Annotated in this window: 50 protein-coding genes and 1 pseudogene (1 of these 51 running past the window's edge); 2 read left to right on the top strand and 49 right to left on the bottom strand. The window is 42.0% G+C overall.

What is annotated here, in order from left to right:
* The 15 genes from fni to ACMZ6Z_RS01870 form a co-directional block, all read right to left on the bottom strand.
* Window positions 1–294, bottom strand: the 5' portion of a protein-coding gene (fni, locus tag ACMZ6Z_RS01940; protein ID WP_416130977.1) for a type 2 isopentenyl-diphosphate Delta-isomerase. Its footprint begins 720 nt before the window's first position; 294 of the gene's 1,014 nt are visible here — the first part of the coding sequence; the start codon lies at window positions 292–294; its stop codon lies off the left edge, out of view.
* Window positions 281–829, bottom strand: a complete 549-nt coding sequence (locus tag ACMZ6Z_RS01935; protein WP_416130976.1) for a GNAT family N-acetyltransferase — start codon at window positions 827–829, stop codon at window positions 281–283. Before ACMZ6Z_RS01935 ends, fni begins: the two co-directional genes overlap by 14 nt.
* Window positions 829–1,827, bottom strand: coding sequence for a phosphomevalonate kinase (locus ACMZ6Z_RS01930; RefSeq protein ID WP_416130975.1), 999 nt, complete (start codon window positions 1,825–1,827; stop codon window positions 829–831). The genes ACMZ6Z_RS01935 and ACMZ6Z_RS01930 overlap by 1 nt, the downstream gene beginning before the upstream one ends.
* Before the next feature lies 1 nt (window position 1,828).
* On the bottom strand, window positions 1,829–2,761 hold the full coding sequence (gene mvaD / locus ACMZ6Z_RS01925) for a diphosphomevalonate decarboxylase (RefSeq protein WP_416130974.1): 933 nt from the start codon (window positions 2,759–2,761) through the stop codon (window positions 1,829–1,831).
* Window positions 2,743–3,618, bottom strand: coding sequence for a mevalonate kinase (gene mvk, locus ACMZ6Z_RS01920; protein ID WP_416130973.1), 876 nt, complete (start codon window positions 3,616–3,618; stop codon window positions 2,743–2,745). The genes mvaD and mvk overlap by 19 nt, the downstream gene beginning before the upstream one ends.
* A gap of 206 nt (window positions 3,619–3,824) precedes the next feature.
* Window positions 3,825–7,775 (bottom strand): Rib/alpha-like domain-containing protein, encoded by a 3,951-nt coding sequence (locus ACMZ6Z_RS01915; RefSeq protein ID WP_416130972.1) that lies wholly within the window; start codon window positions 7,773–7,775, stop codon window positions 3,825–3,827.
* 132 nt (window positions 7,776–7,907) lie between these two features.
* A complete protein-coding gene (locus ACMZ6Z_RS01910; protein ID WP_416130971.1) occupies window positions 7,908–8,039 on the bottom strand; it encodes a KxYKxGKxW signal peptide domain-containing protein in 132 nt (43 codons plus the stop codon).
* 249 nt (window positions 8,040–8,288) lie between these two features.
* The gene (locus ACMZ6Z_RS01905) at window positions 8,289–10,007 is read right to left on the bottom strand and encodes an ABC transporter permease/substrate binding protein (RefSeq protein WP_416131011.1); all 1,719 of its coding nucleotides are present in this window, start codon (window positions 10,005–10,007) and stop codon (window positions 8,289–8,291) included.
* A 13-nt stretch (window positions 10,008–10,020) separates the two neighbouring features.
* A complete protein-coding gene (locus ACMZ6Z_RS01900; protein WP_416130970.1) occupies window positions 10,021–11,226 on the bottom strand; it encodes a quaternary amine ABC transporter ATP-binding protein in 1,206 nt (401 codons plus the stop codon).
* A gap of 242 nt (window positions 11,227–11,468) precedes the next feature.
* The gene (locus ACMZ6Z_RS01895; RefSeq protein ID WP_416130969.1) at window positions 11,469–12,026 is read right to left on the bottom strand and encodes an NADPH-dependent FMN reductase; all 558 of its coding nucleotides are present in this window, start codon (window positions 12,024–12,026) and stop codon (window positions 11,469–11,471) included.
* A 206-nt stretch (window positions 12,027–12,232) separates the two neighbouring features.
* Window positions 12,233–12,805, bottom strand: coding sequence for a GNAT family N-acetyltransferase (locus ACMZ6Z_RS01890; RefSeq protein WP_416130968.1), 573 nt, complete (start codon window positions 12,803–12,805; stop codon window positions 12,233–12,235).
* Between the two features lie 145 nt (window positions 12,806–12,950).
* Window positions 12,951–14,753 (bottom strand): oligoendopeptidase F, encoded by a 1,803-nt coding sequence (gene pepF, locus ACMZ6Z_RS01885; protein ID WP_416130967.1) that lies wholly within the window; start codon window positions 14,751–14,753, stop codon window positions 12,951–12,953.
* Window positions 14,750–15,706 (bottom strand): competence protein CoiA, encoded by a 957-nt coding sequence (locus ACMZ6Z_RS01880; protein WP_416130966.1) that lies wholly within the window; start codon window positions 15,704–15,706, stop codon window positions 14,750–14,752. Before ACMZ6Z_RS01880 ends, pepF begins: the two co-directional genes overlap by 4 nt.
* Window positions 15,707–15,772: 66 nt before the next feature.
* On the bottom strand, window positions 15,773–16,486 hold the full coding sequence (locus tag ACMZ6Z_RS01875; protein ID WP_416130965.1) for a pseudouridine synthase: 714 nt from the start codon (window positions 16,484–16,486) through the stop codon (window positions 15,773–15,775).
* Window positions 16,487–16,696: 210 nt separating this feature from the next.
* Window positions 16,697–17,410: a glucosamine-6-phosphate deaminase gene (locus tag ACMZ6Z_RS01870; RefSeq protein WP_416130964.1), complete on the bottom strand. Its 714-nt coding sequence runs from the start codon at window positions 17,408–17,410 to the stop codon at window positions 16,697–16,699.
* A 164-nt stretch (window positions 17,411–17,574) separates the two neighbouring features.
* Between ACMZ6Z_RS01870 and queA the strand changes: the two genes are divergently transcribed.
* On the top strand, window positions 17,575–18,624 hold the full coding sequence (gene queA, locus ACMZ6Z_RS01865) for a tRNA preQ1(34) S-adenosylmethionine ribosyltransferase-isomerase QueA (RefSeq protein WP_416130963.1): 1,050 nt from the start codon (window positions 17,575–17,577) through the stop codon (window positions 18,622–18,624).
* A 119-nt stretch (window positions 18,625–18,743) separates the two neighbouring features.
* Here the strand turns inward: queA and ACMZ6Z_RS01860 are convergent, their stop codons facing one another.
* From ACMZ6Z_RS01860 to ACMZ6Z_RS01800, 13 genes are all read right to left on the bottom strand, one after another.
* Window positions 18,744–19,841, bottom strand: a complete 1,098-nt coding sequence (locus tag ACMZ6Z_RS01860; protein ID WP_416130962.1) for a serine hydrolase — start codon at window positions 19,839–19,841, stop codon at window positions 18,744–18,746.
* A 209-nt stretch (window positions 19,842–20,050) separates the two neighbouring features.
* A complete protein-coding gene (gene sodA, locus ACMZ6Z_RS01855) occupies window positions 20,051–20,659 on the bottom strand; it encodes a superoxide dismutase SodA (RefSeq protein ID WP_416130961.1) in 609 nt (202 codons plus the stop codon).
* Window positions 20,660–20,755: 96 nt separating this feature from the next.
* A complete protein-coding gene (holA, locus tag ACMZ6Z_RS01850; RefSeq protein WP_416130960.1) occupies window positions 20,756–21,808 on the bottom strand; it encodes a DNA polymerase III subunit delta in 1,053 nt (350 codons plus the stop codon).
* A gap of 68 nt (window positions 21,809–21,876) precedes the next feature.
* On the bottom strand, window positions 21,877–22,845 hold the full coding sequence (locus tag ACMZ6Z_RS01845) for a DUF3114 domain-containing protein (RefSeq protein ID WP_416130959.1): 969 nt from the start codon (window positions 22,843–22,845) through the stop codon (window positions 21,877–21,879).
* 351 nt (window positions 22,846–23,196) lie between these two features.
* Window positions 23,197–23,571 (bottom strand): dihydroxyacetone kinase phosphoryl donor subunit DhaM, encoded by a 375-nt coding sequence (dhaM, locus tag ACMZ6Z_RS01840; RefSeq protein ID WP_416130958.1) that lies wholly within the window; start codon window positions 23,569–23,571, stop codon window positions 23,197–23,199.
* Window positions 23,564–24,148, bottom strand: coding sequence for a dihydroxyacetone kinase subunit DhaL (dhaL, locus tag ACMZ6Z_RS01835; protein ID WP_416130957.1), 585 nt, complete (start codon window positions 24,146–24,148; stop codon window positions 23,564–23,566). The genes dhaM and dhaL overlap by 8 nt, the downstream gene beginning before the upstream one ends.
* 12 nt (window positions 24,149–24,160) lie before the next feature.
* On the bottom strand, window positions 24,161–25,150 hold the full coding sequence (dhaK, locus tag ACMZ6Z_RS01830; RefSeq protein ID WP_416130956.1) for a dihydroxyacetone kinase subunit DhaK: 990 nt from the start codon (window positions 25,148–25,150) through the stop codon (window positions 24,161–24,163).
* Window positions 25,151–25,540: 390 nt separating this feature from the next.
* A complete protein-coding gene (thrS, locus tag ACMZ6Z_RS01825; RefSeq protein WP_416130955.1) occupies window positions 25,541–27,496 on the bottom strand; it encodes a threonine--tRNA ligase in 1,956 nt (651 codons plus the stop codon).
* A gap of 674 nt (window positions 27,497–28,170) precedes the next feature.
* On the bottom strand, window positions 28,171–29,523 hold the full coding sequence (locus ACMZ6Z_RS01820; RefSeq protein WP_416130954.1) for a glycosyltransferase family 4 protein: 1,353 nt from the start codon (window positions 29,521–29,523) through the stop codon (window positions 28,171–28,173).
* A 1-nt stretch (window position 29,524) separates the two neighbouring features.
* Window positions 29,525–30,523 (bottom strand): glycosyltransferase family 4 protein, encoded by a 999-nt coding sequence (locus ACMZ6Z_RS01815; RefSeq protein ID WP_416130953.1) that lies wholly within the window; start codon window positions 30,521–30,523, stop codon window positions 29,525–29,527.
* A gap of 72 nt (window positions 30,524–30,595) precedes the next feature.
* The gene (locus ACMZ6Z_RS01810; protein WP_416130952.1) at window positions 30,596–32,050 is read right to left on the bottom strand and encodes an alpha-amylase; all 1,455 of its coding nucleotides are present in this window, start codon (window positions 32,048–32,050) and stop codon (window positions 30,596–30,598) included.
* 201 nt (window positions 32,051–32,251) lie between these two features.
* Window positions 32,252–33,253, bottom strand: coding sequence for a catabolite control protein A (ccpA, locus tag ACMZ6Z_RS01805; protein ID WP_416130951.1), 1,002 nt, complete (start codon window positions 33,251–33,253; stop codon window positions 32,252–32,254).
* A 232-nt stretch (window positions 33,254–33,485) separates the two neighbouring features.
* Complete coding sequence (locus ACMZ6Z_RS01800) at window positions 33,486–34,148, bottom strand: LPKTxAVK-anchored surface protein (protein ID WP_416130950.1); 663 nt, start codon at window positions 34,146–34,148, stop codon at window positions 33,486–33,488.
* Window positions 34,149–34,358: 210 nt separating this feature from the next.
* Here ACMZ6Z_RS01800 and ACMZ6Z_RS01795 point away from each other — a divergent pair, with 210 nt between their 5' ends.
* Window positions 34,359–35,444, top strand: a complete 1,086-nt coding sequence (locus tag ACMZ6Z_RS01795) for a M24 family metallopeptidase (RefSeq protein ID WP_416130949.1) — start codon at window positions 34,359–34,361, stop codon at window positions 35,442–35,444.
* Between the two features lie 130 nt (window positions 35,445–35,574).
* Here the strand turns inward: ACMZ6Z_RS01795 and smpB are convergent, their stop codons facing one another.
* The 21 genes and pseudogenes from smpB to ACMZ6Z_RS01690 all read right to left on the bottom strand — a co-directional run.
* Entirely contained in the window at window positions 35,575–36,045 is a 471-nt protein-coding gene (gene smpB, locus ACMZ6Z_RS01790) for an SsrA-binding protein SmpB (RefSeq protein ID WP_416130948.1), read from the bottom strand.
* Between the two features lie 9 nt (window positions 36,046–36,054).
* Window positions 36,055–38,355 (bottom strand): ribonuclease R, encoded by a 2,301-nt coding sequence (gene rnr / locus ACMZ6Z_RS01785; RefSeq protein ID WP_416130947.1) that lies wholly within the window; start codon window positions 38,353–38,355, stop codon window positions 36,055–36,057.
* A 74-nt stretch (window positions 38,356–38,429) separates the two neighbouring features.
* Entirely contained in the window at window positions 38,430–38,666 is a 237-nt protein-coding gene (secG, locus tag ACMZ6Z_RS01780; RefSeq protein WP_416130946.1) for a preprotein translocase subunit SecG, read from the bottom strand.
* A gap of 42 nt (window positions 38,667–38,708) precedes the next feature.
* Window positions 38,709–38,855: a 50S ribosomal protein L33 gene (rpmG, locus tag ACMZ6Z_RS01775; RefSeq protein WP_416130945.1), complete on the bottom strand. Its 147-nt coding sequence runs from the start codon at window positions 38,853–38,855 to the stop codon at window positions 38,709–38,711.
* Between the two features lie 90 nt (window positions 38,856–38,945).
* A complete protein-coding gene (gene coaE / locus ACMZ6Z_RS01770) occupies window positions 38,946–39,542 on the bottom strand; it encodes a dephospho-CoA kinase (RefSeq protein ID WP_416130944.1) in 597 nt (198 codons plus the stop codon).
* Window positions 39,542–40,371 (bottom strand): annotated as a pseudogene (mutM, locus tag ACMZ6Z_RS01765) (DNA-formamidopyrimidine glycosylase). The gene coaE and the pseudogene mutM overlap by 1 nt, the downstream one beginning before the upstream one ends.
* A 734-nt stretch (window positions 40,372–41,105) precedes the next feature.
* Complete coding sequence (locus ACMZ6Z_RS01760; RefSeq protein WP_416130943.1) at window positions 41,106–43,541, bottom strand: Rib/alpha-like domain-containing protein; 2,436 nt, start codon at window positions 43,539–43,541, stop codon at window positions 41,106–41,108.
* 358 nt (window positions 43,542–43,899) lie between these two features.
* Entirely contained in the window at window positions 43,900–44,373 is a 474-nt protein-coding gene (locus ACMZ6Z_RS01755) for an 8-oxo-dGTP diphosphatase (protein WP_416130942.1), read from the bottom strand.
* 9 nt (window positions 44,374–44,382) lie between these two features.
* Complete coding sequence (locus ACMZ6Z_RS01750) at window positions 44,383–44,859, bottom strand: NUDIX hydrolase (protein WP_416131010.1); 477 nt, start codon at window positions 44,857–44,859, stop codon at window positions 44,383–44,385.
* A 146-nt stretch (window positions 44,860–45,005) separates the two neighbouring features.
* Window positions 45,006–45,905 (bottom strand): GTPase Era, encoded by a 900-nt coding sequence (gene era / locus ACMZ6Z_RS01745; protein ID WP_416130941.1) that lies wholly within the window; start codon window positions 45,903–45,905, stop codon window positions 45,006–45,008.
* A gap of 59 nt (window positions 45,906–45,964) precedes the next feature.
* A complete protein-coding gene (locus ACMZ6Z_RS01740) occupies window positions 45,965–46,366 on the bottom strand; it encodes a diacylglycerol kinase (RefSeq protein WP_416130940.1) in 402 nt (133 codons plus the stop codon).
* Window positions 46,350–46,844 (bottom strand): rRNA maturation RNase YbeY, encoded by a 495-nt coding sequence (gene ybeY, locus ACMZ6Z_RS01735; protein WP_416130939.1) that lies wholly within the window; start codon window positions 46,842–46,844, stop codon window positions 46,350–46,352. Before ybeY ends, ACMZ6Z_RS01740 begins: the two co-directional genes overlap by 17 nt.
* A gap of 189 nt (window positions 46,845–47,033) precedes the next feature.
* Complete coding sequence (locus ACMZ6Z_RS01730; RefSeq protein WP_416130938.1) at window positions 47,034–47,969, bottom strand: manganese-dependent inorganic pyrophosphatase; 936 nt, start codon at window positions 47,967–47,969, stop codon at window positions 47,034–47,036.
* A 161-nt stretch (window positions 47,970–48,130) separates the two neighbouring features.
* Window positions 48,131–49,459 carry a hemolysin family protein gene (locus ACMZ6Z_RS01725; protein WP_416130937.1) on the bottom strand — a complete coding sequence of 443 codons (1,329 nt, stop codon included), beginning with the start codon at window positions 49,457–49,459 and terminating at the stop codon, window positions 48,131–48,133.
* A 99-nt stretch (window positions 49,460–49,558) separates the two neighbouring features.
* Window positions 49,559–50,185: an endonuclease III gene (nth, locus tag ACMZ6Z_RS01720; RefSeq protein ID WP_416130936.1), complete on the bottom strand. Its 627-nt coding sequence runs from the start codon at window positions 50,183–50,185 to the stop codon at window positions 49,559–49,561.
* Window positions 50,186–50,268: 83 nt separating this feature from the next.
* Window positions 50,269–50,625 carry an arsenate reductase family protein gene (locus ACMZ6Z_RS01715; RefSeq protein ID WP_416130935.1) on the bottom strand — a complete coding sequence of 119 codons (357 nt, stop codon included), beginning with the start codon at window positions 50,623–50,625 and terminating at the stop codon, window positions 50,269–50,271.
* Window positions 50,625–51,089, bottom strand: a complete 465-nt coding sequence (locus ACMZ6Z_RS01710; RefSeq protein ID WP_416131009.1) for a methylated-DNA--[protein]-cysteine S-methyltransferase — start codon at window positions 51,087–51,089, stop codon at window positions 50,625–50,627. The genes ACMZ6Z_RS01715 and ACMZ6Z_RS01710 overlap by 1 nt, the downstream gene beginning before the upstream one ends.
* A gap of 15 nt (window positions 51,090–51,104) precedes the next feature.
* A complete protein-coding gene (locus tag ACMZ6Z_RS01705; protein ID WP_416130934.1) occupies window positions 51,105–52,691 on the bottom strand; it encodes a hypothetical protein in 1,587 nt (528 codons plus the stop codon).
* Window positions 52,692–52,769: 78 nt separating this feature from the next.
* Window positions 52,770–53,987 carry a DNA cytosine methyltransferase gene (locus tag ACMZ6Z_RS01700; RefSeq protein WP_416130933.1) on the bottom strand — a complete coding sequence of 406 codons (1,218 nt, stop codon included), beginning with the start codon at window positions 53,985–53,987 and terminating at the stop codon, window positions 52,770–52,772.
* Between the two features lie 111 nt (window positions 53,988–54,098).
* Complete coding sequence (locus tag ACMZ6Z_RS01695) at window positions 54,099–55,757, bottom strand: RNA-directed DNA polymerase (RefSeq protein WP_416130932.1); 1,659 nt, start codon at window positions 55,755–55,757, stop codon at window positions 54,099–54,101.
* Window positions 55,758–56,053: 296 nt separating this feature from the next.
* Window positions 56,054–57,671, bottom strand: a 1,618-nt coding sequence (locus ACMZ6Z_RS01690) for an AAA family ATPase (protein ID WP_416130931.1), incomplete at its 5' end; no start/stop codon positions are given.

Here is a 57,671-nt window from a genome sequence, read left to right as displayed (position 1 = left end):
ATTTGGATCTTTTAATGCAGCGGCATAAGAGCCTGTCACCATAAGAATGCCTGTAGCCTCAGCCAGCTGGGCTAGTTTTTGATTGATCTCACCGCCTTTTGCGCTACCTCCTGTCATGGCATTGATGTAAAAAGGAAAATCAAAGGTCATCCCTAAAAACTGCGTCGACAAATCAATATCAGCCAAATCATAATCGGGCAGGGAGCGATGGACCAACTCCATATCATCAAAACTATTGTAGGGAGATTGATACTTTAGGGCGTAATGGATATGTTCATCTTTACGATTTGTCATGTTTGATCACCTCTATCCAGAATCGTTTGGTTTGGGAGTGGTCTTTTGGGTCTACATAAGTATTATCATAAATCCCACCATTGGCTAAGATGGTTTTTTCTGAAGCGATATTGTGACTATCACAGGTCACCAAAGCTTTAGTGATTCCTAGTTTCTCGGCTTCTATCAAAGCAAGTTTAAGTTGCTCCTTAGCATAACCTTGTCGCCTCTCGCTCGGACAAATGGAATAACCAATATGACCTGCTCGCTTAATCAAAAAGTCCTGATTTAAATGATGTCGAATATTGCAAATACCAACCATTTTCTGGTCTGATTGACGCATGCAGAGAAAGGTTGATGAGGGAGCACGGCCTTCTATCACACCTGCCTCAGTCTCAATAGCTTGTGTGTGGTCAATCCAAGCTCCTAAATCATCATAATCTTGCAAATGAGCACCACCGTAAAGGTGTTCTTTTGCTTGCTCAAATGCCTGCTGATAAGCTGCAATCGTCTCTAGAAAGTCTAAACTTGGTTTTACCAATAATAAATCTGGCATCACTCCCACCTTTCTTGATACAGGATTGTAATCCCCGCTTCTTGCCAACGTTTTTTTAAGATCCTGGTGGCATTAGGATGAAAAGAAAGGGCAATGCCACAATCCCCACCGCCTGCACCTGAAGACTTAGCAACGGCATCTAGTCCTTGACTGGCTTTTTTAAGGAGCAATAACTTGTCCGTATAGATCGCTGGACTTAAAGAAGCTAACAAGTCACTGATTATTTCTAATGAGTACTTAACCATTTGCTGGTCACCTGCTTTCAGAGCAGTTTGTAAGGATAAAACCTGCTGCTGGGTTTGATCTAGAAAGTTAACTGAGATAGCACTTTTGACATCTCTAATCATTTGGCTAGAAAGAACTGGCTGTGCTGTCCAGCCCACTAAGAAATCCGCTTTTAAGTTGGTCTTTAAGGTAACAATCTCATAACCCCAATCCATGGCCATCAGTTCTTTGAAGGATTTTTCCAAAAGCATGCTAGATAAGGCAAGTCTATCAAAGGAGGTGTAGGCGATCAACTCCTCATAAACGATGCAGGCAAGGTCACCCATCGAGCCCTTGTCGCCTAATTTGAGTAAGGTATAAGAAGATAACTTAAAGAGTTGATCCTTGCTGATGGAAAGGTTGTAAAAGGCAGCTAGAGCCTTGATGGTCAAGACGGTCACACTGCCGCTTGAGCCGATGCCAAATTTGTTGCCATCTTTTTCTAGCTTGCCTGAAATTGACAGCTGAAAAGGGGGCAAATCTGCTACTGGCTGCTCTAAGAGTTCTGCCACTGTTGCCACACTTTCTTGAATCAAAGCGTAGCCTTGATCTGGTGTCATGTCCACAGCATAATCAAACATATCCGACTGAAGTTGCAGACGGCTTGAGGGACTGACTTGGGCGGTCATCTTAATGGGGATAGGCTGGATAATAGCCGTTTGACCAGGGGTCAGTACGGCATACTCGCCTGCAAGATACAGTTTGCCACCCGTTTGTACACGAATCCTTGACATCTTAAAGGTCCTTGGTCAGTGAGGTGATCACTTGATAATGTTGCTTAAACACCTTGGCCAATCGTTTCATATCTTTTGCTAGGCAAAGCACCTTAACGTTTGGACCAGCATCCATGGTAAAATAGCATTTCTCACCAGAATCACGCAATTTATTAACGAAAGCCATAGCTTCTCTAGTTTGATCCGTTAAGTAGGAAAAAGCTGGCTGTGCTTGGTGGTTGGTCTCGTGCATTCGTAGGGCATTGGCTTGGGTTAGTTGCCCAACCTTGTCAAAATCATTGGCTTTGAGATAGGTCAGCATGTCCTTGTAATCCTGCTTGGATTGTTCCACCCATTTCGAAAAATAAGGAGAGGTCTCGGCTGCTCGTTTCATACCTTCGCGACTGGAAATGGCCTTTTTTTGATCATTGATCACTAGCATAATCATTCCCAACTGAAGGTCTGTTTCTACCTGATAGATTTGACCAGTGTCTTTGTCCCAGGCAGATAGAGGACCAAAGAAAGAGCGCGCCGAAGAACCAGAGGCAAACTTAGCCAGTTGCGCTAGTTCACTTCTGCTTTTCTGAGTGCCAAAATAGTCATTAGCGGCCTTGACAAGCGCTGACAGACCCGAGGAACTTGATGACAAACCCGCCGCTGTCGGCATGTTATTCCAGGTTTCTATCTTGACATATTCTTTGGGATTTTGGCGAAAGAGGTCCAGGACCTTACTCATTTTGTGGCATTCATCCGCAGTTTGCAAAACGCCCCCAATATAGAACTGGTCTGATGTCGCATCATGTAAAGGCGTCAACTGCGTTTCAGTAAACATGTTCTCCAAGGTTAACGAAATGCTACTGGTTGAGGGAATCATTTGGGCTGCGTCTGCTTTTCCCCAATATTTGATAATGGCAATATTAGCGTATGATGTGACCTTTACAGGGTTTCGATCCATGTGTTCAGGGCTCCTTTTTTCTCTAATCGTCTAGTCAGTTGAATAGCTTTTTCAGCTGTATCCGTTAATGCAATCACACAACCTCCTAAGCCACCACCTGACATCTTGGCTCCTAAAGCTCCCGCATCGATGGCAACTCTCACCAAATGGTTAGCCTCAATACTTGAGACACCCAAGTCATCTAAGATGGCATGGGCCTTTGTCATGGCAGATCCCATAGTCACCAAATCATTGTGCCTAAGGGCTACTGTGAAAGTATCTGCTAACTGACCAAGTTCACCTAAGAGCGGCAAGGCTTGATCTCCTTGTCTTCGAACTTTGTCAACAGCCACACTCGTCTGTCCATGAATGCCAGTATCTGCAATCACCAAGTAAGCCTTTAAAGCCAACTCCAAGCGGGTAAAACCAGTATTACGACTAAATGCCAGGGCTGTATCACTAAGGCACGCTTTTGCATCTAAACCACTAGGATTGATGTGGGCAATTTTTTCAGATTGATTGACCAGCATTTCCAAAGTAGGATCATCCAGGGGCTGCTCATAATAATCAAAGACCGAGCGAATCGCTGCAATCGCTACGGCTGCTGACGATCCCATTCCACGTCTTTGAGGGACAGATGAGCTAATCTGATAGCTGATTTTTGATGCTGTAATAGCTAGGTGAGCCAGCGCTGCAAAAATAGCTGTGATCAAAGGATCAGTCGTGTTTTCTTGCAGTGGCTCTTTAGCTGGTCTGATCTCACAAACCACTTCAATCGTTTTTAACGGTAGAGCCACCGCGGAGAAACCATAAACGACAGCATGTTCTCCCATCAATATGATCTTACTGTGTGCTCTTCCTATTCCTATAGATTTCATAAGATTATCTTTTCTTTATAAGCTTTTGTAACAGTCCTATTCTACCCTAATTTGGGAAAAATTGCGACTAAGACCAAACAAAACCCATTCCTGTTTGATTAGGAATGGGTCTTATTCTCAATATGGAAAGCTAGAGTTTAGCTGACATCTTTGAATCATTTGAGTGTTGATCTAAGGATAACTAAAGTAGCTAACTTAATGAGGGGTTAGGCTTCGTCGTCCCGACGTTTTTTACGAGCTACTAGTCCAAGACCAGCTATCAATCCAAGTGCGCCATAAGCTGCAAGTAGGCTGCTATTGGTTTCACCAGTTGATGGTAGCGTCGCCTCTTTGGCCTTATGCTTGATACTTAGCGTGTCTACTGGCGCATAGTTAACCACTGGTTGGTATGACGTTGGCGTCACCGGAGTTGTCTCTCCTGTTGACAATGCCACACCTCCAGTCGTTGGTTTTGACTGGTCCACAGGACCTGTGTAAACAGGTTTGTCTTCTGTCGTGAGGGACTCTCCTTTTTGAGTCTTGCTCAAAATGATGAGTCGAACCTTGTTACTGCTTTCATATGCCAGGTCAAACGGATGATTATCAGTGACATTGGCTTCAATGATAGCGCCAAGAATTTCCAAGAACTGCTCATGGGTGATGTCTTCGTAAGTGGCGGTTTGCTCTGTACCATCCACCGAAACGATGATCACATAATCCTCACGCAAGGCATCCGCCATCTTAGGATTCTTATCCTGAGCATCTGGGATACCATCGTTGTCATCATCATTGTCAACTTTATCAGGGATGCCATCTTTATCCGTATCACGCTCAATCGTTACTGGAACTTTAATCACTTGAGTTTCATGACCGACTGTCACGCTAACTGGGATATTGACAACACGTTCTTCTTCACCTGGTGTCCAGTCCGTAATCACTGGTGTACCCGTTAAGTTACCAGTGCCATCTACGGTTACACCATTGGTTTGGGTACCAGTGATGACTGCATTTGGTTTATTGACCACTACCGCTGGACGTGGAGTGATTAACTGGCCTTCAACGACTGGTGTCTTGCTTTCTGGACTTGGTGTTGCCGTCATAGCTATCACAATCTGACGAACCGTTTCCTTACCTGGAATAGTGTTGGATGAACCATCTGGATAAGTAATAGTCACACTGCCATCTTTGCCAACAGTGATGGTCGTATTGGCTGGTAGGCCTGGGTTAGATGCGGTGACTGCGGCCTTAACCTTGTCCTTCTCGTCTTGAGTCAGATCTGCTGGATTAGCAACCGCAACCTTGTCTACTGGTGCAACTGGCGTGTGGGTTTCAGAAGTCAAGATCTGACGAACCGTTTCCTTACCTGGGATAGTGTTGGATGAACCATCTAGGTAAGTAATAGTCACACTGCCATCTTTGCCAACAGTGATGATCGTATTGGCTGGTAGGCCTGGGTTAGATGCGGTGACTGCGGCCTTAACCTTGTTCTTCTCGTCTTGAGTCAGATCTGCTGGATTAGCAACCGCAACCTTGTCTGCTGGTGCAACTGGCGTGTGGGTTTCAGAAGTCAAGGTTTGACGAACCGTATCCTTGCCTGGGATAGTGTTGGATGAACCATCTGGGTAAGTAATAGTCACACTGCCATCTTTGCCAACAGTGATGGTCGTATTGGCTGGTAGGCCTGGGTTAGATGCGGTGACTGCGGCCTTAACCTTGTCCTTCTCGTCTTGAGTCAGATCTGCTGGATTAGCAACCGCAACCTTGTCTGCTGGTGCAACTGGCGTGTGGGTTTCAGAAGTCAAGATCTGACGAACCGTATCTTTACCTGGAATAGTGTTGGATGAACCATCTGGGTAAGTAATAGTCACACTGCCATCTTTGCCAACAGTGATGGTCGTATTGGCTGGTAGGCCTGGGTTAGAAGCGGTGACTGCGACCTTAACCTTGTCCTTCTCGTCTTGAGTCAGATCTGCTGGATTAGCAACCGCAACCTTGTCTGCTGGTGCAACTGGCGTGTGGGTTTCAGAAGTCAAGGTTTGACGAACCGTGTCCTTGCCTGGAATGACGATTGGCGCACTGCCGTCTACGAAGGTAATGCGAGCACTTCCATCTTGGTTAACGTCAATCGTTTCTGTGCCTGGAAGGTTTGGATAGGCGACCTTGATGGCTTCCTTGATCTTGGCTTTCTCGTCCTCAGAGACGTTTGTCGCGTCTTTGACTGGGACCTTGACAGGGTCTTGTTTGCCGTCTTGAGCTTTTTCAGAATCGAGCTTTTGACGGACGGTTTTGGCTTGGGGGTAGGTTTTGACGTTTATAGAGTCATCTCTATAGGTCAGGGTGACGTCTCCGTTGGTTGCGACTTGAATGCCATCTTGACCGTTTTTGAGGAGGGCGATGAGATTGGGGTTTTTAAGCACAACCTCTGCCTTGACTGCCGCCTGCTCGTCTGGGTTTAGCTGATTAATATCACTGACTGGTGTTGGTGCTATCTCTTGGAGCTGACCTTGAGAGTTGACTGCCAGTGAGTTAGCTCTTAGAGTGAGCGTTCTATCACGTTGATTATAGCTAACGCTGTAGCCCTTTGGTGGTTCCTCTAGGCTTACTGAGAAGTTACGGATGCTATTTTCAATACCATAATGGTACTCTTTACCTCCTTCTGGCAGATCTTTAATTCTATGTTTTGAGAGAGGCCAACTAACAGTGGTTTCTCCACCAACTACAGATTTGGTCTCCAAAGCTCTATTTTCAACTTCCGATCTACGAGTGACAAGATCCTCAGTTTCAAAAACCACGTTAGCCTTAACTTTGATATCAGGAAGAGGGCCAGTATGGTTACCTTCCCAGTTAATCTTAACGGTATATGGATAAGTTATAACTTCTAAAAATTGGGTATCAAAAAATATTTCATATCTGTTTACTTCTTGCGTCGGTATAGCATTACCTGTGTTTTCGAAAGTAACCTGACTATCCTTTTTCAATACAAATAAAATTGAATCACTAGAATTATTTTTGTAATTTGGAACCGAGAAGCTTACTTTGTCACCTAGATCGACCATCTCAACAGTATTTTTATCATTAACCAGGATAGCTTTGATGTCACTTTTATTGAGTGTTAGCTTAACATAATGATGTCCCTCAAATTCAGTAGCTGATCGGTGTCTTAAATCACCTGACCAAGTTTTAACACTTGTATATGTTTCAGCTGTTAGCAGGGCAGGAGTAAAGAAGAAGGTTTCCTCATTGGCCGGGCTCATCCGATAGGTCGCCTTAGAATTCATCAAATAAAATTTTCTTCGAGTATACACTGCAGAATAGCGTTTTGATATATCTTTAGGCTCTAGTGCTGTGAGCTCCATAGTCATTGGACTGCTAGTAGTTCCCTCGTCGCCTTGTTTTTCACCATCACGGCTTAAAACGTGAGTCGTACCTAATGGTGTTGCTTTTAAATCAGTAGCTCGTATGCCTGGTTCCCACTCAAGATCATAATAAGGCCTTGCTGGGTCTTGGTCTAAATTCTTGAAAGGAGGCAACTCCTTGCCATCAACATAGGTTACATATTGGGGTTTACCGTTGTAAAGTTCGCCAACTGATTCAGTCGCGCCGGCAATGGCGTCACGGCTTTGAATGAACATATGATTAGCATCTTTGTATTTGGCATAAAATTCAGGAGTAACCGATATTACACTTTTATTTTGACCTTTTTCATAAACATAAGCATAATCACCTGCATATGTAAGAAAACTCGCAATCCCTGTGTCATTGTAGTCAATCCCCATGGCTTCTATGGTTTCTCTAGAGACGGGAATCGGTGCAGGGTCTGCCTCTCGACGCACTCTTTTGCGATCTGGCTCGGTCTTAACTTCTGAGTCCAGTGCTTCTGCGGCTGGGCTTTCAGGGGCTGAAGCTGATTGGGGTTGGGCCGGGGTTGAGACGGTCTCAGCTGGCTTTGTCAGCTGAGTGATAGGCACTTCAACCGATTTCTGCGTCCCATCTGAATAGGTGACTGTGAGGCTGACACTGGTGGCATCAGGGCTCGGTGTGCCAGTCGCAAAGCTGATGCTGGCTCCTTGGGCTTTGAGGTCAGCACTGTTGGCTAGAAAATCCTCTGGGGTGAGGGAGCCGCTCCAGACCAGGCCTGTCTTGGCGATAGGGTCTAGGTGGGGGGCTTTGGCCTCCACTGCCGCTGGCTGCGGGGCTGGGACTGGCTGGCTAGGTGCTTGGGTTGCTGTCGGCTCAGAGGGCTGGGTAGCTAGGGGGTCCTGGTCAGGCTGGGCTGTGGCCCCTTGGTCTGCCGCCTGGAGACTCTCAGCTCAAACGCTAAGACTGGGTGCCGATAGGGCGATCCCCGTCGCTAGGACCAGGGAGCAGCCGTATAAAAAGGTCTTGCCCTTTTTGTACATGCGCCAGTTTTTGGGCTGGGCATTGTGACGGTTAAAATACATATCATTCTCCTTTTGTAAGCTAGGCTATTGGCTTCAATAGCTGATAAGATTATCAGTCCCTATTTTACCCCCCCCCATTTTGTCAAGTATTATGCTTGATTTGACGGGGTTTTAGAGGTTTTTACTGACTATATCTGACCTTTTGGTGGAGGGAGAGAAGGCTAGCAAAAAATCGCCAGCGGGGCTGGCGATGGAGAGGGATTTAGTTGTCTTTTTTTGGTGTAAGATTCAGCCTTTTTTATCAGTTTGTTACTTCAACCATTGATTGACTTTGTCTTGATTGGCATCTAGCCACTGACGAGCTGCTGCTTCTGGTGTCATGCCATCATTCATGTCAAGCATGACTTTTTCCATATCTTTTGTGGTCCAGTGGAACTGGTCAATGATTTTATAAAGTTTTGGATTTTCTTTTTTCAAGCCCTTACGAGCAATGGTATTAATATTTTCCTCTACTCCAAATGATCCTTTAGGATCTTCAAGGTATTTCAAATCGTATTTTGAGAACATCCAGTGAGGAGACCATCCTGTAATGATGATGTCTTCTTTTTTAGTAATGACTTGCTCCAGAGCTGTTGTCATAGCCCCTGTTGAGGCAGATGTTAACTCCCATGAGCTAAGGTTAGAGTAGTCAGATAGCGCACTCTCGGCAGCTGTCATGATCCCTGCTCCAGGCTCAATACCTGTCAGTTTCTTACCGGCTTGCTCAGACAAGTCTGCAATACTGTTAACGCTCATATAAGATGGCACAACCAAACCAAGTTTGGTTCCTTCTAGGTTGGGACCTAGGTCGTCAAGCTGGTCTTTGTACTTATCATAGTGCTCACCGTGGGTCACAGGCAACCAAGCACTGGTTGACACGTCTGCGTTGCCATTGGCTATGGTTTTCCAGTTGACTGCGTTATCAAGTGGTATCATCTCCACCTTGTAACCTTGGTCTTTAAGCGCTAGTGCAAGCACATTGGTTGAGGCAATCTCCGAATCCCACTGAACATAGGAAATGCGTACGGTTTTTCCTTGACCTGATTGATCGGCCGAAGTCATCATGACACGACCCAAGGCTGCTCCAAGAAAGACAAGCAAAGCAGCGATACCAATCCACTTGTTCAGAGATGATGATTTCCCACCTTCTGACTTGGCATTGAAGGCTTGCGTCACACGGTCAAGTATGATGGCCAGGATAACCAAGGAAATCCCTGAGACAAAACCATTACCAATATCCGCTTTTTGAAGGGCTGAGAGCACTTCACGGCCAAGACCAGGAGCACCGATCATAGAACCTGTTACCACCATTGACAGGGCCAGCATCATGGTCTGGTTAACACCTGCCATGATGGTATTTTTAGCTAAGGGTAATTCAACTTTAAAGAGTTTTTGCGACGGAGTTGATCCAAAAGAGTCGGAAGCCTCAATCAGCTCGGTCGAAATCTCACGAATCGCTAAGTTGGTGAAACGAACGGTCGGTGGTAGGGCAAATATGACCGATGCAAAGACACCTGGCACCATACCAATACCAAAGAAGGCAACCGCTGGAATCAAGTAAACAAAGGCTGGCATGGTCTGCATAAAGTCAAGGATGGGATTGACGATGCTTTTGACTGTGTTGTTTTTAGCCATCCAGATCCCTAGTGGCACACCCACAACAACCGAAATCATACTGGCTACGATCACCAAGGTGAGGGTGTTCATCAACTCCTCCCACAGTCCTTGATTGTAAACAAAGAGCAGGCCTAAGAGGGTTAAAAGGGGGAGTGACCATTTTTTCTTAGCTAGGAAAAAAACAGCCAGTGTTGCTAAAGCGATAAATAGCAGTGGATTGATAAAGACCAAGGTATTGGTGACAAAATCCATAAGGCTACTACCAATCATTTGAAGGAAATCAAAGAGTCCTGTAAAGGTCTTTGTGATCCAATTTGTAAATGCTTCTACCAGTTGAGCTACTGGTAATTTGGTTTGTAAACTATCCAAAATAAACTACCTCTTTCTAATTCTCAACCATTTCGTCAACGTCATCTTGCACATTGGCTAGAGCCTCTATCACACGACCACGAATGACCACACCAAGGAGCTTGTTGTGCTCATCTGTTACGGCAATTGGAGCCGATGAGTCATAAATCAGAGGCATGATGTCTGTGATAACCGTATCTTTTGAGACTGTTACAACATCACGATCAATCACTTCTGACAGTGGCAGTCCTTTTTTACGGGCTTCAATCGCAGCATCTGCAGACAAGGCACCGATCAACTCACGACGACGGTTGGTTGCCATCAGCATAGAAACTTCTTCTGTGTGCATACGCATCAGGGCTACTTGAGGCCCATCCAACTCAAGAGTTGTTGTGATTGGTTTGATCATGATATTTTGAGCCGTTAGGACCTTTGAGCGATCCACATCCTCAACAAAGTCACGAACAAAATCATTGGCTGGGTTGGTCAAGATTTCCTCACCAGTCCCAATCTGCATGATTTGACCATCTTTCATAAGAGCGATACGATCTCCGATACGAAGCGCTTCGTTGAGGTCATGGCTGATGAAAATAATGGTTTGTTTATTGGCATCTTGTAAATCCAGTAACTCATCCTGCATTTCACGACGAATCAGGGGATCAAGGGCTGAAAAGGCCTCATCCATCAAGAGAATTTTAGGCTTATTAGCAAGGGCACGCGCTAGACCTACACGCTGTTGCATACCTCCAGACAGCTGATTAGGGTACTGGTCCTTGAAGGCCAGTAAACCTGCATTATCTAGTGCCTTCTCTGCTGCTGCTTGTCTCTCAGCCTTTGCCACACCACGCAGTTCTAGTCCAAACTCTGTGTTTTCCAAAATGGTCTTGTGTGGAAATAGGGCAAAGCTTTGAAAAACCATGTTGATGTCATGTCGGCGAACATGACGCAGTTCCTCAGCATTCATGGCTGAAATATCCTTACCATCTAGCATGATACTTCCTGAAGAAGGTTCGATCAGACGGTTAAGCATCCGAACCAAGGTTGATTTTCCTGATCCAGAAAGACCCATGATGACAAAAATTTCACCTTCTTTAATATCAAAACTAACATCATAGACACCTACTGTTGCGCCTGTTTTTTCTAAAATAGCTGTCTTTGACTGGCCTTCTTTGACCATGTCAAGTGCAGCTTTTTGTTTTTTACCAAATATTTTGGTTAATTGTTTGACTTCAAGTAATGTCACTTTATTCTCCTTCCTTTAGTGACCACACATGAAAAAAATAGAGTAGTCACTAAGTTACCATTCTATCATATATCAATATGGTCTCATAGTCAAGGCAAAGGTTTTTCTTTTTTGATCGTCAAATATCATCAAAAAAAGTCCCAACTCTTATCCCACAAAGAATAAGGCTAGGACCTTTTGTGATCCCAGCCTTCTTGGTTTATCTGATGTGATAGCGTTTAGTCAAGCAAACTCTTACTGTTTTATCTCACCAAGCGGGTTGCAAAACGGATAAAATCTGTCACCACCATTTTCAAAAAGAGTTCCGTATCGGCTTTTAGGATGGTGCCATCCTTATCAATCAAACGATGGATCTCTGGCAAGTAAACTTCTGGTTGAGCCATGGCGATTGCATTTAGAAAGACGAGGGTTTGACGCAAGTGATGATTGGCTCCAAAGCCACCCATCCCCCCCGCAGACTGGGTCACAATGAGGACTGGCTTGCCATTAAAAGCGATATCATCCATGGGGCGTGAGCCTACTTCGATCGCATTTTTTAAGGCTGCAGGGATGGTGCGATTATACTCAGGGCTAATGATTATAAGAGCGTCTTGAGACTTAACTTCTTTTCTAAAGCGATCATAACTATCAGGACGTGAAGTCCTTTCCTTATCAAGATCAGGATTAAAGAGGGGGAGATCATCAATAGCAATCATGGTTAACTGAATGGTTTCTGGAAAAAAACCAGCCAAAGCCTTAGCCAAGGCTTTAGAGTAGGATTGCTCCCGAATACTCCCAACGATCATACCAATACGCTTCATAGCAAGCACAGCCTCCTTATGTCAAATGATGCCCTTTCACCATCCAAACGAAACTGCCTTGGCTTGGTTGCTTCGTTTAGAGTGATGGTTTTTGGCTATTACTAGATAATAGTAGTTCTTTTCTCCAAATACTTCAACGGATTTGTTTGGTAACTCTCAGTCGCTCTAAAAATGGTTAATCTCGCTAGCCTAGCATGGTTTATATCTCAAACATGAGAATCTGGATTAAGCTCAAGTAATGACTCATCCAAGTCTATCCAGTAGCGGGTGATGGTTTGTCCGGCCATATGTGGGCTAGGGTAATCATCTGGTAGTTGCAGGCTCTTTTCGAGGCGACCACCGACTTTTTCAATCGTTTTGCGACTGGCTATATTCTGCTTATTTGCCGTCACTAAAATGCTTGTCACGCCACGTTCTCGGTATTTTGACAAAGCAAATGTCACGAAAGCGGTCATAATGCCTTTTTGCCGATACTTAGGCGACGTCACATAACCGATATGTCCCCCAACCGATGCTAAATCTCCCTTGTCAAGTTCCCACCGACAAGAAATTTTCCCTAGAATATCACCCTGATCAAAGGCATAGTAGGTGGTGACAGTTGACCAGTCAGGGTTGCCTGTATGGGTTTCCAAGGCCCTACTCTTTTGGACAAATGCTGAAAAATCGGTCACTTTCTTGGTTTCGATAAAAGCATTTCCTGATGCTTTTTCAGCTAATAACAGGTCTTGAAAGGCTCTAAAAGCCACCTCATCTCTCTCATCAAGGGTGCGTATCTCCATAAGGTCTCACTCCTTTTCTTTCGTTTATAGGTTTAAAGGTACAAGCGTCAATTCTTTGGTTTGTCTGGTATAACTGGATTTCTCTTGAGTATAATAGCAAAAAAGTCAGATTAGTTTTATCTGACTTTGACTGCTTTAGCTGATTCTAGGGTTTACTCAAGGATTCAACTAAGTTTTCTAATTCTTCCAAACGTGATTCAAAGACTTTGAAAGCTCCTTCTAGGTAGTTAGCATGTGTCATATCAACACCTGCTTTAGCAATGACATTGAGAGGGTAGTCAGAGTTTCCTGATTTGAGGTAATTTAGATAATTCTCTTTATCATCAGCTGTGCCATTGACGATACGGTCTGCCAGATAACTTGCTGCTGCAAAGCCTGTTGCGTACTGGTAAACGTAAAAATTGTAGTAAAAATGTGGTATCCGTGCCCACTCAAACTGAATTTCAGGGTTTTCCTGAGCTGATAAACCGTAATACTTTTCATTAAGCTCAGCATAAGCCTTATTGAGGAAATCACTTGTTAAGACCTGACCGTCTTGATCAGCCTTGTGGATCAGATACTCAAACTCCGCAAACTGGGTTTGGCGGAAAACAGTTCCTCTAAAACCATCTAAATAATGGTTTAAAATCGCAAAACGCTCCTTATCATTGGTAACTTCTGACAAGAGTGTTTCTGTCAAAATATTTTCATTGGTTGTTGAGGCAATTTCGGCTAAGAAAATACTGTAATCCCCATAAACGTAAGGTTGATTCTCACGCGTAAAGGTTGAATGAAGGCTATGACCAGTCTCGTGAATCAAGGTATAAAGGTTGTCCAGCGTGTCTTGCCAATTCAGCAGCATGAAAGCATTGGTATCATAAGATCCACCTGAATAAGCCCCTGAGCGTTTACCCTTACTAACAGGCACATCAATCCAGCGCTCTGAAAAGGCACGATTAACACGGTCTGAATACTCTTTGCCAAAAACGGTTAAGACTTGACGTGATTTTTCAAGTGCTTCTGGATACGTAATGGCCATGTCATGCTCTGATAAGGGCGCATAAACATCATACATCTTGAGGTCATCAAGGCCTAGTAACTGCTGACGCAGTTTCATATAGCGATGCAAGAGCGGAAGGTGTTGATTCACAACCTCTAACAAGGTGTCATAGACCTCTTCTGGAATAAAATTGGCTGACAGGGCTGCCTGACGCGCAGAGGCGTAGCCGCGCACCTTAGCCTTGTAATTATCAACCTTGACATTGGTTTGAAGTGTTTTGGCATAGGTATGCTGGAATTGCTCATAAACACCGTAATAGGCCTCGTAAGCACCTTTACGAACCTCTCTATTTTTTGACTCCATCAAACTGATAAAGTTCCCATGGGTCAACTCTACCAATTCACCAGCATCGTTTGTCACCCAAGGGTAGGTCATATCAGCATTATCAAGGATTGAGAAGGTTTCAGATGCCGACCCAAATATCTCAGAAGCACCAGCTAGTAACTCTTCTGACTCTTGCGAGAGGATGTGGTCTTTGGCTGCCAATAATTTTTCAAAATAATGATGATAAAGCGCTAACTGAGGCTCTTCTTGCTCAAATCTTGCCAGTTGCTCCTTAGAGATGGTCAGAAATTCTGGCTCATAAAAAGCAAAGGTCTGGCTATACAGCGACGATAGGGCCACAGCCTTAGCTTCCATCTCTTGGTAAAGGGCTAGGGTCGTGTCCTCGTCATTTTTCATGGAGGCATAAACGTAAAGTTTCTCCAAACGACGCAGCAACTCTAGTGATGTCTCAGTAACCATCAATAAGCTGCTAGCGGAGTCCAAGAGATGACCAGCATAATCTTGAGCTGCTTTGATAGCAGCCTCAAGACTACTACGTTCTGTCTCCCAATCCTGATCTGTTGCGAAAACAGTGGTCAAGTCCCAGGTTTCTTCTAGTTTTAAGTGACTGCGATTAGTTGTCATAGGCGACTCCTTTTTTGTTTTTCTTTTATTTTATCATAAAAAAAGGGGGAGTACAGGATTTGAAAGGACTTATTGGTCTGCTTGCGATAATAAGCTGTAAATTCTTGATAATAGTGTTCCATTTCTGGCTGATTAAGCTTGGTTTGATAGGGAACCTGAGCTGGCTTGATTTGGGGGAAGAAAAACTCTGTCGGCTGTAGCAACAGGTTTTGGTGTTGCTGATAAGCCAAGGCTTGCTGCCTCATCCATTTGGGATTTTTATAGAGGAGCTGTTTGCGAATATAGGCTTGTGGCTGCCTTAAGCAGGAGACTCTCAAGCTAGACAATCTTTTTGCTTGAAAGGGAAAACGCAAAAGCCCCATGACATCTTCGGACAAAAAGCAGCTTTTGGTGAGATAGACCAGCTCACCTGACAGTTTCTCATGAATCAAATACCGTAGGCGCAACTGTTCTTTATCACAATCTAACTCCCACAAATAAAAGCCAATACGAGGAGAAAACTGTAGGAAATGCCTTTGAAGGACTGACAAGCGGTCTTTCAACCATAATTTTTTGCCCAAGAGCCATTCCACATGATAGCCTTCTGAGCGGTAGGCTTTAGTCCTATCAAGTAAACGCTTGGTCGATAAAGATGAACATTGTATTTCTAAGACTAATTTATCATTCACAATCAAATCAGCAACCTGACCAATGCTTGGTAGGGGCTTTTCGATTTCAAGGCTTTTTTCTTGTGATAAATGCGCAAACAACAGAGCCTTTAAACCCAGATGCTCAGGAGATTCATTTTGGTAATCCTCATAGCAATCTTTTAAGGTCAAGTGAGCAAAATGCGGTCGCATTTTTTCTCCAGACCTCAAGCATAAAGGACCTTGACAAGTCGGGCAGAAATAAACCCCTTTTGGAACATCATCTTTCAACAAATGATACAATCGCCCACTCTTATCCCTTGCCATAAACATCGTCAAATCCCCCTTTACACCTTACTATTCGTAAAAAGGAAGTCAAAAAACAACTCTTGTTTATAAGGCTGCAAAAAGAGCCTGTAGTTCCTCTTGGCTCAAGGAACGATATTCTCCAGACTTTAAATCGCCTAGCTCAAACTGCCCAAAACGCACTCGCTTAAGAAAGACAACTTTGAGACCATAAGCTAAAAACATTTTTTTAACTTGATGAAATCGCCCTTCTGTAATCGTCAGTTTAGCCCTACTAGACAGCTGAGATGTTTCTATAATATCTAGGAAGGCCGGTTGGCATTGTGTGCCATCCAAGAAGATTACGCCATGCTTAAAAAAAGAGATAGCATCTTGGCCTAAATAACCATTCACCACAACCTCGTAAACTTTTTGGACATGATGCTTGGGATGAAGCAGGCGAAAGCCTAAGGGACCATTATTTGTGATAAGCACTAATCCTTGGGTATCGCGATCCAACCGTCCGACAGGATAGAGACCTTGTCTTTGATCCCTAGGTGCCAGTAAATCAAGCACCGTTTGATGCTGCTGATCACGACATGCTGTGACAACACCTGCGGGTTTATTTAAGAGATAATAGACCAAAGAATCGTCTTTGACCTGCTTTCCAGAAACCCTGATGTCCTGAACATTGGCATCAACCATCTGAGCCTTATTGGTTACAATAGCATCATTGAGACTAACTTGACGACTTTTTAATAATGTTTTAATCTGATTTCTAGAACCAAATCCTTTTTGAGTTAATAAGGTATCCAAACGCATAGAACTAGTTTATCATATCTTAATCAAAATCAAAAAACGAACCCTAGGTAACCTTTTCTAATCTAAGAAATGGTCCAAGGCGGTTCGTTTTAAAATCGTCACTATAGGATTTTTATAGGGTAAAAAACTCTAAGATACGGTCGTGCATGTGATAAAAGTTAAGATAGCTTCACTCAAAGGAAAGCCCTACCTGTAGCAGTTTTCTTTATATTAATTTTGAGTAGTTAAAAGACTAGCTGCCGCTTCATCAACAATGACAACCACATCGTCATGTTTTTGAAGGATACTACCTGGCAAGTCTTCTGTGACTGGTCCTTCAACCATGCTTTTGATAGCTTTGGCTTTTTCCTCTCCAAAGGCAAGTAAGACAATGGTTTTGGCAGTCATAATGGAAGCAATTCCCATAGAGATAGCTTTTTTAGGCACATCCTCAATGCTATCAAAAAAGCGGCTATTGGCTTCAACAGTAGAGGGGGCTAGATCCACAATTTGAGTCGTCGCATCAAAAGAAGTTCCTGGTTCATTGAACCCAATATGCCCATTGCGACCAATGCCTAAGATTTGAAAATCAATAGGATTCTCAGCAATAATACGATCATAATCTCTGGCAGCAACTGCTAAATCATCTGCCTTACCATCTGGAAGGTAGGAGGCTTTGAAGGGCTTTGCATCAAAGAGCTGTTGCTTCATAAAATAAGCGTAAGATTGGTCACTTGAGTCATCTAAGCCGACGTATTCATCCAGATTGATGCTGGTCATGTGGGAAAAATCAAGATCTGACTGGCGAATTTCCTCATAAAAGGTCTCTGGACTCGATCCTGTCGCCAAACCAAGCGTCTCAATCCCTTGAGACATTTTGTCTTTCAAAAGGTCAAAAGCAACCTTTCCTCCCTCTTGAGCATTCTTAACAGTGATTATCTTCATCTCTAGCCCTCCTTAATTGGTCTATATCAATTTGACATCTTTATTATATGGTATATACCAATTGTTGTCAAGTAAATAAAGTCCTGCTACTACTAAACAAATACACCAACTAGTGATACAATAATAGTAGTCGTTGACGTTAGCAAAACCAGCAAAGGAGACCTATGAACACGAACGATTTTGACTTTAATTTGCCCGAAAACCTTATCGCACAAACACCTTTAGAAAAACGTGATAGCTCAAAACTCTTGATTTTAAATCCAGTGACCAAAGAAATGAAGGATACTCATTTTGAGCATATCATTGATGAGCTCAATCCCGGTGATGCCCTTGTCATGAATAATACCCGCGTCCTACCTGCCCGTCTTTATGGTCAAAAAGCAGATACCCACGGTCATGTTGAATTACTGCTCTTAAAAAATACTTCTGGTGATGAGTGGGAGGTCTTAGCCAAGCCTGCTAAACGCCTTAAAGTCGGAGCGACCATTTCATTTGGCGATGGTCGTCTCCTGGCAGAGGTTGTTGAAGTACTGGAGCACGGAGGGCGTATCGTACGCTTTTCCTATGATGGCATTTTTCTAGAAGTATTGGAGAGCCTCGGCGAAATGCCTCTACCACCTTATATCCACGAAACATTAGATGACCGTGAGCGTTATCAGACAGTCTATGCCAAGGAAAATGGCTCTGCAGCTGCACCAACAGCTGGACTACATTTTACCTCTGAACTTTTGGAAAAGATAGCTGCCAAGGGGGTCCATTTGGTTTACTTAACCCTCCATGTCGGACTTGGTACTTTTCGTCCTGTTTCGGTAGATAATATCGCAGAACACGATATGCACTCAGAATTTTACCAACTCAACCAAGAAGCTGCTGATACCCTTAATCATGTCAAGTCAAAAGGAGGACGTATCATTGCTGTCGGTACAACGTCTATCCGAACCCTTGAAACCATTGGCAATAAACATGAGGGCAAGCTGGTCGCTGATTCTGGCTGGACTAATATTTTCATTAAACCTGGTTATCATTTCAAAGTCGTTGATGCTTTCTCAACCAACTTTCACCTTCCTAAATCAACACTGGTCATGCTAGTTGCGGCCTTTGCTGGAAGAGAGTTCATCCTAGACGCTTACCAATACGCTATTGAACAGCATTACCGTTTTTTCAGTTTTGGAGACGCTATGTTTTTAACATCTCCTCAACACAAAACTTCATAAAACACCTTAAAACGAGCCTCAGACCAAGTCTGGACTCGTTTTGTGTTTGGTTAAAAGCCTAAGGGCGGCTCTTCCTTGTCAATCCTTCCTAAACAACGGCTGTTCTTGAAGGACTTATGTTAATGAGCTCTTAAGCCATTTTGATTGACACGATGCCACTGATTGATGATGTAAGTGATTTGGGTTAATTGGTTGTAACCATAAGGGTTGATCTCTTCAGAAGTCTCATCCGACCCTCCCAAATAGCGTGTATAGAGTGCTACTAGATAAGGATTTTCCTCCATCACAATGGCATCAACATTTAAGGCCTCACGGACATACCCTGGCTTTTGATAAACCTCTACATCAGACGGTAGGTAGGTCTTGTAGTATTGGGCTGGGAAGGATTGCCCAATATAGTAAAGCACATCTTTGTATTTCTCCTTGTGATGCCAGAGATAGTCCAAGACCTGAATGTAATAGTCCGTTGTTGTCTTGTTGCCATCACGTTTAATGGTTTTGATGCTTGCTTTTGACTGACCATAGCGATCTAACCTGTCAAACGCTTTGCTCATGCCACCAAGACGTTCTGACAAGGCATAGGCTGGAGTATTTTCTGAGTAAACCAGGGAGTACTTTTGCATTTCAGGGATTGACATGGCACCATTAAAGGCCGCAACGTAGGAATCATGCTCTGGTTGGTATTCATAAGGGGTCTTTGTAATATCAAAACGCTTAGTCATTGACAACTCGCCTTTGGCTACCTTATCAACAACAAGCATGTTTAAGGGGAGTTTATAGGTCGAACCTGCTGTCATGGGCTGGGTATCATTTAGAGCATCAGTCGCTCCAGTTGTTAAATCTTTATAAGAAAATGCAACGTTCTCATGATCAATTCCTTGGCTGTCCATGTAAGCTAGGATCACCTCTTTAAGGGTCATATGAGCATAGTCAAAGCTCAAACCATAAGCTGCCATGGTTTCGGCATCAGCTAACTGAGCAGCATCCTTTTCTTTTTGACTTTTCTTAGGAATAGGTTTTTGATGATTGGGATCCTCTTTTGACTTTGATTGCTTCTTAAAAGGACTTGACTGTGATTTGGCTAGTTCCTGTGCCTGATCCTTTTTCACAGCAAACAAAGGCTTGACATAAGTGTCAAACCCTATCACAATCAACAAGATAAAGCTAACTAAGATAGCACCTAATAATAACTGTTTGATACGTTTAAATGTCACCATAATTCCCCTAACCTCTAACTATTATAAAGGAAAATGAGTATTTTTCAATCATTTTAATGTTACTATTTTCATTTGATACTCAAGAAGCATCAAAAAGTGGCAAAACGATGAAACCTTCCCATGGTTAGAGAGTATTAGCATAGTCATAGCCAGCCTTCCAACATAAAAAAGCCTGAGACAAGGTGTCCTAGGCTCTCAAATCTTAGTGATTAGGCTTTTGCTGCTTGGTAAAGTTCGTCTACCTTGTTCCAATTGATGATGTCAAAGAAAGCTTTGATGTAATTTGGACGTAGGTTACGGTAGTTAAGGTAGTAGGCATGCTCCCAAACGTCAAGTCCTAGAATTGGTGTTTTACCATCCATCAGTGGCGTGTCTTGATTTGGCGTTGATGTCACTTCAAGTTTACCGTCAGCATTAACCACTAACCAAGCCCAACCTGATCCAAAGCGCGTTGTAGCTGCTGCAGTAAAGGCCTCTTTAAAGGCGTCAAATGAGCCAAATGCCTCATCAATAGCTGCCTTGACGTCCTTGGTGATTTCCGTTTTTTCTGGTGACAAAAGCTCCCAGAAAAGCGCGTGATTAAGATGCCCACCGCCATTGTTGATAAGGGCTTGGCGGATATCTTCAGGAATGCTATCAACATCTGATAAAAGAGCCTCAACATCATCTCCAATTTCAGGATGTTTTTCCAAAGCCGCATTGGCATTGGCCACATAGGCTGCATGGTGCTTGTCGTGATGCAGGGTCATGGTCTCTGCATCAATATGTGGTTCAAGTGCGTCGTATGCATAGGGAAGTTCTGGTAAGTTTATTGCCATCTTAGTATCCTCTTTCATTTTAGGTGATAGGTTTATTTTATCGCTTTTTGAGACTGCTTTCAAGCAGTTTGTTTTTCCTTTTTATGACCACTTCCCTTAATAAGATGCCTTGCTGGTATGGGTTTTGATCATTTTTAACAAGGCGATATCAAACAAATAATCCTTGTCGAACAAGCCCTGCTTCATCTGATAATCTGCCTCAATAAGAGTCACCAAAGCATTTTGAAGAAAAGGCAGGCTAAGTGAATGCGAATCTCTCAGTGCATATTTAACTTGATAAGGGTTGATTTGTTTTCCTAAATAATCCGAGAGTTCTTGAACGATCTGTGTTTGATGTTTCCCTTGCTTAGTCAATAGCTGAACCTGTAATAAGAGGCGAAACTGACCTAGTATAATAGCGGTGAGTTTGATGTCGTCTTCGCCTTGGAGGCGTAAATCTCTCACTAAATCACGCACAGCATCAATATCTCTCTTTAAAATGAGCTTGGTTAAATCAAAAATATTATCTTGCAGGGTTTTGGGGATGGCTTCTTGGATATCAGCGATTGAGATTGTTCCACGTTTTTGATAGGTTTCCAAAAAGGCAATGTTTTTCAAACAATCGGAAAAATCAAAGTTTGACTTGATTAAGAGTGTTTCTAAAGCAGATGACTCAAAATGAAGTCCTCTCGCTTTCACATCATTCTGGATATACGCACGTAGCTCCTGTTCTTTTAAAGGATGAGCTTCAAAAAGATGAGCGTCTCTTTTCAAGCGTTTCACCAAGCGACTTCTGCCATCTAGCTTGCCTGGAGCAAATATCACTAAACGCGTTGTCGCAACAGGGTTTGCCACATAAGACTCAAATTGTTTGAGTTCTTTTTCAGATAGATAAGATTTTTTGGTCGTGGTAAGGTCTAGAAAGTGATCCAAAATGACCACTTTGTCATCCGCAAAAAAGGAGAGGCTCTCCAAGTCCAGTGCTGCCTCGCTATAAGGAGTCACACTTAAATCAAAATAAGCCGTGCTCAAATCGGCAGCATCATAGCCAATTTGCCTTAGAAAGGCTTCTTTTAATTGGCTGTAATAGCCTAAATCATCACCTGTTATCAGGCTAATCGAAGGAAGAGCTTCTCGGTTTAAGGCTTCCATGTGTTCCATTGCAATCATAGCCCTATTGTAGCATAAATATGACCCATTGACACCATCTAAGACACCTCAAGGATTACCTAAGATGATTACAGTTGCTTAAGGGTTGCTTTAAACTCTTTAATCTCTTGATGAACCTTTTTCTGACGACTTTCTTGATTGAGGCTATAGACACCCTTTGGATTAAAGTAACTCTTGGCATAGTCGCCTTTGGTGAATAATGACCAGCTACGACTACGATTCGGAGCGTAAAAACCACGCTTGATTTTCTTTCGAAAGGCTGGATCATGAGGGCCAACAGGGGCAACATCCAGTTGGAAATGCCTCTTACCACCTTTGCCATAGTTAAAGCTAGCACCATTGATGACACCACTTTCTGTCACTTGTTCAACATCAGCTTCATTCAAAAAGTGACCTTGAGAATCTAGGATAAACTCTGTATGAAACCCCATCAACACCTTGATATTGGCAGAGGGTTGGTTATCAGGATAGGTAATCTTACCCTCTCGAATGGCTAGTTTATTATGAAGTCGGGCAGACTCCTTAAAACTATAGTCACCCTTACCAAAACAATGAGCTTGGCGTTTCCCTCTCAAAAAAAGCGCTAGGGCTTCTTGATCCGTCATCTCATCAGACTTGAAATGATGGCGTATGTATTGTGCCTGATGACTGGAAATAAGGTAGCGAAATTGGTGCAGGCGTCGCTCTAACTCTCCTAAATGGGCTAAACCGTCTCTTGGAAAAGCCTGATCCACCAAGGCAGCCAAGTCATACCAAAAATTAGCATCTGGGGCTAAATCCATGCTAATCTTAGCCACTAATGCTTGACTTTCCGCCACTGTTCCTGTCAACTCACTAGGCATAGCCATCAGATTGAGCAAGGCTGTCAAGCGCTCCCTAGGAAACATCCACCTCTGGCTTTGAGACCAAAACCTTAAAAAACTTGGCGAGCCAATCCTGAAATCACTCTGGCGATTAAGGTCTTGAGAATAATGGTTGATTAGCTCCTTAGCCCAACCCTGCTCTAATAATGCCGCTTTTGTCTTGATTACTGTCATATAGCTATTCTACCAAATGCCACCAAGAAAGACACTGATGGCGCTTTTTCGCCCTAAAAAAGAGGCTGGATACTTGAGACTACAACCTCAACTTGAGCCTTTAACTCTCGCTTTGGAAATGCAGTAACAAGATCTAACCTCTCTTGTTAAGATGGATTTCTTGACCAGTATCCAAGCAAAATCAGAACTAACATTCCGCAAGGCACGTCAAGAATCTAGGCTGTTGATGTTTTAAAGACTCTAAAGCGACCAAAACTGCCAAGCAACTACGAGATCAAACTGTTTTTCTGATAGTATCAACAGCTTGAATGGCTTCACATCATGGCTTATTGCCACACTGTCTAATCATGCTTACTTAGCAATGGCAAGCTCATCGAGTTGGCTTTGAACAGCTGCTAAAGGGGTGTCAACCTGAAGCAGAGCTGCCGCTGTATAGGCTCCCTCAACGATTGGCACATCCTGAATAAGAATTTCCTTATCTGAAAAATCCAGAGCCATTTCTAAGTTCATATGGGCAGAACCCAAATCATAGAAAGCTAGCAACTGCTCTTTGGGATTTTCCTCGATAATAGCCTGAACTTGCTCAAAACTAGAGCCGATCCCACCATCTTCGGTCCCTCCAACATAAGTAATCGCAACATCCTTAGCCACTTGTGAAATCAAGTCAACAAGACCTTGGGCAATGTTTTTAGAGTGAGAAACGATGATAATACCTGTATCAGCCATTGAGCACCTCCGTCTCTAGCAAGGCTTTAAATAGCAAACCTGAAGAGTAAGAACCTGGATCGATATGACCAAGGGAGCGTTCCCCAACATAAGAAGCACGCCCCTTAGTGGCTTTGAGATCCTTAGTCGCCTCTACTGCTTGATCGATCATGTCAGCTGTTAGTGAACCTTGATTTAAGGCATCAAGTACTGGCGTCCAAACATCAACCATGGTCTTCTCTCCAACTTGGGCCTTGCCACGCTTTTCAATCATCTCAAGACCATCTTGCAAGCCCTTTAAGAGACCATCTCCTGCTTTGAGACTTTTGGTCAATCCCATAAAGGCAGAGCCATAAAGTGGTCCAGAAGCACCGCCAACTTTACTGATCAACTGCATTGAGACCACTTTGAAGACGTCATCTGCAGACGCGAAGTTTTTACCGTCAAGGTTTTCCATAACCGCAGCCATCCCACGAGCCATATTGCCACCATGGTCACCATCACCAATAGGCGTATCCAAATCACTGAGGTAGGCTTTGTTTTCTTGAATCTTGTCATTAAACAGACTCATCCATTTGATTGCATTTTCAGGTGTCATAAGATTCCTTTCTTACCAAGCTATGGTTGCAACTGGGGCATTTAGGGCTGTGACCCACTCTGGGTCATCCATTTTGACCAGCGTGAGCGACAAGCCAGCCATATCAATAGAGGTCATGTAGTCGCCTAATTTTTTATAGGTCACTTGAATTTCTTTTTCAGCCAATAATTGTGACACATCGTTGGCAAAAACATATTGTTCCATTAGAGGTGTTGCGCCCATACCATTGATCAGTAGCGCAAAGTCATCACCTGGTTTGGCATCAAAGTCTGCCAATAATTTGGACACAAGTTCCTTAGCCAAGTCAGTAGAGGGCTTTAGTTTTTCCTTCTTATAACCGGGTTCTCCGTGGATGCCAATACCATACTCAAATTCATCGTCTTCAAGGACAAATCCTGGCTTGCCAACTTCAGGAACCGTTGCACCAGAAAGCGCCAAACCAATTGTCTTGATATTGGGAACTAAACGCTCAGCCAATGCCTTAATGTCTTCGAGAGATTTTCCTTGCGCTGCAGCGTGACCAAGAATTTTATGAACCAAGATGGTACCAGCCACACCACGACGTCCTTGCGTGTAAAGGCTATCTTCCACTGCAATATCATCATCTACCACGATACTATCCACAGCAATATCTTCCATTTCAGCCATTTCTTGAGCCATTTCAAAGTTCATGATATCTCCAGAGTAGTTTTTGATGATCATAAAGACACCAGCACCCTCATCAGCTGCCTTGATGGCTTCCAAAATTTGATCAGGCGTAGGTGACGTAAAGACAGCTCCACAGACAGCTGCCGAGAGCATACCTTCTCCAACAAAACCAGCATGTGACGGTTCATGGCCAGAACCGCCCCCAGAAATGAGGGCAACCTTACCTGTTTTTTTGGCTTTACGAACAATCACATCAAAGCCCTCCAGACGCTCTACCAAGTCATCATGGACATAGGCAATCCCATCAAGCATTTCTGCCACAATATCTTCTGGACGATTAATAATTTTTTTCATACCAATTAACTTCCTTTCTTAACTCCTGAGACCTAGACCAAGGTCTAAATCTCTTAATCTTAGCGTTTCGAACTTAGAGATGAAAGAGTAGGGAAAAATCAAAGGTCATGGTTGCTTGATTTCTGTCCCACTCCTATTCCAAAAAAATGATTACGCTTACATTATAACACTTTCTATGTGATTTTCAATTATAAAGCGGCAAATCAGAAACTTTTAAGAAGATATGAAAAAAAGTAGGAGTGACCTTGCCAACCAAGCAATGTCACTCCCACTTCTACACAGATGATGGTGGCAGTTTTTAGAGCCTATCATGCTCAACCAAACTATCCATTAACTACTGCGTTGAATGGTATGGTCTTTTGAATTATTTTCAAAAACCAAACTGATAACTTAATCCATAGACTCATCTATCGGCCTTGATTTTCTTGCAATATCTGCTTGGATAGCTTCAATAAAGCTATCAACTGACATCGTCTTCGTTTCTTTTTTACCGTAACGGCGGACATTAACCGATTGGTCTTCCATCTCTTTGTCTCCAACAATCAGCTGATAAGGGATTTTGCTGGTTTGACTTTGACGAATCTTGTACTGCATTTTTTCATTACGCTCATCAACATCTGCACGAATGCCTAAATCGCGAAGTTTCTTAGCCACTTCCCACGCATAGTCTACGTGGGCTTCATTTGAGATTGGGATAAGAGTGACTTGATGTGGCGCAAGCCATGTTGGGAAAGCACCTTTATAAGTTTCAATCAAGATAGCAGTGAAACGTTCCATGGTTGAAATGATACCGCGGTGAATCATGACTGGACGGTGCTCTTCACCATCAGCTCCCTTATAGGACAAATTGAAACGCTCAGGAAGAAGGAAGTCAAGTTGGATCGTTGACAAGGTTTCTTCATTACCAAGAGCAGTTTTAACTTGAATATCAAGTTTTGGACCGTAGAAAGCGGCCTCACCTTCTGCCTCAAAGTAATCCAATGCCATCTCATCAAGGGCTGCTTTAAGCATGCTTTGCGCATTTTCCCACATCTCATCATTGTCATAATATTTTTCCTTATCTGCAGGATCACGGTAGGACAAGCGGAAACGATAGTCAGTAAGGTTGAAATCTTCATAAACATCAATGATCAATTGAAGTGCTTTTTGGAATTCTTCTTGAATTTGCTCAGGTGTCACAAAGATATGACCATCATTCAAAGTCATTTCACGCACACGCTGAAGCCCAGTAAGAGCACCTGACTTCTCATAACGGTGCATCATCCCAAGCTCGGCAATACGCACTGGCAACTCGCGATAGGAACGCACATGGTTTTTATAAACTTGGATATGATGAGGACAGTTCATAGGACGAAGGACGATTTCTTCGCCGTCTCCCATATCCATGGTTGGGAACATATCTTCTTGGTAGTGTTCCCAGTGACCTGAGGTTTTGTACAATTCAACCGAAGCAAGCGGTGGTGTGTAAACGTGTTGGTAGCCTGAAGCCAATTCCTTATCAGTGATGTAGCGCTCCAAGGTACGACGGATGGTAGCCCCATTTGGCAGCCAGAACGGGAAACCTTGTCCCACTTCTTGAGAAATCATGAAAAGATCAAGTTCCTTACCGAGTTTACGGTGGTCACGCTCCTTGGCTTCCTCACGCATTTGCAGGTAATTTTTGAGGTCTTTTTTGTCAAACCAAGCCGTTCCATAAACACGCTGCATCATGGTGTTGTCTGAATTCCCACGCCAGTAAGCACCCGCTACATTGAGCAGTTTAAAGACCTTAACATGCCCTGTTGATGGGACATGTGGCCCACGGCAAAGATCCACAAACTCGCCCTGACGGTAGATGGTCAAACCTGTTGCATCATCAGCATGTTCATTGATCAACTCTACTTTATAAGGATCATCCTTGAAAAGCTCAAGAGCCTCTTCTTTTGAAATGTCTTCACGAATACATGGGTAGTTTTCACCAACAATTTTTTGCATTTCTTCTTCGATGCGAGGAAGATCTTCGTTTGAAATTTGTCCTGCCTCATTGTCAGTATCATAGTAGAAACCATCCTGAATAGCTGGACCAATCCCTAGACGAAGGTTGGGAAAAAGACGAGTTGCCGCCTGAGCAAAGAGGTGAGCCGCAGAATGACGCAATAAATCATAGGCATCCTCATGGTCTGGAGTGACAATCTCAAGCGAACCATCTTCTGTCAGAGGACGAACAGTATCAAACAGTTGACCATTAAACTTACTCGCCAAGGCTTTCTTGGCTAAGGCGTTTGAAATGGTTTTAGCAATGGCGACAGTTGTGACACCAGACTCAAATTCGCGGATAGCGCCATCTGGAAATGTAATCTTAATCATAGGAATCTCCTTAGTTTTGATAGAGATGAGACTGGGAAAACCCAGAGCTCTTTATAGTGTTGCATCGTCAATACTCAATAACAATCAACCATAAACTAGCCGACAACCCCTAAAATAGTGTTTGAGTAGAAAGACCAGTGATATTGATGGTTAAAGACTATCAACAAGACACGAATCATGATCTTATAGTCTTTTGAATTAGCTTTTATAATCTTCGCTTTTTGATTTCTAGGCTCAGACCTCAAAACCTCATTAGGATGCTTTGAACTTTCAACTTGCCATACTCTTATCTCCAGCCTCAGTTCCTTGTCTGAAAGTTAATTCATTTGACTATGCCTAGTGGGTAATCCTGCTGGTCATAAAAGAAAAGACGACATCCTCAAAAAAGGACGTCGTAACGTGGTGCCACCTTCATTCGTCACCAGCACAAAAAAACTGATGACCTCAGAATGGCGATAAGGGAACCACCCTTTTATGTTTGCATAAAATCATGAAAAGTAGTATCTCATCAGCTCATCCATACCCTTACACCAACCGGATACTCTCTTTAAAATGGCAACTGACGGACGTGTCTCTTATCATTTAGCATAACATAATTTGATAGCTTGTCAAGACATTTTTTCCAAAAGCAATTCAAGACATGGATTTCCTTTATTGTGAAGATGATGATGGTTTTAGTCGCTTCTGTCATGATCTTTCAAAGAAAGTAGCCGGATACGATCCACTAATAACTTAGGCGTTTTCAAAACTTTGACCGATGTTTGAGCGGTTGTTTTGATCACTGTTGAGGGAAGACCAAAGGTGTTTCTCATCAATTTGATGTGCGTGTACTTCCTCTTCCCATCTAGGGCAAAGGGATTGGTATTGACTTGGTAGTATTTGGAAATAATCGCATCAACGTAAAGTTCATAAATGGATAAGGCAAAACGCTCTGATGAGAGTTCATAAAGTTTATCCGCCAGATGCCTTTCTGTCATGGCAGGTGTCTCACTAACAGCCCTCAAAATCGCTTGGGAAATTGACTCACCATCCTCATAAAGATAACCAAACATCGGATGATCCAGCAAACTCTCCAAATAAGCATTTTTTTGTGCGATAATCGGTGTTCCACTAGCCAAACTCTCCGTATAAGTCAGCCCTTGCGTTTCACTGGTCGAAGCGGACACCAAAAAGTCAGCTGCCTTGTAATAATAAGCAGTCTTCTCACGCTCAACCATACCTGTAAAGAGCACAACCTCAGCCAGACCCAACTCAGCCACCAACTCCCTCAAGTCACTAAGATAAGGGCCATCACCAACAATGACACACTTGATTTTGGGATAAATGGCAAGCACAGCTGGCAGGGCACGAATAACCGCCTGAATGTTCTTTTCATAAGAAATTCGTGATAGACTGAGTAACATCGTCTCATCGGGTGCAATCCCTATCTCCTGACGTAAGGCTAAACTGTCAGAAGTTTTGATGTCTGGTCTTTTGTATTGTTCCAAGTCTATGCCAGTAGGAATAACCCTTTTAGGGATGGTAACCTTGTAGGACTCTAAAATATTTAAAACAATGCGGCTAGGACAAACAACACCGTCACAATCCTTGAGAAAATGACGCACAAAATACTTGATCATCCCCGGTCGAATCAAACGTCCCTTGGCAATATAATGGACATAATCTTCATAATGGGTATGATAGGTGTGAACCACTGGAATGCCTAGTTCCTTGCCGATCATCCAACCAAACATCCCCACACTAAACTCTGTCTGGGTGTGGATGATATCCAAACGGTGTTCCTTAGCAATCTTATAAGCAGATGATAAGCCTGAATAAACAATACGACGCTCACTAAAAGCCACAAAAGGTAGGCTAGGCAAACGAATAATGGTTGGGTCTTCATCAACACGAATATTTTTTTCCATCGCGGTAAAGATAAAGACTTCATGACCTAACTTTTCTAGCTCTGTTTTTAGGGTTTTGATACTGGTTGCCACACCTGATATTTGTGGGAAGTAAGTATCTGTAAACAGTCCAACTCTCATCTTAGAGCTCCATTACTTTGTCATATACGGCTGCCAACTCCTTGGCAATCACTGTCAGGTCTTTACTAGCTGCTACTTGATAGCCAGCCTCAACCTTATCTTGATAACCTGCAAAGATCTCCTCTAAAGCCTCCACAAAGTCACCAACTCCCTTAGCCAGATAAGCTGATCGCTCATCAAGCCAACCCTTGTAAACAGGAATATCACGAACTACCAGATTCTGACGACTCGCCAGAGCTTCTAGCACTACGATACCTTCTGTTTCTTCTCGACTAGGAAAGAGAAAAGCATCTGCACCCGTCATAGCTCCCTCATAAATATCCCCCTTGATATAGCCAGGGAAGATGACATTATCAGGATGCTGCCCCTCAACAATCTTTCTGATATGACTGGGAATAAGATAATGATTGATATGTCCAAACCAGATAAAGGTCACCTCAGGCATGAGACTTGCTACTCTGACAAAGTCATCAATGCCCTTACGCTCAAAAAAGAGACCCGCTGAAACCACGACCTTGTCACTTGGCTTAAGATTAAAGTGAGCACGAAAAATAGCCTCTTTACTAGCACTCTTTTGATAACGATTGACATCAATACCGTTTGAAATAGCTGCTATTGGTGTTGTGATGCCATACGATTGGATCAGCTTTTTAGAGTAGGCTGTCGGTGTGATCAAGTAATCTGCCGCTTGGTAGAAGCGCATGAGATGCTTTTTAAAAAGAGGAGCCATGAGATTAGAGCCTCTAAAAGACCGTTCAAAATCTTCTTTCGTCGAGTGGGCGTGCATGATGACCCGCTTACCGGCCTTTTGAGACTTTCTCAACAGATGCCAGCTTTTAATGCCATAGGTATTGAGATGAACCAGGTCGTAATCATCCCTTGGATCAGTCGTATAATCAATACCTGCTATGGTTAAGGCTTTTTCTTGATGTTTGATGGCACGACCAATCCCTGATTTGCTCAAGTGGTCTGCTGCTTCTAGGTAGAGTAATACTTTCATAAAGCCTATTATAACGTATTCAAGAGACATTTTCATTAAGAAAGCAAAAAATCAGTCCTAGGACTGACCTTTTTAATCTTTTAGAACCCAAGCTGAGACTGATCCTGCTCCTACAGGAAAGGTTGCCCAGCCATCTTCTAAAATCACAACTTCTTCTGTCGAATTCTCCAAATAATCCACAAAAGTAGCGCCTGCATGAAGTTCCCCAATCTCCATGGTCTTCCAACCAGCCTCACCATTTGACATAACAAGAGCAAGTGGATTGGGATGCTCCTCATTGCCTTGTTGAACCCACCCGATGCAGTTGGGATGGTCAAAATAATCAACTTGATTACCGTAAACATGATGCTGTCTTAGGTAGGCCAGTTTGGCAATCACGTCTTTGAATGAGGCTTGGGCAAACTCTCCCTCAATCCCATAGTAATCACCATAGAAAATACAAGGCGTTCCTTCTTGTCGTAGCATAATCAAGCTGTAAGCAAGGGGCTTAAACCAGTCTGCCACCGTGGATTCCAAGGACTGACCTCTTTGGGAGTCATGATTGTCCACAAAAGTCACCGCAAAGTCTGGACGCAGCTGCATCAGGCTTCCCTCTAAAATCCTTGATAGATCAAACGCTTGACCTTCTTGGGAGGCCTGAAAGAAGGTCATATGCAGCACCACATCCACCAGATCAAACTGCAAGTCGATCTCCTCTAAGTAAGCCACGGTAGCATTGGGATCATCTTTCCAATACTCACCAAACACATAAAGGTCTTCCTTGAGGTGGTCACGAATATAGCGAATAAACGCCGACATAAAATCAGAATCAATATGCTTTATCGCATCCAATCGAAAACCACCAACTTGACTGGTCTCAAGAAACCACTTGGCCCACTTCTGAAGATTGGCGACTACCTCTGGGTGTCTAAAATCCACATCATTAAACATGAGGTAGTCATAGTTGCCATTTTCCTCATCAACCGTAGCCTGATCCGCCCAGCCCTTGTTGTCTCCCATAACCATGTAAAGCCCGGTTTCATGATTGAGAGCGTCATAGTCCATACCTGAAAAATGGTACCAGTGCCATTCAAAATCATCGTATTTTTGGCGACGTCCCTTAAAGGTAAAATGTGTCCAAGCCTCAATATCATAGGGTTCAGAGATAGGCTCTTGGCGACTAGCTTGATTCATTTTCAAGACTTTGAAGCGCTCCTTTTCATCACCATTGGCCTTATGATTAAGGACCACATCAGCGATGGGCATGATCTGAGCCTCATTGAGGGCCTGGATCACTGTCAGATACGCTTCTTTAGTCCCATACTTGGTGGGGATTGTCCCTTTTTGGTCAAATTCGCCTAAGTCAAAGAGGTCATAAACACCATAGCCGACATCTTCCAAGCCAGTTCCCTTAAAAGCAGGCGGTAGCCAGACCTTGGTCACACCAAGCTCTTTTAGATGATCAATATCATCTAAAAGGCGTTGCCAATGCTTGGCATCTGCTGGAAGATACCATTCAAAATACTGCATGAGCGTTTCATTTGTCACATTATTCCCTCACTTTTTGTCATTTTTGCTGATGCTAGCATTAGGTCAGAGGCTTTTAAACGCCAAAACATAACTTTAATCTAATACACCTTCCTTTGATGGTCAGCCTTAGCCTCTAATTTAGCCTTAGTGTTGATCAACTAGCAAATGGTTTTTTTAGACTTGCTTAAGAGACTGGACTTTCGCCCAGTCTCACTTGATTTATGTCGTTGAGGCACGCTTGGTCACGCCATGATTCAAAATAATTTCCTTTTGCTCCAAGGTTTCTTTATCCATAATCTTAGTCAACATGCGCATGGCAACAGCGCCAAGGTCATAGATAGGTTGACTGATAGACGAGAGATTGGGGCGAGTGTACTTGACGATTTCAGAGTCATTACTGGTGATGATTTCGACATCTTCTGGAACACTTTTACCAGCTGCAAACAAGCCATTTAAAAGCCCTACTGCCAGCTCATCCTCTGCGACATAAGCTGCAGTTGCTCCTGACGCAAGCACTCGCTCTGCTAGGTCAAAGCCATCCTCATAGCGATAGCCCGCTTCAAAAATCAGCTGGTCTGTATCGTCAATACCATGAGCTTTTAGAGCCGATTGATAGCCTGATAGGCGTACCTTACCATTGAGATCATCACTCAAAGGTCCTGATACAAAGGCAATCTTGTGATGGTTTTTCGCTAAGTCAGCCACCACCTCTGCAACCGCTTTTTCATAGTCAATGTTAACACTTGGTAGCTGATGCTCTAAATCAATCGTCCCAGCAAGCACAACAGGCGTTCTGGCACGCGAAAACTCCGCACGCAACTTATCCGTCAAGCGATGCCCCATAAAGATAATGCCATCCACCTGCTTGGCAAAAAGGGTATTAACCACATTGACTTCTTTGTCTTCATTTTCGTCACTAGAGGCCAAGACAATGTTGTAGTTGTACATCTCTGCAATATCATCAATCCCTTTTGCCAAAAGGGCAAAGTAAGCATTTGAGATATTAGGAATGACCACCCCTACGGTTGTTGTTTTTTTACTAGCCAGCCCTCGTGCCACGGCATTTGGACGATAATCCAGACGCTCAATCACCTCAAGAACTTTCTGACGGGTATTTTCTCTCACATTCTGATTGCCGTTGACAACACGGCTAACTGTCGCCATAGAGACACCAGCTTCTCTGGCAACATCATAAATCGTAATAGTATCATCTGTATGCATCGGTATTTCCTTTCACTTGAGTTGTTATCGTTGAAAATCACGCTTTCATTAGTTATATTATCATGATTTGGAAACACTTTCAAGCGTAAAACAGCGTTTTACTGATTTCTCTCAAAAAAGATCAGAACAAGGTTCAAGAAAAACCCTTAGCTTATAGCCTATCTAAAAAAAAGAGAGGAAGTCATCCCTTGATGTCGACGACATCAAGGATTGTCTTTCCACTCTTTAAAGATTATTTGACCGCACTTGTTTTTGGCAGTGCTTTATCTGCTTTAGCGGTTGCAGCGGCTGCTACTGGTTTGCTAGCGGGCTTGGCTGTTGATGAGGCATCTTTTCTGCCGTTAGTCTTACCTGCTTGAGCTGCTGCCGCGCCTGTGCCTGAAGGGGAAGCAGATGTCCCTGTCCCTGCCACTGTGCCTGTTGGCGCTGTGGCAGCTTCTCCTGATGTAGGAGTAGTTGTGTCTGCATTAGTAGACGTAGAGTCTGTATTAGCTACAGTTCCAGATGCCCCCTTTTGTAAAGCAATCGCTTTGGCCATTCTATTGATTTCAGCAGCGTGCCGTGCATAATCTATATTTCCATTATCATCATAGAATACTCCTCCAACACTATCACTAAGCACCCTACCAGTCTTTGCGTCTTTAATGCGTGTTTCTGTACCGTTGTTAAACACTTCGCCTGTAAAACCAGGTTTGAATGAACCATCGCTATTTAAAATGTCATCTAAAGTATTCCTTAAAGGATTGGATGGCTCACCAGGCGCGATTTCAGGAGCAGAAGAATAATAATCTTGTGCTGATACTGTCGACACACTACTTGCTACTGTCCCTAATGCCAAGGCTGAACTGGCTAGTAGGACTGCTGAAATGGTGGTAAATTGTTTGCTCATCTTCATAAAATTAAAGTTCCTTTTCTTTGTTAGTCTTGTCTTTTTGCAAATGATCTAGACAATCTTTATTATATCCCCCTCCCGATTTGTCAAGTATTTTGCTTGCTTTTTTTGAAAAAAATGAAGAGCCTTTGAAAGCACTCCGAAACGCAAATGACAAACACTTGATTTTTAAGGTTTTTTTTGAAAGAATAAAAGACAGAAAGAAGGGATAAAATGACTAAAATTGATCTACTTTTAGAGCAACTACTCAAGCAGGATGTTGCAACAGCAGTGATTTCCGATCCTGTCACTATCAACTACCTCACAGGCTTTGCTAATGACCCTCACGAACGCTATATGTTCCTTTTCCTGATGGCTGGTAAAGAGCCCTTGCTCTTCTTGCCTGCCTTGGATCTAGCGCGCGCCAAAGCTAGCCTATCCTTTCCAGTGGTCGGCTATCAAGATGCCGAAAACCCTTGGGACAAACTCAAAGCCATCCTCCCACAGCCAACTTCAACTAAGGTTGCTGTCGAATTTGACCACCTCAACGTGACCAGATTTAAGGGACTAGAAAGCGTCTTTACAGCCGCCTTTGTCAACTTGACTCCCCTCATCCAGCAGATGCGACTGATCAAATCCGCCGATGAAATCAACAAAATGCTGATTGCTGGAGAGTGGGCTGACAAGGCCGTTCAAATCGGTTTTGATGCCATTTCTCTTGACAAGACCGAAACCGACATCATCGCTCTTATTGAGTTTGAACTCAAAAAACAAGGCATCTCTAAAATGAGCTTTGACACCATGGTCCTAACCGGCACAAATGCTGCCAACCCACACGGAATCCCCGGCACTAATCGACTGGAAAGCAACGCACTCTTGCTGTTTGATTTGGGCGTTGAGACCTTGGGTTACACCAGTGACATGACCAGAACCGTCGCCCTCGGACAACCCGACTCCTTTAAAAAAGAGATTTATCACCTTTGCTTGGAGGCACAATTAGCCGCACAAGATATGATCAAGCCTGGTGTGACCGCCTCCGAAGTCGACGCAGCAGCACGACAGATCATTGAAAAAGCAGGCTATGGTGACTACTTCAACCACCGTCTGGGGCATGGACTGGGAATGGATGTCCATGAGTTCCCATCTATTATGGCAGGTAATGACATCGAGATCCAAGAAGGTATGTGCTTCTCTGTAGAGCCGGGGATTTATATCCCAGGCAAGGTTGGTGTTCGTATCGAAGACTGTGGCTACGTTACCAAAACTGGTTTTGAAACCTTTACCAAGACCCCCAAAGATCTCCTCTACTTTGAAGGCTAGCTTTGGCATCATAGCATTGTCTCCTTGGGATACTTATGGCGTCTAAAGACTAGTCATCAGCTTTGGATAACTCACTATCAAAAAACCGAACAAGTCCCGCCTTTGATGATGGCCGGGCTTGTTCGATTTTTTATCTTTGGTTGATGCTTTTCATGACACGCTTGATGTCACGATCTTGCTCACGGCGTTTGATGCTCTCACGTTTATCATAGTCATGTTTCCCTTTGGCTAGACCAAGTAAGATCTTGGCAAAGCCATTTTTAAGGTAGACTTTTAAAGGCACTAGGGTCATCCCACTATCTTTTAAGTCATTGGCTAGACGCTCAATTTCACGCTTTTTGAGTAAGAGTTTTCGTGTACGCTCTGGGTCTTGGTTCCAGATGTTACCCTGTTCAAAGGGCGCGATATGGACATTAACTAACCAGGCTTGGCCATGTTTGATTTGGGCAAAACCATCCTTAAGCTGGATTCTAGCCGCACGAACAGACTTGATTTCTGTCCCTGTCAAGACCACCCCAGCCTCTATGGTATCTACAATAGTGTAATCATGTCTGGCCTTCTTATTTTGCGCTAAGACATGACTGTCTACACCTTTTGGCATGAGAACCTCCTATCGTTTTTTTCGAGAGTTTTTAGCATTTTTCTTATCAAATGACCTTTGGAAAGGCTTATCTTTGGTCGGTGGCTTTTTGGAATGCCCAGACTTGTCAGAAGCCTTTGTTGAACGAGGTCTTCTGGCTTTTCGATCTGACTGAGTGACTTTTTCGATCACATCGTAATCACTCGGCAAATAAGCAAAGTCAATGTCTCCTGTTTCCTTATCCGCTCGCGTCAGCTTGATACAAATAGGCTGACCAACTTTAAAGACTTTACCAGACTTTTCCCCTTGAAGCGACATGGTACGCTCGTTGTAGTGATAAAACTCAGGTAGTGTGGTTACATGTATCAACCCTTCAATGGTATTTGGCAACTCCACAAAGAGGCCGAATTTGACCACTGAGGAAATAACCCCTTCAAAGGTTTCGCCCACATGAGCTTCCATATACTCCGCCTTCTTCATGGCTTCTACCACGCGCTCAGCATCAATGGCGCGACGCTCCAGTTGTGAAGAGGAGTTCGCCAACTCTGGGACAACGGCAGCAAAATGCTCTTGCTTTTCAGGAGTGGCAGCTTTGTCGTACTCACGAATCATGCGATGCACCAAGAGGTCAGGGTAACGGCGAATAGGACTGGTGAAGTGGGTGTAGTAGTTTGCAGCCAAACCGTAGTGACCGTGATTATGCTCTGAATAACGGGCCTGCTGCATGGAGCGAAGTAGCATCATGCTAAGGACTTCTGAGCCTGGCTTACCCTCTATCTTAGCCATGAAATCCTGTAGGGCTGACTGGGTGATTTTAGAGGCTGTGCCTTGAATTTGAACCCCAAAGACACTAGCATAATCAATGAATTTTTGTAATTTCTCTGCCTTTGGCTCTTCGTGAATACGATAGATAAAAGGCAGGTCTTTTGTAGCGAAATGTTCAGCCACACACTCATTTGCCGCTAGCATGAAGGACTCAATCATGCGCTCAGCCATACCTCGACTACGTACCACAATATCAACTGGTATGCCCTTGTCATTAACGATAATTTTAGCTTCTGAGGTGTCAAAATTAAGCGCCCCGCGACGCTCACGCATGGCTTCTAAAATCTCATGTAAGGTAGCCATATCCTGCACAGACTCCACAATGGCCTCATACTTATCCAAGAGTTCTTGATTGCCAGCAAGCATCTCGTTAACATCGCTATAGGTCATCCGGTAGGTCGTGTTAATAACAGATTGACAGATTTGGTAATGAACTACTTTTCCTTGAGGGTTGATTTCCATGATCGCAGACTGGGTCAAGCGGTCAACATTGGGGTTAAGAGAGCAAATCCCATTTGAGAGGCGCTCTGGTAGCATTGGAACCACGCGATCTGTGACATAAACTGATGTGCCACGGGCCACAGCTTCGCGGTTTAAAGCAGAGCCTTCCCTGACATAATAAGAAACATCTGCGATATGAACCCCAAGCTCAAAATGACCGTTAGCCAAACGTTTGATATGAACCGCATCGTCCAAATCTTTAGCATCGGCACCATCAATGGTAAAAGTAATCTCCTTGCGAAGATCTACACGTCCCACCAAATCCTTGTCACTTGGGGCATCTGGGACAGCCTTAGCTTCTGCCATCACATCTTCTGGAAATTCTGAAACGATATCCATAGACTCCAGCACCTCGAGGACATCAATACCAACATCCCCTTGATGCCCGACAATATCACGAACACTCCCCACAAAATAATCATGCCCCCGAACGGGATACTTGTCAATAGCGACCTTGATGATTTCAGTACCATCTAGGACAACCGGTTCTTTTTTGATGTAGATTTTTTGTTGAATTTTTTGGTTTTTAGACTGAATATAACCCGCATACTGTGGTTTCTCATCATCTAAAACGAATTTACCAACCACTGTTTTTAAGGCATGATCCACAATCCTGACCACACGTGCCTCAGCTGCCGTCCCCTTAAGACGATCCGCTGGCTTTTTGATGACCACCTCTACCTTATCACCGTCAATGGCATGCCCAACATCATGACGACCAATAAACATATCCTCTTCATTGTCATCGACAAAAAGAAACCCAAAACCTGCCTTATTGGCACGAAAAATCCCTTGAACGGTTAACTGCTCTGGCTTTTCTTGAGACTTGCGAAGCGATAGCTCACCATTGTCATTGAAACGCAACTCTCGCCTACTTTCCATCTTGGAAATCTCTTTGATCAAAAGAGGAAATTTCTTGGCACCAGCCATTTGTAAGCTAGCAGCCAACTCATTGATGGTTGACTTTCCATTTTCTTGTAAATACGTTAAAATCTGTTCTTTCATAGTTTCCTTACTTTGTTTTGTTCATTAGAAAAAGGTGTCAAAAAGGACCCGACAGTTGTCAAGGCCCACTATTCTTAACGACTTGATAATACTACCAGTGAAAATGCAATCAATAGCCAAAAGAAGACCAGAATGCCTGTAAAACGTTGCATAAAAGCCTCAAAACCACGAGCTTTTGAACGTTCAAAGAGGGCTTCTGAACCACCACTATCAAAGACATTGCTCCCTGGATTTTTTTGTGGCTGCATGAATATTGCAATCACCAAGATTACTGAAATCACCAAGAGTGCTGTTAATAGCAAATTATACATCTTTTCCTCCAATACTGTCCTTAAATAGTACCATATATTCTCTCAAGATTCAAGGTGTAACGTCACTTTACGCTCTTTAGGACAATATTTAGGCACTTGAATGTTTTCTGGATGAGTGGCTTTGTTCTTACTGGTCAGATAGTTCTTATGCCCACAGCCACTGCATTTTAAATGAATTTTAACGCGCACTTGACCTTCCTTTGTGATAAGCTTTTTTTCTGATAGGCCTGCTAACAATGCTCACTATTATACCATAGCTAAGGCTAAAATCCAACTGGCTTATGACGAATAAACACTCTTTAGCAAGGCATCAACTTGACCATAGGTCTCTGATAAATCGCCATTATTGTCAATGATGTGATCAGCCAAGTGCCTTTTTTCGTCTAAAGAAAGCTGCGCTGCCATGCGTTTTCGAGCCTGTTCTTCTGAATAGTTATTTCGCTTCATGAGACGGTTCAACTGCTGCGCGGGATCAAGGTAAACAAGCCAGACTTGGTCGAGCTGGCTTTGATAATCCAATTCAAACAAGAGCGGAATATCCATGAAAACCACCTCATGTTCTTGTAATAAATCATCTCGCCTCGCCAGCAATTCTTGCCGAATAATAGTGTTCTGCAAAGCTGACACCTGAGCACGAACAGTATCATCCGAGAAAAAATGCTCAGACAGAGCTTGTCTATCCAATTGGCCATCAGGAGCTAGGATTTTTTTACCATAAAACTCAAGTAAAGTAGCATAGAGTTTGCCACCCTTGGTCTGGAGTTCATGAACGACGGCATCCGCATCAATGACCTGGAAGCCTTTTTGTCGTAGATAGGTTGTCACCGTCGACTTGCCTGAGGCGATACCGCCAGTGATTCCGATGGTTTTGGTCATCATTTTTGACACTTAGGGCAGTAATGACTACCCCGCCCTCCTACTTTAATTTTAACGATGGCTGTTCCACAACGCGGACAAGGTTGACCTGTCATGCCATAGACATTTATAAAAACTGCTGCATGGTTCCATCTTCGCCCAAGGCATTGCGATAGGTTCGAATCGTCGACCCACCCTTTTCAATCCCCAGCTGCAAGATACGAATCGTTTCATCATGCAGACGCTTGATTTCAGCTTTTTTGAGACCGGAACTGATCCGCAAAGGATGCACCTTGGCTGCCCAGAGCACTTCATCCACATAGATATTTCCCAAGCCAGCCACCAAAGTCTGATCCAAAAGATAGGGCTTGATTTTTTTAGGGGACGAAAGCAGAGCTCGCTCGAAGGGAGCGTATTTAAAGCTTTCCTTGGTCGGCTCAGGACCTAATTTCTTAGTGGTGAAATAGGCTTTTTCTTGCGATGGCAAAAGCATTTCCATAGTACCAAACTTTCGCACATCCTGATAAACCAAGACCGACTGGTCTGTAAAGGTGAAAAAGACATGAAAATGCTTGTTATCAGAGACACTCTCCTGATGATCAAACATAAGATACTTCCCCTCCATCCGCAAGTGGGAAATGAGCAACAAATGACCAAAATCAAAAATCAAATATTTGCCACGACGACGAATGGCTTGAACGGTCATCTGACCATCAACCAATGGATAAAAAGAATCCACACCCGTCACCGCTATCTTAGCAAAAGCAAAGCGAATATCTAAAATGGACTTTCCAACCACATGCTTCTCCAAACCACGACGAACCGTCTCAACCTCAGGAAGTTCAGGCATAAAATCACGATACAAAGGGCGTTAAACGGACACAGTCAAAATAGGAAATCTACTGAAGACGCTCGCGTCAAAGTAGTATTTATCTTTTTGACACAGTCCGTAGCCCGTGTTCAAGTCAGAACACAGGCTTACCCTTCCCTTTCTTAAAATGATATTGACATGTAATAGAAATACTGACGACAATGGTTCAAGCATCTAGGCAGTATGATCTTTTTTCACAGTGTCGTAGGCGAGTTCAACTAAACTCACTAACCAACTCATTCCTTTCTATGAACTCCTTTCATTTTTGGCAAAGAGCGTTTATACTCATTGAAAATCAAAATCTGATATTGTCAAGTTTACCTTGATGAACTTTAGTTCGAGCTACAACGCTTTCTCTAGTCAGATTTTGATTTTCTTCGAGTATTAGCTCCTCTTCCTACACAAGAAACCACTCCCCCTTTTTCATACGGCATGGAAAAAGCCTCGCCAAAGAAGGCGAGGCCACACAAAAAGTGGGTACAAAACACCCATTTATTCGGTGGACCTTTGATGCCTCTCTGGACACATTTAAAGGTTGTATCTGCTCTCATTCTAGCATGAGGTCTCTACAAATGTCAAGAGAAAACTCCATCTTGTCCTGCACCAGCCTGGCTTTATGGACGGAATAGATGAAAAAAAGTTGCCCTGCAAGTGCAGGGCAACTGTCCTATCATCGGCTAGAAACTGGTGGTCTTAGCACCAACTCTTACCGACTAGCGAAAGTAGCCAAAAGTGACGTAGACGGAAGCTTCTTCGCTTCGATTGTACCCTTCTGCTCCATTATCGATGTAGCGATACTTGAAGCGGTCGATAGGGAATCTGCCTTGATTTGGGTTCGTGCGTCGAACCTGGTTTCGCTCAGCACTCCTATCAACCACTGTAGGAGTCGTCACCTGATCGGTGACCGTAGCGTAAATAAGGCGGCTTGTTTGTGATTGGTCCGGTGCAGTCACTCGAATAGTGGCGACTGTCTTATCATCTGTAGGGATCTCATAAGCTCCATTAGTTGGGTTTTCTCTTCTTAACAATTCCCAAGACCAGCCTTCTGGTAGCTGCACGACCGAGCGAAGTAGCTCCTCTGTCACTGCTGCACCTGGCGTGTTAAGAGGAAGGAGCAGTTGGTCCTGATTGAGGTAACGATTTTGAATCATACCAGTATTTTTCGGACTGCTCCATCTATAAATCAAAGCTTCAGCTTCTGGTATTGGTGTCAGCATATCCGGTGTCAGACCGATGTCTGAGAAGTCATAGTCTGGATCATTTTGATAGTAATCACCATTGTCGTCATATCTATCATCACCAGTCTGTAGATAAAGAAGGATATTGTCACCCCCTACAGGAATCTGGTCCCCCACCTGGACCTCACGTAGGGTTCCATCCGCCGCCTGATGTAGCAATATCCCCTCACCTGGTCCGAGATACGGAAGCTCTGCAATCTCGATGGCCACAAGATTATTAGCACCTGGCTGACTTGGGTCATCTTGGAACTTATCTCTCAGAACAGACATAGGTAGAGTATAAATATCACTGATTTTATCTCCGTAATCTTTGTATATCCTATCTATGACTTCTTCAGAAATAACGTCGTTCTTCCATTCATAATCATAATGAGGAACGGCAAAGGTATCAAAATCCTCTATATTTCCCCAGGGTTCAAATGCTCCATCTATAAAGATATTCCTAGCCAGAGGTGGCAGGTCAGTCTCTATAACCCTTACCTTGACTTCTACGTCATCCGTCGATCCATCTGGATAAGTCACCGTGACTGGGACTGTGTAAACTCCTGCCGTCTCGGTGGATGGTACTTGGATGGCAGAGGAGATTTGGCCATTTGACGCTGTTGGAATCGTCACCCTATCCTTGATATCGTCTTCTGTCAATAGGGCATTCCGGTTCACAGTGATCTCACCACCTGTCGCATCAAAGTACTCTGTATCTTCAACCCACTCCTCTACACGATCAACTGATACCACTTCCTCGGGAGTATCCACCCACTCTTCGTGGCGAATCTCAGGCTCTGTGGCATTCTCTGTCACATACGGATCTTCAACCCACTCCTCTACACGATCGACTGATACCACTTCCTCAGGAGTATCCACCCACTCTTCGTGGCGAATCTCAGGCTCTGTGGCATTCTCTGTCACATACGGATCTTCAACCCACTCCTCCACACGATCGACTGATACCACTTCCTCAGGAGTATCCACCCACTCTTCGTGGTAAGTCGCAGGCGTAGTAAAATGCAAGATAGCAGTGTTACCTTCAAAAACTGCAGAGACATACGTCAAGCCTTCTGGTAATTTCGCTTCCGTTAATGCAGAAAGATGGGACAAGAAATCCTCGTGGGAAATCTTTTCAAAGTTTGAAACCTGTGTCTCATTCCCATCAACCTTTACAACCACTGTAAAATCTTCTAACCTAGCAATCGGTTGACTTGGCTCATGAGTAGGATCAGTAGGAGGGGTACCTGGCTCCTTTTTAGGATCAGTAGAAGGAATGCCTGGCTTCTTTGCAGGATCCATTGATGGGGTATCCACCGTGTCTCCCTCAATCACGCAATCAACCTTCAAATATCCAACATAGTCATAGCCCGAAATGTCTACCGTTTGAAGGCTTCCCTCATCCGTAAGGATGAATTCATGCTGGGTAGCCAAGGACTCAACTGCCGCTTGAGCAACAACTCCTCTTGCAACCCCGCTTGCAGCAACCACCGCAACCAAGATCATCTTCCCTGTTTTTTTATTGCGGTAAATGGGGTAGCCAGCCAAGGTCAAGCCTGCAAGACCTAGGGCAGAAACAGCCATACCAAAGTCCTCTGAACCTGTTTTGGGCAAGATACTAAATGTGCCAGCAGAGCCTCCTGGTGTAGTAACAGACGACCCTTGAGGCGTAGACGCAACGGGCTTGTATACAAATATGTAGCAGGACTCTAGCTCTTTTTCTGACACACCATGGGGCAAGCCCAACTGGACCTGACCTTGTTGCTCTGCAGAGAGACTTCCAAATTCTACTGTCTTAACAGTTACTGGACTATCTGCCTGTACCACTGGATGATGCAACACACTCCCCAGTAAAACCGATCCCAAGCCAAGACTAAACTTCCGCAGTGAGTAACGTTGCTTGCTTGTGAATAATGATGAACCTTTCATTTCTTTTCCTTCTCCTTTATGCTCTCGTGCCTTGTTCTTTATAGCCAGAACAAGGCCACTAAAAATAGCTGCGAAATTACTTTATTGTACCCACCTACCGACTTTTTGTCAAGAATTACAACCACGGAATATGTGCGAATATCCTTTCTTAAAATGATATTTATATGTAATGGGAAACTGACCGCAGATACTGGCATCTAGACAGTATTATCTTTTTCACAGTGTCGTTGGCGAGTTCAATTAAGCTCGCTGGCTAGCTCCTTTCTAACAGATATTTTCATATAGCAAAACTGACTAAAATCCTTTCAATTTCCGTTCAGTTCAACTTTTTTACCATTATATATATAAAAAGTAACTATTAAAAATACTTCCTTACTAAGTCATCATTATCATTACGTTCATAAAAGAGTTCAGATGCCGTCTGGTCAAAGAAAATAGGAAACATCTCGTCCATAGAATCTGCTAAATCAATCTTACCGTCTAACAAGTCCTGACGAGATACCCATTTAACTTCTCCTTCTTCTGAAGATGTCAGCATTCCTGAAAAATCAGATGTCTTATATAAGAATACCAAATATCTGATCTTGTCTCCCCTTGTTTGAAAATGCTTGACCCCAACCAATTTAGGATTTGAAATCCTTAAACCAGTCTCTTCAAAAACTTCACGAACGACAGCATCGTGTAGACTTTCTCCTTTTTCAATATGACCACCTGGAAAGGCAATTCCAGGCCAATTATAACGTTTGGGGTCCCTGATTTGAACGACACAATTACCGTCCTTGTCCTCAACCAGACACATATTAGTTAAAATCACTTCTTCACTACGTGGCATAGTACTCCCTTAACGTCCTATTTGAAAATTTCCTGAAAAATACTCTTCTAGCATCACCTTTTGTTGCGAGCTGAATAAGTCTAAATTTGCAATCTCTTCTGCCGAAAAAAAAGCTAATTGAAGGGTCTCCTCATTTGTAAAGTGGTCAATGGAATATGATTTGGTCGCTCTTACTTGGTATAAAACACCAACTGTCTGGGCTGTATCACCATTTGGAAATACCGTCTCAAAATTAGTATAAACACTTAACAGTTTGACCGGTTCGACAACAATGCCTGTTTCTTCAAAAAATTCACGAACGACAGTATCTGCCGAACTTTCGCCTAATTCCATAATGCCACCGATAACACCCCAATTCTGACTGTCTCCTCTTAATTGTAAAAGAACTTTGCCATCCTCATCACACAAAATACCTGCAGCAAAATTGAGAAAAATCTTATCCTGACCCACTTTTGACCGGATATAGGAAATATAATCTTCTGGCATTTCAAATCCTTTCAAATTCAACTTGTAACACGATTCGCTAAAGTTTTCTCTATTTGTTATTCCAAGGTCAGCAGGCTATTGAGGTCACTCCACTGACCTCGCTTTTTCATTTTCAGGGTCGGGTTAAAAACATCTCCTAGACGTTTTTAATACTCTTTCTCATTATAGCCAAAGTCGGCCAGGTCGAGTTTTTTGTCTCGCCAGTTTTTCTTAACTTTGACCCAAGTTTCGAGGAAGACTTTATCTCCTAGCATGAGTTCAATGTCTCGGCGAGCCATGGTTCCGATTTTCTTGAGCATAGCACCTTGTTTACCGATAACAATCCCTTTTTGGCTATCACGTTCAACCATGATGGTTGCGCGGATATGAACCTTATCCGTTTCTTCATCACGTTTCATGGAATCAACAACCACGGCGATAGAGTGCGGTACTTCTTGTTTGGTTAAATGAAGGACTTTTTCGCGGATCATTTCGGAAACCAAGAATCGTTCTGGATGGTCAGTAATCTGATCTTCTGGGAAATACTGGAAACCTTCTTCAAGGTTATCTTTAAGAATTTCCATGAGGCGATTGACATTATTGCCTTGAGTCGCTGAGATCGGAACGATTTCTTTAAAGTCCATTTGGTCTTTAAAATCATCAATCTGTGCCAAAAGCTGATCAGGATGCACCTTATCAATCTTATTGATGACCAAGATAACAGGAACTTTAGCGGCTTTGAGGCGTTCGATAATCATGTCATCACCCTTACCACGCGCTTCATCTGCTGGCACCATAAAGAGAACCGTTTCCACTTCACGAAGGGTACTGTAGGCAGATTCTACCATAAAATCTCCCAAGGCTGTCTTAGGTTTATGAATCCCTGGTGTGTCGATAAAGACGATTTGTTCAGTATCTGTAGTGTAGATACCCATGATTTTATTGCGCGTTGTTTGCGCCTTATCACTCATGATGGCAATCTTTTGCCCCATGACATAGTTCAAAAAGGTTGATTTGCCAACATTAGGGCGACCCAAGATCGCCACGAAACCACTTTTAAATACCATTAATAGACTCCTTTTTCTTTCATCTTTCCCAACGAATAACCGTGGGGTTTATTATTAGCTTATCCAAACAGCAACTGCCAGAGTTTTGGCACAAAGATAATGAGACCTGTCACGATGGCATAAAGCGACATCACCAAGACAGCGCCAGCAGCCATGTCTTTAGCGTTTTTGGCTAGTAGGGAAAAATGATAACCACTCGCCAAATCCACCACATTCTCGATGGCTGAATTGATGATCTCAAAAGCAATCACCAAAAAAATACTCAACAATAACAACAACCACTCCACCGCTGACAGATGAAAAGCAAGACCTGCAAGGATCGCTAAAAGAGCTGACATCAAGTGCTTACGCATGTTACGCTCTTCTTTATAAACCGTAACAAGTCCCGTCATCGCAAACTCTAAACTAGCGATTAAGGTACGATTTTTCCATTTTTTCTGCTTATTATCTTGTGAGGCCATAGGCGGTTAAAATCTCTTCCTGTAATCCAAACATCTCTGCTTCATCTTCTATTGTATAATGGTCGTAACCATTGATATGAAGGAACCCATGGACTGCCAAGAATCCCATTTCACGCTCAAAAGAATGCCCATACTCCTCGGCCTGCTCACGCGCCTTGTCAATAGAAATAAAAAGCTCACCCATATAAGCATCAAACTCTACCATCATCTCAACCAACTCAGGATTTTCTGCCAAATCCTCCTCATCAAAAACGATAGGGTTTTCTGGTTTATATTCCAAGCTGATCACATCTGTCGGACGATCAGTATCACGATAGGCCACATTTAACTCATGGCTACGTTCATTGGTCACAAAGGTCACCGCCATCTCCTTATCAGACTTGCCCAGCTTTTTAGCAGCCAGTTCAAGCAACTCAAGGGTTTGCTTCTGGATCGTTTCAGAGACCTGCCCTGTCTCATCCATCATCTCTACGTGCATCTTTCAGATACTAAACATCCGCTATCACACTAGCCAACATTTAGCCTTTCTTTTGATTTTTTAGTGTCATCTCATTATACCATAACTATAGTGATTCTTGTGAGGGATTGAAGTCATCTTGAGAGTATTGACAACATAAAAAACCTAACCCCGTGCATACTAGGAATTAGGTTTTTTAGCGTTTAGGTCTTAAGCATTAAAGCTCTCAGTGAGTTGAGGGACAACTTGTTTTTTACGAGAAACAGCCCCTGCAAGGAAAGCATGATTTTGCTCAAGCTTGATATCAAAGGCAGCTTCGACCTTATCCAGGTGCGAACCCAGTGCCAGAATTTCTGAGTTTGAATTGAGAATATCTGTGATCATCAAGACAAAATCGGAGTAACCTTCTGAAACAATCGCTTCAGAGATGGCTGCCTCAAGCTCTTCCTGACGCTTCAAGACATCAGCAATGTCAACGGTATTGACCTGTGCAACACGGACATTATTGCCATTCAACTCAAAGGTTTTTGCATCAATATCAATCAATTCTGCAGCTGATTTGCTGGATAGATTCGTTCCTGCTTTGAGCAATTCTAAACCGTAGGCCTCCAAATCAACACCCGCAATGTCTGCCAACTCTTTTGCCACTTGTGGGTCTGATGCGTGAGTTGTTGGAGATTTCAAGAGAAGGGTATCCGAAATCAAGCCTGATAACAAAAGACCTGCCACTTCTTTTGGAAGCTGAACCTTATTTTCTTTGGCTGCACGGTAAACGATAGAAGAGGCAGACCCTACTGGCTCTAAACGCATGTAAAGAGGGTTTGCTGTCTCAAAATTAGCCACACGATGATGGTCAATAACCGCGACCACTTCAAGGTCACGAATGTCTGAAATCGACTGTTGGCATTCGTTGTGGTCGGTCAAGATAACCTGGCTAACGCCTTCAGCCTTGGCAGATGTAACCACGCGCGGTGCTTCAAGACCAAAGTAATCAAGGGCAAAAGCTGTTTCTTCATTTGGTGTGCCAAGAGCGACTGCTTCGGCATCACGACCAAAAGCATGACGCTCTAGATAAGCCCAGCCGTAAGCTGATGCAATGGCATCAGTATCTGGATTTTGATGACCAAAAACTAATAATTTAGACATGTTTATACCTCATTTATTTGTTACATTAGCTATTATATCACAAGTCCTAGTAAGTACCAAAGACCTTGCTAGCTGATCTCGGTCTTGGCACAGTAAATGATACAAGACATCAAACCTCAATAAACGCCACTCTTGACTAGGCAAGAACGGATGCTGATCAATCAGTTTTCTTCCTCTTCTGGAATAGCGGAAACCAGCAATTTGAGCTTGTTAATACGACCATTCTTGACCTTATCATTGATTAAGGTCAAACGCTTGTCACTGCTATCAACCACGTAAGACTCTTTGACTTCCTGGCTAGGGATCGAGCCCACACCCGTCAGGTAAAAGCCAGCAATGGTATCCACATCGTCACTTCCTAAAGTCGTATCAAAGTAGTCATTAAATTCATTGAGGGTCATTGTCCCTTTGACGATGTAGGTGTTATCAGCGATAGCATAAACTGACTCCGCTGCTAAATCCGTCTCATCATCAATTTCTCCAACAATCTCTTCCAACAAATCTTCAAGCGTGGCAATCCCTGCCAAACCACCGTATTCATCTAATAAAATAGCCATTTGGTTTTGGGTGCTACGTAGTTGGGTTAATAAATCATCGACAAAAATGGTTTCTGGCACAAAGAGAGGCTCTTGCATAATACGTCGAATACTAATCTGATCAAAACCATTGACAAAAGCATCGTGCAAAATCTTTTTGGTATGAATAAGCCCAATAACCTTGTCCTTATCCCCGTCATAGACAGGAATACGTGAATAGTTTTCCTTTAAAATAGCTTGAACAATGTCTTTGATATCATCATTGATATCAACCATGAAAGCATCTGTACGAGGAACCATCACCTCACGCGCCATCATCTCATCAAGGGCAAAAATCCCTTGGAGCATCCCAATCTCATCCGCATCTAAAGACGCTTCGTTATTGGTTAAGAGATACTCAATCTCATCACGAGTCATCTGCTCATCAGCATCATCAAAACTCATCGGAGTCAGACGACTCAAAAGATTAGTAGAAACTGACAATAACCAAACAAAAGGACTAACCAGCTTGCTCAAAACCATGATGATCGGTGCTGAAACAACCGCAAGATTCTCCTTGAGATTCATGGCGATTCGCTTGGGATAAAGTTCCCCAAGAACAATCGAAATAAAAGTCAAAAAGACAAGCGAGATAATACTACCAAGGGTATAGGCTAGCTGAGAAGCACCCAGCCAACCAGCGATGACAAGCCCTAAAGAATCCGCAAACTTAGCACCCGCTAAGAGATTGATTAAGGTGATGCCAACCTGAATTGTGGATAAAAAATGATTGGGATTTTCAAGAACTCTCAATAAACGACTAAACTGCTTGTCGCCCTCTTCTGCCTTTTGCTCAACACGTGAACGGTTTAGAGAAACTAAAGCCATCTCACTCGCTGAGAAAAAAGCGTTCAGCAAAGTTAAAATCAGTAATAAAATAAATTGTAAAATCAAGGACTGACCGGGGTCTTCCATCAATGTTCTCCTAATTAAGTAAAGATAATGCTTTTATTATAGCATAAAAACACTTCAGTAGATAGCTTTGGCAAATCCAAACGGCGCGAAAAGACGTTTTCACTCAGAAAAGTGATACAGTTGTGGGTAGTGATGACATTCTGGATTTTTGGGATGGCAAATGGCACGACCAAAGTAAATCATGGCTTGGTGAGCTGGGAGCCATTTTTCTTCTGGCAAGACCTCCATGACACGCTTTTCGATTTCAAGTGGGGTTGCTGATTTCTTGACAATATCATGGTGCTTGCAAATCCTGGTCACATGGGTATCCACTGCGAAAGCTGGGATACCAAAGCCGACACTCATGACCACATTAGCTGTTTTACGTCCCACACCAGCCAAACTCTCTAGCTCTGATCGTGTTTGGGGAACCTGTCCATCAAAGTCTTCCAAAAGCTGTTGGGAGCATTTCTTTAAAAACTTGGCCTTATTGCGATAAAGACCTAATCGAGAAATATACTTGGCAATCTCGCCTTCTTCTGCCAAAGCCATATCAGCCGGTGTTGGAAAAGCCTCAAAGAGAGCTGGCGTTACTTTATTGACCGCTGCGTCTGTCGTTTGAGCAGACAAGGTCACAGCCACCAACAATTCAAAGCTATTGCGATAATCCAAACTAGGCTTAGCATCTGGAAAAAGAGCGATAATCTCTTCGATCACCTTACGTGCGCGTTTTTTTGATAAAACCATCATCATTCCTTTTTGTTTTTTACTATTATACCATGTTGTCCAAGAGAAAAACACCAGCTTATCTCCGCTGATGTTTTGCTATATTATGAAAGATTCAAATCCTCATAAGGCGTACGGTAGCCGATTTGTAGGACCTTATCATCCTTGATAAGGATAGGCCGTTTGATCAGCATGCCGTCTTGTGACAAGAGTTCCAGTGCCTCATCAACTGTCATGCTATCGAACTTGTCTTTGAGACCCAACTCCCTATAGGAATTTCCCGAGGTATTGAAAAACTTCTTCAGATCAAGGTCAGAATTCTCCAAAAGCTCCTTGAGGAGACTCACCTTGGGCGGATTCGTCTTGATATCAACCAAACGATAGTCCAGACCAAGCATCTCTAGCTCCTTCTTAGCCTTCTTGCAGGTCGTGCAGTTAGGGTATTCGTAAAAAGTATACATCATTTCTCCAATTCTAAGAGCGCCGCCTTGCGCTCGATGCCACCAGCATAGCCCGTCAAAGACCCATCAGCCCCTAGCACACGGTGGCAGGGCACGATGATGGACAGGGGATTTTTACCAACGGCAAAGCCAATGGCTTGCGCAGACTTGCAGTTGAGGGTTGTGGCCAGTTGACCATAGGTCGTCGTTTGACCGTAGGGAATGGCCGCTAGCGCTGACCAGACCTGATGCTGAAAGGCAGTCCCATGCGGAGCCAGTCTCAATCGACTAGGTTTGGGCTTGCACCCCGCAAAATAATCATCTAGCCAAGCCTTAGCCTCCCGGTGCGGAGCTACCTCTCGCTCCACAATCTGAGCCACATCAAACCCACACTCAAAGTAAGCTTGTCCGACAAAGTAAATCCCAAAAAGAGACTCCTCATCAGCCAAAAGACTGATCTGACCGAGGGGGATTGATAAAGGAATTTGTAGAACATATTATTACCTCCTTGCTACCCAACCGATAGCATCTGTAGGAGGATTATCTGGGTCAATCCAAATAAACTCAATACCAATGATATTAGAATCTTTATACTTAGTCAATCTAATACCATTAATATTTAAATCAATCAGCTTTTCATATGTTAGGACTTCTCTATCTCTGAGCTGGAAGACACCTCTTAGCAACCACTCTCCTAGTATATCTTGCTTCTTAGTTGATTGGATAGCTTTTCCGTTTTCTTGATTGATGTAAGCTTCGATCTCATCACCGGATGCTAAAAATTTTAATGTAAAAATTCTATTCTCTTTAGTCAAAGCTAACTTACGTGGATTTTTATCATCAAAGGTTCCAACATTTTTTCCAAAAAAGTTAGGAAAAGTAGTATGAAAATTTCTAGAATCTGGTATAGGAATATAAACTTCTTTAGAATCACGATAAATCATTTTTTCAACATCTTTTACAAGATTAGGACTATTGAAATTAGATATTTTAGTCATAAACTCTTGTCTAATGTCACGCATTCTTGCCGTTTCTTCATGCGAACGGTATTCCGGAAGTAAGAGCAACTCCAAATAATCTTTTACAACTAAATATTGTTCAGAGGTTAACGATTCATGATACTTTTGTAACAACTGCTTGATACGCTTCTCTCTATATCTATCTTTTCTTGATAGCTTAGAACCTCCGTTAAAACCATTGAATCCAGAGCTCAATTCAACTTCATGATGTTTATTAGGAATCATCCAAGAAACCGTCTGCTCAATACTCGTTTCCTCACCTCGATTAAGTAAATGAAGATTTTCAAAAACATAGAATGGATCTTCAATATAATCGACATCCCACGTATCCACGACAATATCTTTATTATTGAATGTCATATGTAGCTGACTATCTGCAGCCGTATACTTATAAACATGGTGACCATCAGTAAATCTAAAGTTAGTAGGATTATTTAAATTTGTTGCTCCTAAAATTTTTAAATGTTCAATATCGATAGGTAGGTAACTTGTTTCACCTACAAAAATTTGAGGTTTCTGACCTTTTGAAGTTGGCATCAATACATGGTAAACAGACTCAACAGATACATTATCAGATTTAAATCCTCGGATTTGTGCTTTTGAAGATTCAATTCGCTGATTTCGAAGTTCAGAGATGTTTTTCGCCAACAGTTCATAATGGGGTAAATTTTTCTCATCAGAAATCTTTTTATCATTTGAGATAGAAGCATTGAATCGAATATCAGCTAGAAGTTCGTTCCACTCTTGAGAATTTTTCTTGAATTGAGCAATTTTTTGATCACCTGAATTGATACCAAATGACTTCAATCCGACTAAATATTTATGTTTATCATCAAGTTCTAAAGAGGCATCATAAGAAGTATTAGCAATGTCTTCTGCTACTGCACCAAAAGCTCTTTGAAATACGGTTTCTTGAAATTTTGAATTAACAATAGGTGCTACAAATTCCTGAACATCTTCTTCATTGGAATTATCAGCTTTTTGAGAAAATGCTTCACTCAAACTTGCAAAATTAGTAATTAATTTTTGATATTTTTCTTTCTGCTCAGATTTCAAATATTCCCACATAACCAAACTCCTCATAGTTGCTAATGTAAGTATAACAAAAGAAGATTAGTATTTCACTAATCCTCATATCATTATTCGTTATCCTATCGTATAAAATTCTCCAGATTTCTTGCGTTTCACAAAAGAGAAATAATCCTCGTCTGAGAATAAAGAGACCTCACGATTAGATGTTTCAATATATTTTTCTACGGCGTCAACTTCTTCAAAAGTAGTTTCAACAAAAGATTCACCTTCAAAGGGACCATTCATCTTGGTATAAATAAGTGAATACTTATTAAAACTTTCTTTAGTTTCAGTATTGTGAGAGAATGTCATAGCCTCAGCAATTTTCTCAGCAATTCGCCGTATAACTGGAACAACAACGCTATTACCAGCCTGTTTATAGAGTTGCCCATTCGATACACCTTCAGGTAACTGAAAATCTTTTGGAAAACCTTGTGCATTAAAGGTCTCTTTAGGGGTTAATTTTCTAATCTTTCCACCATCGGTTAATATAAGTGGAACATTATGCCCACCAGTACCCATATTTGCTGTTAGCGTAGGAACAACACCACTTTTATTCTCACGAACATACTGACGTCTCCACTGGTAGACAGTATCTTGACTTACCATACTCTCTTTTAGCAAATCATAAAAAGCTTGTCGTCCTTCCTCGTAATGATATACCATATCTTTATCATCTGAAAAATCAATAATATCACGTAAAGTGGTCGTCAATTCAACTTCATCAGGAAATTCAAAATGATCGAAACTCTCTTTATTGTCAAATCCAACAATATAAATACGCTCTCTATTTTGAGGAATATTACCGTAGTCTTTCCCATTTAAGACTTTCCATTTAATAAAATAGCCATTTTCAGTCAAAGCTTCACGAATCACTTTAAACGTATTACCATGATCATGACCCACCATATTTTTGACGTTTTCAATAAAAATAGCTTTTGGTCTCTTTGCCTCTATCATTCGTAAAAGTTCAAAGAATAAATCACCACGGTCATCATCAAAACCTTTACGGTAACCTGCAATCGAAAAGGCCTGACAAGGAAAACCTCCGACTATAAGATCAATATTTTCGCCGATTTCTTCGGCAGGAACAGCGTGGATATCACGTGAATCCAAAAGCGTATCAGGATAATTTAACGCATAAGTTTTCCTAGCATACTTATCGAACTCATTAGCAAACACCACTCTGAACTCATTGGTTTGTTCAAAACCTAACTCAATTCCTCCAACGCCAGAAAAGAAAGCCGCAATATTATGCTTCTTTTCAGCAGGGGAACTTACAGAATTTGACATGTTAGCTCCTTTTTGTTTATTTTTAACTTAACTAGTATAACATATTTAGTCTATTGGATTACATTGTTGGAAGTAGAGATTTATTTTAGGACTAGATCCTTAAAATCGTTTTTATCTTTGTGAAGAAATAATTTTTTGAGTAAAGAAGTCTTCCTCGTGAAATTTTATATCTTTTAGAAATGGTCTTTTTTCTCCCTTATGCAAATCCGAATTAATCATTTTTAAAATTTGTCTCTCTTCCCATTTGTCGGCTCTATAGTAGTAATCTCGAATTTCTAATAGCTCTCCTCTTGTTAATTTACCATCCAATGCCTCAAGGATTGCCATCCCAATATAATCTCCAGAATTCCTTTTTAAATTTCTAAAACTATTTAATAATATTTGTTTATTTTCAAACGGTGGTGTTGAGTATAACCTAGTCAAGTAAACTTGTATATACTCAGGTGCGTCTAAACTAGTCATCCAAAATTCAAAATCTTTACATATCTTTTGAATTACTTTTTTTGAAATTCCTTCACACTTAAGGACAGTATCCACAAAATAGGGAATAAACTGAGGAAACTTTTTCAGTATATTAGGCAATTCCCCAAGCCTTTCATATTCTTCATGAGCGACTATGGTGCGAATAACCGTCGTCACCATTTTTTCATCAACAAGTACAGACTGAGTAGCTTTAGCCAACATAGTTTCAAGGTCATTCTCCTTTAATTTCTCCATTTCTTTAATTGAAAGTTTCCTAAATTTAGTAGGTATGAGACCGGAATAACCTTTTATTATTTTCGAGACTTTATCTTTTCCTTGAACACTCATAGTTTCTTTGTCTTGTTCGAGTTCCTTTTGATGTGAACTACGTCCAGATTCTTCAAGCGAAGATATGTCTGCCTTAAACTCTGAAATATCCCGAATTCTAGTTTTTTGAGTGTTAAGGAATATTCCCTCCTTACTTAAGCGAGCAGTTAAAAGTGCTAAATTTTTGTGCGCCTCAATAGCATCTTTAGAAAAAATTCTATAATCATCTACAAATCTGCAGAACTCTATCCCTTTTGATATTAAATAATTATCAACTTCAATGAGAGCAGATTCAGCTAAAATTCTAGAAGCATTTGAACCTACTGGCAAGCCATATGAATCTCTATTAGCCCAATATAGTAGAAGTTCATTTATAATATATATAACATCTTCATCAATTTTAGGATTTGACCTTAAAACTGACTCCACTCTATGGATATTTAACCTGTCATAAAAATTTGCGATATCACACTCTACTATAACTTTATATTCTTCTTTCCGACTCTTTTCTAGAGTAGCACTTTTAAACGTAGAATAATTATATTTTTTATCAAACAATTTACCAGACTTATCGTTACTAATAAATCTATAAGAGAACACTTTGTTAAGGGGAGTTCTTATTCTCATATTTTCTATTTTGGAAGCAATACTTAATACTAAAGTAAGATATATGATTTCATCATAAATATCTACAATAGCACATTTTCTATAATCTGACAGATTCTTCTTAGGTACCAAAACATGTCCTAGCTTGTGAACTTTTAATTTTGAAAAGTTATTTTTTTCTGACTCTTCACTTCTTAGAGCATTCCGAATAGAACTACAGACCAATTTTACCATGTCATTCTTTATATTTTGATCCTTTAAAAAATCAATTTCAAAAGCATGATTAAAAATCTCAACATCTGTTGTTCCTTCATACAAAACATTTTCTATAGCTCGTCTACAAGATTCTTTCAGTTTTTTCTCACTAATTCCCATTATAGCTCCCTTTTCTTTTTAACAATCTATCCATAAATAATTTATTATGTACTTAATAATTTTTAAAAAATTCTACAGTGCTAATCCATACCCTACTAAAAAGGAAAATACAATTTCCTTTTATTTAGACAAATAAAAGCAACATTTAGACTCATTGTATTCAAAAATATTATCTCTCACTAACATTTTCAGGCTACTTTATCCTACCTGTAACTTCTCCATCTCAGCATATTGCTCAACAATAGCATCATAAATAACTTAGTAATCTACATGTTTGTATTGAAGGGATTAAAAGATTATAAAAACCAACCTCTGATAACATCTAAGTCCCTACTATCATCAGCCAATCCAATCATTGCAATCACATGATTACAATCATTCATGAACATAACCGAAATGAGTTTTCTAATAGCATCCCTAATTTCACGAGATGAAATTTGACTTACATCTCTATCATAAATTGATAGACCATGTGATAAACTATTTATTATATCTAACATTCCTTTAAATTCAATTTGTTTCTCTTCTTGAATATTATATAATTTCATCAATTTATCTATTGAGGTCGATGTCGCATTTTCCAATCTATAGTTGCTTCGTGCATGTGACTCTAAAATAAGTCTTCCCATATTTGCAAATCTGACACTATTTTCAATTGTATTGATTTTGCTATTATTTAACTTTGCAAAATCATATAATGACTTAAAATTAGTTCTGTAGTAATCACTGAAGTTTTGACTCTCGTTTCGCTCTACTTTTCGTATATTACTATTTCCATTTTCATTTTTATAAATCAATGCCTTTAAAAGTATTTGTTGATTCAAGCCGTAGCCAAAATTGTGAAAATCAATTGAGGAATGTGTAAAAATGAAAACCTGAGCTTTCAATGACGTCAATTTTTTGATAATTGTATTTATCAACTCTGTCAAATAATATCTATGATCTGAGTCTAGGCTAGTAATAGGATCATCAAAAATAATGTGTTCTATATTATTTTTTAAACTTTTCTCTGGCTCTAAGTATAAATCATAATAAAAATGTAAAAATCCCAATAAACGCCTTTCACCTTCACTTAAATCCCTTGTACTAATAATTATTGAAGAATCTGTTCCATGCCTTAATAAATACTTATTTCCATCAATATGGCACTTTATATTCACTCCAATGACTCTAAATTCATGATTAAGTAACTCCGCAAAGGGTTTTAAATTACCTGTTGGCTCAACCTGTCGAATCCACTGTTTATTCTCTTCAATATATTCTTCATTAATTCTTTGTTGTTTTTCATACTGTTGAAGTCGTTCACTAACTACATCAATAGGATATCGCTCCAATATTTTTTGAGCAACCCATGACTTAGCAACATTTTCAATTTCACTCAATAAAGTCTCTTGTTTTAATATCTCTGCGTTAAGATTATTTAACTCTGTCTGTATATTAACAATTACATTGTTATAATTTTTTTCAATTTCAGAGGTCTGAGCTAAAACTAAAGAAGGATTTTCAATTTTTTCTTCTATGCTATTGATAATTTCTAATAAATCAGAATTCAAATTCTTGAAGCTATCATCAATGATATCTTTAGGCTGATTAAGCAATTCATTTTTTATATCTTCTAGAATAGTTTTATTTCTTTCTAAACTTTCAACTGCTAGAGAATATTGAGATTGTATTTTTTCTTGAATCCCTTCATAAACTTTTTCATAATCAAAATGATTACCACAAAACTTACACTGGTCTACGCTATCACTATGTAAATGTAGCCCCTCCCTTAACCATCCAGATAAATCTTTTGTAATTTGAAAATCTGGTTTAACTATTTTCTGTGTAAATATACTTTGAATGTCAGTAAGAATATCATCTATTTTCTTATGCGTATCAAACGTAATTTTATTTTTCTTTTTTCTTAAATTA

It is taken from the genome of Streptococcus pluranimalium (assembly GCF_047785705.1).
Taxonomy (GTDB): Bacteria; Bacillota; Bacilli; order Lactobacillales; family Streptococcaceae; genus Streptococcus; species Streptococcus pluranimalium_A.
Note: the sequence above shows the minus strand (reverse complement) of the source record. Positions and strands in the feature narration are given on the sequence as shown.

Coding starts and splice junctions, on each gene's coding strand:
- ACMZ6Z_RS01935 (WP_416130976.1), bottom strand. CDS start 829: ATGCCAGATTTATTATTGGTAAAACCAAGTTTAGACTTTCTAGAGACG.
- ACMZ6Z_RS01930 (WP_416130975.1), bottom strand. CDS start 1,827: ATGTCAAGGATTCGTGTACAAACGGGTGGCAAACTGTATCTTGCAGGC.
- mvaD (WP_416130974.1), bottom strand. CDS start 2,761: ATGGATCGAAACCCTGTAAAGGTCACATCATACGCTAATATTGCCATT.
- mvk (WP_416130973.1), bottom strand. CDS start 3,618: ATGAAATCTATAGGAATAGGAAGAGCACACAGTAAGATCATATTGATG.
- ACMZ6Z_RS01910 (WP_416130971.1), bottom strand. CDS start 8,039: ATGTATTTTAACCGTCACAATGCCCAGCCCAAAAACTGGCGCATGTAC.
- ACMZ6Z_RS01895 (WP_416130969.1), bottom strand. CDS start 12,026: ATGAAGCGTATTGGTATGATCGTTGGGAGTATTCGGGAGCAATCCTAC.
- ACMZ6Z_RS01890 (WP_416130968.1), bottom strand. CDS start 12,805: ATGGAGATACGCACCCTTGATGAGAGAGATGAGGTGGCTTTTAGAGCC.
- pepF (WP_416130967.1), bottom strand. CDS start 14,753: ATGACAACTAATCGCAGTCACTTAAAACTAGAAGAAACCTGGGACTTG.
- ACMZ6Z_RS01880 (WP_416130966.1), bottom strand. CDS start 15,706: ATGGCAAGGGATAAGAGTGGGCGATTGTATCATTTGTTGAAAGATGAT.
- ACMZ6Z_RS01875 (WP_416130965.1), bottom strand. CDS start 16,486: ATGCGTTTGGATACCTTATTAACTCAAAAAGGATTTGGTTCTAGAAAT.
- ACMZ6Z_RS01870 (WP_416130964.1), bottom strand. CDS start 17,410: ATGAAGATAATCACTGTTAAGAATGCTCAAGAGGGAGGAAAGGTTGCT.
- queA (WP_416130963.1), top strand. CDS start 17,575: ATGAACACGAACGATTTTGACTTTAATTTGCCCGAAAACCTTATCGCA.
- ACMZ6Z_RS01860 (WP_416130962.1), bottom strand. CDS start 19,841: ATGGTGACATTTAAACGTATCAAACAGTTATTATTAGGTGCTATCTTA.
- sodA (WP_416130961.1), bottom strand. CDS start 20,659: ATGGCAATAAACTTACCAGAACTTCCCTATGCATACGACGCACTTGAA.
- holA (WP_416130960.1), bottom strand. CDS start 21,808: ATGATTGCAATGGAACACATGGAAGCCTTAAACCGAGAAGCTCTTCCT.
- ACMZ6Z_RS01845 (WP_416130959.1), bottom strand. CDS start 22,845: ATGACAGTAATCAAGACAAAAGCGGCATTATTAGAGCAGGGTTGGGCT.
- dhaM (WP_416130958.1), bottom strand. CDS start 23,571: ATGGCTGATACAGGTATTATCATCGTTTCTCACTCTAAAAACATTGCC.
- dhaL (WP_416130957.1), bottom strand. CDS start 24,148: ATGACACCTGAAAATGCAATCAAATGGATGAGTCTGTTTAATGACAAG.
- dhaK (WP_416130956.1), bottom strand. CDS start 25,150: ATGAAAAAAATTATTAATCGTCCAGAAGATATTGTGGCAGAAATGCTT.
- thrS (WP_416130955.1), bottom strand. CDS start 27,496: ATGATTAAGATTACATTTCCAGATGGCGCTATCCGCGAATTTGAGTCT.
- ACMZ6Z_RS01820 (WP_416130954.1), bottom strand. CDS start 29,523: ATGAGAGTTGGACTGTTTACAGATACTTACTTCCCACAAATATCAGGT.
- ACMZ6Z_RS01815 (WP_416130953.1), bottom strand. CDS start 30,523: ATGAAAGTATTACTCTACCTAGAAGCAGCAGACCACTTGAGCAAATCA.
- ccpA (WP_416130951.1), bottom strand. CDS start 33,253: ATGCATACAGATGATACTATTACGATTTATGATGTTGCCAGAGAAGCT.
- ACMZ6Z_RS01800 (WP_416130950.1), bottom strand. CDS start 34,148: ATGAAGATGAGCAAACAATTTACCACCATTTCAGCAGTCCTACTAGCC.
- ACMZ6Z_RS01795 (WP_416130949.1), top strand. CDS start 34,359: ATGACTAAAATTGATCTACTTTTAGAGCAACTACTCAAGCAGGATGTT.
- smpB (WP_416130948.1), bottom strand. CDS start 36,045: ATGCCAAAAGGTGTAGACAGTCATGTCTTAGCGCAAAATAAGAAGGCC.
- rnr (WP_416130947.1), bottom strand. CDS start 38,355: ATGAAAGAACAGATTTTAACGTATTTACAAGAAAATGGAAAGTCAACC.
- secG (WP_416130946.1), bottom strand. CDS start 38,666: ATGTATAATTTGCTATTAACAGCACTCTTGGTGATTTCAGTAATCTTG.
- coaE (WP_416130944.1), bottom strand. CDS start 39,542: ATGACCAAAACCATCGGAATCACTGGCGGTATCGCCTCAGGCAAGTCG.
- ACMZ6Z_RS01760 (WP_416130943.1), bottom strand. CDS start 43,541: ATGAAAGGTTCATCATTATTCACAAGCAAGCAACGTTACTCACTGCGG.
- ACMZ6Z_RS01755 (WP_416130942.1), bottom strand. CDS start 44,373: ATGCCACGTAGTGAAGAAGTGATTTTAACTAATATGTGTCTGGTTGAG.
- ACMZ6Z_RS01750 (WP_416131010.1), bottom strand. CDS start 44,859: ATGCCAGAAGATTATATTTCCTATATCCGGTCAAAAGTGGGTCAGGAT.
- era (WP_416130941.1), bottom strand. CDS start 45,905: ATGGTATTTAAAAGTGGTTTCGTGGCGATCTTGGGTCGCCCTAATGTT.
- ACMZ6Z_RS01740 (WP_416130940.1), bottom strand. CDS start 46,366: ATGGCCTCACAAGATAATAAGCAGAAAAAATGGAAAAATCGTACCTTA.
- ybeY (WP_416130939.1), bottom strand. CDS start 46,844: ATGCACGTAGAGATGATGGATGAGACAGGGCAGGTCTCTGAAACGATC.
- ACMZ6Z_RS01730 (WP_416130938.1), bottom strand. CDS start 47,969: ATGTCTAAATTATTAGTTTTTGGTCATCAAAATCCAGATACTGATGCC.
- ACMZ6Z_RS01725 (WP_416130937.1), bottom strand. CDS start 49,459: ATGGAAGACCCCGGTCAGTCCTTGATTTTACAATTTATTTTATTACTG.
- nth (WP_416130936.1), bottom strand. CDS start 50,185: ATGGTTTTATCAAAAAAACGCGCACGTAAGGTGATCGAAGAGATTATC.
- ACMZ6Z_RS01715 (WP_416130935.1), bottom strand. CDS start 50,625: ATGTATACTTTTTACGAATACCCTAACTGCACGACCTGCAAGAAGGCT.
- ACMZ6Z_RS01705 (WP_416130934.1), bottom strand. CDS start 52,691: ATGTGGGAATATTTGAAATCTGAGCAGAAAGAAAAATATCAAAAATTA.
- ACMZ6Z_RS01700 (WP_416130933.1), bottom strand. CDS start 53,987: ATGTCAAATTCTGTAAGTTCCCCTGCTGAAAAGAAGCATAATATTGCG.
- ACMZ6Z_RS01695 (WP_416130932.1), bottom strand. CDS start 55,757: ATGGGAATTAGTGAGAAAAAACTGAAAGAATCTTGTAGACGAGCTATA.